The sequence below is a fragment of the Streptomyces sp. NPDC019224 genome (genome assembly GCF_040632605.1).
Taxonomy (GTDB): domain Bacteria; phylum Actinomycetota; class Actinomycetes; order Streptomycetales; family Streptomycetaceae; genus Streptomyces.
The window spans coordinates 1-57,671 of record NZ_JBEYCF010000015.1; the positions used below are offsets into that span (position 1 = coordinate 1).

Consider the following 57,671-nt stretch of genomic DNA (forward strand, 5'->3'; position numbering starts at 1 on the left):
CCCCGCGAAAGCGGGGCCGCCCCTCTCGGCTTACCGGCCGATGGCCGTACCGGAGAAGTCCGGTCAGTTGTGGCCGAAGCGCCGCTGATGCTTACGCGCGACATCGGCAGGGCTGCCCTGGGCCTGCGCCTGGGGCTGGTTCTGCGACTCGAAAGCCGTCGAGCGTGCCTCCTGGGCACCGCGCTCCGCCTGAGAAGCGCGGTCCTGCTGGCTGCCCTGCTTGCGGTTCTTGTTCTTGGCCATGGTGTTCCTCCTGTAAGGACGCTCGGGGCCAGGACCACCATTAGATTCACATAATCGGATAAACATCGCATGTCGGATCATTACCGTGCGTAGCGACGGGGTATGATGCGCGCTTTTCGCGATCCGCCACGCCGATGATCGAGTTCCGGCCGTCAACCCCGGCGCGGTCGGGCAGACTCGAAGGAACCCTGGGAAAACCCGATCCCGAGTGCCTGGAAGAGGGTGGAACGCGTGGACCGTTGCGTCGTCCTGGTGGACGCCGGCTATTTGCTGGGCGCAGCCGCGAGTCTGCTGGCGGGAGAGCCCGCCCGGTCCCGCATCACCGTCGACCACGCGGCCCTCGTCCAGCAGCTGCGCGAACGCGCCGAGGCCGACACCGCACAGCCGCTGCTGCGGATCTACTGGTTCGACGGCGCCCCCGACCGCGTGCCGCAGCCCGAGCACCGCAGGCTGCGCGTCATGCCCCGGGTGACCGTCCGCCTGGGCGCCCTCACCCGCAGTGACGGGCGGTGGGCGCAGAAGGGCGTCGACGCGGCGATGCACGCCGAGCTCACCGAGCTCGCCCGCAACCGCGCCTGCTCCGACGTGGTGCTGGTGACCGGCGACGGCGACCTGCTGCCCGGCCTGATGTCCGCCAAGGAGCACGGCGTCGCCGTCCACCTCTGGGCCGTCCAGGCCGCCGACGGCGACTACAACCAGTCCGAGGACCTGGTCGCCGAGGCCGACGAGCGCCGCGTCCTGGACCGGGCGTGGATCACCCAGGCCGTCCGGGCCAAGGAGACCGGCGGCGCCTGCGCCCCGGCGCCCGTGCCGCGCCCCGAGATCGCCGCGATCCTCTCCGCCCCGCTGCCCGAGTCGGCGCTCGCCGCCTCGGCCGAGCGAGCGTCCCGGGCCGCCGCACAGACCGAGGCCGCCCCCGCCGACGCCGAGGAGGCGGCCCCCGGGTCCGGCGAGGACACCGCCCAGCCCGCACCCGGCCAGGGCGGCAAGGGCGTGCCCACCCCGAAGGACCTCGCCGGCACCCTGCGCGGCCCGCTGGGCCAGCCCGACCGGACCCCCGCCCCCCAGCCCGCGGCGACCCTGCGCTGGTCGTCCGACCGGGGCTGGGTGGAGCGCGGCGGCCCGCTGGGCGAACCTCCGGAGACCGCGTCCCTGCCCACGCTCGCCCAGCTCACCAGCGCCGAACAGCGCTGGGCCGACCGCGAGGAGGACATCACCACGGTCGGCGGCGACCCCTTCGAGGTGGGGCAGGTCTTCGCCCGGCGCTGGATGGAACGGCTCCCGGAGACCGGTCACCTGCCGAAGCTGTCCGCCCTCTACCCGCGCATCCCCCACCGCATCGACGGCGAGCTCCTGCGGTACGCGGCACGCTTCGGCCTCCTCGCCCACAAGGACGACCAGATCGACGAGCACGACCGGTACGCGATCCGGGCGGGCTTCTGGCGCGAGATCGACGTACGGACGGCGGGCGACCACGCCCCGGCGACCGAGCGGGCGGCGGAGAAGGCCGGGAAATCGGGCCCGGCCGGAGACTGAGGCCGCATTCCGCCGAGGGGCCGCTCGGCCCGCCCGCCGTTCGCCGCGCCGATGTCCGATCGGTACGGCCCCGGGCGTAATGCCGGTCCCCGGACCCCGTACTCTCGTACCTCGTGAGTACGGGGACAGCACAGGCGCCGACGGCGAACGGCACCGTGTGCGCGGTGCGTGATCTGGTGAAGACCTACCCCCCGGCCCGGGGCCGCCGGGGCACGCCCGCGACCCCGGAAGTACGCGCCACCGACGGCATCAGCCTCGACGTCCGGCGCGGTGAGATCTTCGGACTGCTCGGGCCCAACGGAGCCGGCAAGTCCACCCTCGTACGGCAGCTCACCGGGCTGATGCGGCCCGACTCCGGCAGCGTCGACATGCTGGGCCACGACCTCGTACGCCACCCCGAGCGGGCCTCCCGGCTGATCGGCTACCTCGGGCAGGAGTCCACCGCGCTCGACGAACTGACCGTCGCCCTCGCCGCCGAGACCACCGGGCGGCTGCGCGGCCTGCCCGTGCGCGAGGCGCGGGCCGAGCGTGACACCGTCCTGGACGAGCTCGGGCTCGCCGACATCGCGGGCCGTCCGCTGAAGAAGCTCTCCGGCGGTCAGCGGCGGCTCGCCTGCGTCGCCGCCGCGCTCGTCGGGGAGCGCCCGGTGCTCGTCCTGGACGAGCCGACGACCGGCATGGACCCGGTGGCCCGGCGCGCCGTCTGGGCGGCCGTGGACCGCCGGCGCGCCGAGCGCGGGGCCACGGTCCTGCTCGTCACCCACAACGTCATCGAGGCCGAGACCGTCCTCGACCGGGTCGCCGTCATCGAGCGCGGCAAGGTCATCGCCTGCGACACCCCCGCCGGGCTCAAGGAGCGCGTCGCCGGCGAGGTCCGGGTCGAGCTGGTGTGGCGCGAGCGCGCCCCCCTGGAGATCCCCGAGGTCGCGGCCCTGCGCGCGTCCGCCCAGGAGTCCGGGCGCCGCTGGGTGCTGCGGCTCGCGCCCGACGAGGCGCGGGCGGCGGTCGCCGCGGTGACCGGTGGCGCGGCCTTCGCCGCGCTCGACGACTTCAGCCTGGCGACGCCGAGCCTGGAGGACGTCTACCTCGCGCTCGGCGGTGGCGCGATCAAGGGACTGGTGAAGGCATGAGCGGAATCGGTGCGGTGGCCGGGGCGGCCGCGACGCTCGCGCCCCGGGCCCGGCTGTTCCCCGCCCTCGCGGCCGTCTACCGCGCCCAGCTCTCCCGGGCCCGGGTCGCCCGCATCCCGCTGCTGTTCGTGGCGACCTTCCAGTCCGTCGGGATCATGATCCTGATGCGCGGGGTGGTGGACGGCGGTGCCGAGGCGCGGGCCGTCGTCGCCGGCTCCAGCGTCCTGGTCGTCGCCTTCGTCGCCCTGAACCTGCTCGCCCAGTACTTCGGGCAGCTCCGGGCCGGCGGCGGGCTCGACCACTACGCGACCCTGCCCGTGCCGCCCGCCGCCGTGGTGCTCGGCGCGGCCGGGGCGTACGCCTCCTTCACCGTGCCCGGCACCGTCGTCACGGCGGTGACCGGCAGCATGCTGTTCGGGCTGCCGATGGCCCACCTGTGGGTGCTCGTCGCCGTCGTCCCGCTCTCCGGCGCCGCCCTCTCCGGCCTCGGCGCCGCGCTCGGGCTCCTCGCCCCGCGCCAGGAACTCGCCACCCTGCTCGGGCAGCTGGGGATGTCCGCCGCGCTCCTGCTGGGCGTCCTGCCGGCCGACCGGCTGCCGGAGCCGATCGGCTGGGCGCGCGATCTGCTGCCGTCCACGTACGGGGTCGAGGCGCTGTCCCGGTCCTTCGGCGCCCACCCCGACTGGGCGGTGGTCGCCCTCGACCTGGCGGTCTGCGCCGTGGTCGGCGTGGTCTCGCTCGCCGTGGCGACCTGGGCGTATCGCAGGGCAGCGGTCCGGTGAGGCATGGCTCGCGGGCGCCTGGCACGATGGCACGGTGACCGCACCTCTGACGCCGCCGCACCGGCCCTCGTCCGACGACCACCACGACCGGCAGAAGCAGACGGCGGGGGGTGAGCCCGCGGGGCCGCTCGGCGCGCCGGGGTCCCACAGCCCCCAGGGTTCCCACTGGGTGCCGTCCCAGGAGGGGCGGGAGGAGCTGCGTGCGGATCTGCGCCGTGCGGGCCTCGTCGCGGCCGTGGTGACGGTCGCGGGCGTGCTGATGGGGTTCCTGTGGCTGTGGCTGGCTCCCCGGGTGCCGCTCGTCTCCGACAGCACGGCCGTCTTCCTCAGCGACAGCGAGGGCGAGGAGGCGATCGGCGCCGACGGCACGTTCGCCCTGCTGGGGCTGGCGTTCGGGGCGGTCTCGGCGGGCCTGGTCTTCTGGTTCCACCGGCGCGGCGGGATCTGGCCGACGGTGGGCCTCGCGGTCGGCAGCGTGCTCGGTTCGCTGCTGGCCTGGCAGCTCGGGACGCGGTTGGGGCCGACGGACGACGTGGTGGCGCATGCGCGGGAGGTCGGCAAGGGTGTGATCTTCGATGCGCCGCTGGAGATGCATGCCAAGGGGGTGCTGCTGGCTTGGGGGCTGGCGGCGATGGCGGTGCACCTGGCGCTCACCGCGGCCTGGGGGCCGCGGGAGTTCGAGGGTGAGTGGGCGTCCCACGGGGGGTGGGGTTCGCCTTCGGGGCACCCGTCGCCGTCCGGGCCCTCGTCGCCGTCCGGGGCGGGTGGGGGCGCGTCGCCGGACGCGCCGTCCGACAAGGCGTAGGGGGCGCTGCGCGGGGCCTGTTCCCCACCCCTTCCCGAAACCGCCCCCGCGCCTCAATCGCCGGCGGGGCCGGGTCCGGCCGGCCCGTCCGGCGTTCGAGGACGGAACCGGTGGGCCGGGGTTCCGAGCCCCACGGCCCCGCTACCCCCGGCCGATGTCCGCGAACACCGCGTCCGTCAGGGCCGCCAGGTCCTCCGGCGACAGCTCCACCTCCAGGCCGCGGCGGCCCGCCGACACGCAGATCGTGGCATGGGCGCGGGCCGAGGCGTCCAGGACGGTGGGGAGGCGTTTGCGCTGGCCCAGGGGGGAGATGCCGCCCCGGACGTAGCCCGTGGTGCGTTCGGCCGCGGCCGGGTCCGCCATCGTGGCGCGTTTGCCGCCGGCCGCCGCGGCCAGGGCCTTCAGGTCCAGGGAGCCGGCGACCGGGACGACCGCGACCGTCAGGCGGCCGTCCACGTCGGCGACCAGGGTCTTGAAGACGCGGTCGGGGGAGACGCCCAGGGCCTGGGCCGCCTCCTCGCCGTAGGAGGGCGACGCGGGGTCGTGCTCGTACGCGTGCACGGTGAAGGCCGTGCCCGCCGCGGTGAGCGCGACCGTGGCGGGGGTGCCGCCGGACTGGGACTTCTTCTGCTTCTTGGCCACGGGCGCGGTCCCTCCGGGTCGCTCGGTCAGTTGGGGTGCGTCGGGGCGGCGGTCAGGTCCACCGCCGGGAGCGACGGCAGGTGCCGGATCACCGCGGTCTCCGAGCGCAGGATCCGCAGCTCCTCGCGGAGCCGGGTCGCGGTGTCCGGGGCCTGGAGGAGGCGCTGCTTGGCGGGGACGTCCAGGATCACCGTGGAGGCGACCAGGTAGGAGACGACCGACGGGTCGTCCGGCAGGTCCGCGCCCGTGGTCAGGGAGCTCTCGCTCGCACCGGCCAGCCGCTTCTGGTAGCCGCGGAAGGCGCGCAGGACACCCTCGGCGAGCGTGCCCGCCTCGTCGCCCGGGTCCTCCTCCAGCTCCTCCAGCTCGGCCATGAGGAACGGGCCGCTCGCGTCCACCGACAGCAGCCGGACCCGGGTGGTGCCGGTGGCCAGGACTTCGAAGCTGCCGTCCGCGCGCTCCCGGATGGTCGCGGCGTCGGCGACGCAGCCCACCCGGTGCAGCGCCTGGACGGGGTCGGCGCCGAAGCCGTCCGCCGGGCCGCGTTCGACAGGCCCGCGCACCGCCTCCGGCATGCCCAGACCCGTGACGGCGGTCTCGCGGCCGTCCCGGATGGCGACCACGGCGAACCGGCGCGGTTCGTCCTCGTCGATGGTCAGGAGCTCACGCATCATGGCGCGATATCGCTCCTCGAAGACGTTGAGGGGCAGCACGAGGCCGGGGAACAGCACCGCGTTCAGCGGAAACAGAGGCATGCGGGCGGTGGTCACAGCGGTCAAGCGTAATGGCCGCGCGCCGGTCCCCGTCCTGCTCCCCGGCGCAGCGGGGTCGCGGAGGCCACCCGGAGCCGTGCGGTGTCCCGCGCCTCCAGGAACCGGCCCAGCGGATCGCCGGACACCGACGCCCACGGGAACGAGGCCGCGTGCGGCCCGATCCGGCGGAACTGTTCCAGCGCCTCGCCCCACCGGCCCCGTACCACCAGCACGTACGCGAGCAGATTGCGCACCTCGGCCGGCCACGGGTCGCCCGGGGCGAAAGCGGCCGACAGCGAGATCGCCAGGTCCGCCGCCGCGTCGATCCGGTCCTCCTGCACCGAGGTCGAGCGGGCGCCGGTCCCCTCGGCCAGCATCGCGAAGGCCGCACGCAGCGGCAGCGCCTGGACCAGGGAGCTGGGCACCGAGTCCTCGGCGGCCCGCTCGGCGAAGTCGAAGCACTCGCGGTGCGAGCCGTACCAGGCGGCCGAGAGGTACTGCAGGGCGGCGACATGGCAGCCGTAGTGGTGCGTGGAACGCTGGAGGGCCTGCTCCCACAGCGCCTCGAACGTGGTGTGTGCGGCCTGCGTGCCCCGGGCGTGGTCCAGCGCGAGGCGCCAGGGCACCGGGTCCCGCGGATCGCCGGCCGCGGCCGCCGTGATCAGCGGCCCCACCTCGCGCAGCTGCTCCGCGCGGGCCGGTGACTCCCAGGCGCGGTCGACGGCGAGCTGCGCCTTGACGAGCAGGGCGTCCGGGTCGTGCGGGGCGGCGGTCAGCCAGTCCCCGAGCCAGCCGTCCCGGTTGCGGGCGAACGCGACGAGCCGTCTCAGATAGCGGTCCCGGCTCTCCCACTCGGCCGTGTCCCGGGTGGTCGCCAGGAGCTTGGCGGCCGGTTCGTGCTCCCCGGCGGCTGCGGCCACCAGGGCGGGGGACAGCCGTTCGTCGGGGGCGTCGAGCAGGACCGCATGGTCCGCGGGCAGCCCGGTGGACAGCGCCGGGGTGTGCCGGATCACGCGCGCGGTTCGGAGCAGAGCGCGGAGGAAAGGCATGGTGCAGACCATTGAAAAGCGCTGGTGGAGGCGGCGCCAGGGGGAGCGCTGTGAAGCTTTGGTGCCGAGTCGATGGGTTGTCCGGCCGTCAGTCAAGGAGGGGTAAAGGAACGCGGGGATTATGGCTGATTCTCGTGGGTGCGGGGCAGAAGGCCCGTGGTCTGGCCCCGGCGGTGGCGGGGCGCCGGCCGGCCGGGCCGGGGCGGACCCCCGCTCGCGCCCTGGTGTCCGGTTCAGCCGCGACGCAGCAGCCGGGAGGCGCCCGCCGCGACCGCCGTGGCCAGTATCCACCCCACCAGGATCAGCGCGGCCGCCATCCACTGCCAGCCGCCCTCCAGTCGCCAGTAACCGTCCTGGCCGAGATCGATCACCGGGATGAGCAGATCCAGCGCGTACAGCGCCGCGTTCCACCGGGGATGCTCCTCGCCCTTGATCGAGACCGGCTCGTACCGCGAGAACGCCAGCGTGCCCGCCGCCCACAGCACCGCCATCCACACCGCGGCCCGCCCCGGCCGGTAGCCGTACGCCACCGTCCAGTCCTGGAGGTAGCCCCAGAGCTTCCCGGCGAGCGGCAGCGTCTCGCGACGGCGGCGCTGCTTGGCGAGCAGCACCTCCCGGGCGTCCGCGTCCTCGCCGCTGCCCCGGAGCACGGCCGCCAGCCGCTCGTACGGCTCCGGCACGTACTCCGGGGTCGCCGCCGCCACCCACTCCAGGCGCCGGGAGAGCGGGAAGTGCCCGTACGGGACGAGGTTCTCGTACACGAACCCGCCCATCGCCAGGCCGCCGGGGCCCGGCCAGCTCGTCGACACGTCGATCAGCGTGACGACCTTCGCGCCGTTGAGCACGACCCGGCCGCGCACCGGGCGCTCGGGGTTGAACCGCAGCTCCGGGGTGACCGTCCGGCGCAGCGACAGCTCCTCGTGCGTGTCCAGCACGAACACCGCCTTGTGCAGGTCCACCGCGTCACCGAACCTGCCGTCGTCCAGCCGCACCCCGCCCCGGCAGCGGAACACCTGCGAGCGGGTCCCGTGGGCCGGGGTCGGCGAGGTGGCGATGCCGTACGGGGGAGTGGTGCCCTGGTTCCCCGTGTCCACGCTGACCCACGCCTCGCTCATGTACAGCGTCCGCTCGACGCTGAGCTGCGGGGCGTTCAGCGCGCGACGGCCCCGGACCGCCCGCAGCCTGCTGCCGCGCAGGCTCAGCGAGCCGCCCACCTTCGCCCCGCGCAGGCTCAGCTCGCCCAGCATGTCGGCCATCTCGGCCTGGAGGTCCTGGGCGACCGTCAGCCCGTCCCCCAGCAGCGCCCGCCCCTGCCGGTCCGGGCCGACCTCGATCTGGTTGATCAGCAGGTCCGTACCGATCTGCGCGTCCGTGAGCCGGATGCCGCGCTCCACCCGGCAGCGCGGCAGATGCAGATCGCCCTCCGTGCGCAGCCGGGCCGCCTCGAGGCGCGGCACCGCGCACCCCACCAGCCGCAGCGTCGTGAAGTGGCACTCCGGGAACGCCACCTCCTCGTCGAACCGGCAGCCGGTCAGCTCCACGTACGGATCGACGCGCCCGCCCGCCAGGTCCAGCTTTCCCGTGATCCGTACGCCCCAGAGCTTCAGCGCCGTCACCCGGCCGGGCCGGGCCGGCGGGCCGCTCAGCAGGAGCCGGGCGACGGCCCGGGCCCCCACGCTGCGCTCGGGGCCCCACTCGTGCGGGGCGAACGGATCGTCCAGGGCCCTGTCGCGGGCCCGGAGGTCGTAGGTCGTGCCCTTCCGGAAGGACTGCCACATGCCCAGCTCCGCCGCGCTGAGGCCGTCCGGGAGGTCCTCGTCGTGCTGCTCCGTCACCGGTGCCCCTTTCGTTCGGAGGCGTGTTCCCGTTATTCCCTCTGAGTGACCGGATGAACGCACATAGTCAGCCGTCACAGCGGCGGCATGTATCAGCCAGTGATACGGCCGTCCGGTCGCGTGCGGCGGTCTGCGAGAATTGCGGTGTGATCTCTCGAATCGATCTGCGCGGCGATGCCCTCCCCGAGGGCGGCGCCCTGCGCGACCTGCTGCCCCGTGCCGAGTTCGACGTGGAAGCCGCCCTGGAGACGGTGCGGCCCATCTGCGAGGACGTACGCCATCGTGGCTCGGCGGCAGTGATCGACTGGGGGGAGAAGTTCGACGGCGTCCGGCTGGAATCGGTCCGGGTGCCCGCCGCCGCCCTCGCCCGGGCGCTGGAGGAGCTGGATCCCGCCGTCCGAGCCGCCCTCGAGGAGTCCGTCCGCCGCGCCCGTCTCGTCCACCGCGCCCAGCGCCGCAGCACGCACACCACCCAGGTCGTCCCCGGCGGCACCGTCACCGAGAAGTGGGTGCCCGTCGACCGCGTCGGGCTCTACGTGCCGGGCGGCCGCGCGGTCTACCCGTCCTCCGTCGTGATGAACGTCGTCCCGGCCCAGGAGGCGGGCGTCCCGGGCCTCGCCGTCTCCTCGCCGCCGCAGAAGGAGTTCGGCGGACTGCCGCACCCCACGATCCTGGCCGCCTGCGCCCTGCTCGGGGTGGACGAGGTCTACGCCGCCGGCGGTGCCCAGGCCGTCGCGATGTTCGCGTACGGCACCGAGGACTGCCTGCCCGTCGACCTGGTCACCGGCCCCGGCAACATCTACGTCGCCGCCGCCAAGCGCCTCCTCAAGGGCCGTATCGGCATCGACGCCGAAGCCGGACCCACCGAGATCGCCATCCTGGCCGACGCCACCGCCGACCCGGTGCACGTCGCCGCCGACCTGATCAGCCAGGCCGAGCACGACCCGATGGCCGCCGCCGTGCTGGTCACCGACTCCGAGGAGCTGGCCGCCGCCACCGAGGCCGAACTGGCCCCGCAGGTCGCCGCGACCAAGCACGTCAAGGAGCGCATCGAGCCCGCCCTGGCCGGCCGGCAGTCCGCGATCGTCCTGGTCAACGACCTGGAGGACGGGCTCACCGTCGTCAACGCGTACGCCGCCGAGCACCTGGAGATCCAGACCGCCGACGCCGCCGCCCTCGCCGACCGGGTCCGCAACGCCGGCGCGGTCTTCGTCGGCCCCTGGTCGCCCGTCTCGCTCGGCGACTACTGCGCCGGCTCCAACCACGTCCTGCCCACCGGCGGCTGCGCCTGCCACTCCTCGGGCCTGTCCGTGCAGTCCTTCCTGCGCGGCATCCACATCGTCGACTACACGCGCGACGCGCTCGCCGAGGTCACCCACCACGTGGTGACCCTCGCCGAGGCGGAGGACCTCCCCGCCCACGGTGCCGCGCTCAAGGCCAGGTTCGGGTGGAAGGTTCCCCAGCAGTGACGAACAGCGACACCGGCGGACCCACGGCCAACCCGTGGGACGCCCTGCCCATCCGCGACGAACTGCGCGGCCAGTCCCCGTACGGCGCGCCCCAGCTCGACGTCCCCGTGCGGCTCAACACCAACGAGAACCCCTACCCGCTGCCCGACGCGCTCGTCGACCGCATCGCCGAACGGGTCCGCGAGGCCGCCCGCGATCTCAACCGCTACCCCGACCGCGACGCCGTCGAACTGCGCACCGAGCTCGCCCGCTACCTCACCCGCACCGCCGGACACCGCGTCGAGGCCGCCAACGTCTGGGCCGCCAACGGCTCCAACGAGGTCCTCCAGCAGCTGCTGCAGACCTTCGGCGGGCCCGGCCGCACCGCGATCGGCTTCGAGCCCTCGTACTCGATGCACGCGCTCATCTCCCGGGGCACCGGCACCGGCTGGATCTCCGGGCCGCGCAACGAGGACTTCACCATCGACGTCGACGCCGCCCGCGCGGCCATCGCCGAGCGCCGCCCCGACGTCGTCTTCATCACCTCCCCCAACAACCCCACCGGCACCGCCGTCGACGCGGACACCGTCCTCGCGCTGTACGAGGCCGCGCAGGCCGCCAAGCCGTCGATGGTCGTCGTGGACGAGGCGTACGGCGAATTCAGCCACCACCCCTCGCTGCTCCCGCTGATCGAGGGCCGCCCCCACCTGGTCCTCTCGCGGACCATGTCGAAGGCGTTCGGCGCCGCCGGGCTCCGCCTCGGCTACCTGGCCGCCGACCCCGCCGTGGTCGACGCGGTCCAGCTGGTCCGGCTGCCGTACCACCTGTCCTCCGTCACCCAGGCCACCGCGCTCGCCGCCCTGGAGCACACCGATACGCTCCTCGGGTACGTCGCTCAGCTCAAGAGCGAGCGCGACCGGCTCGTCACCGAGCTGCGCGGCCTCGGCTTCGACGTCACCGAATCGGACGCCAACTTCGTCCAGTTCGGCCGCTTCGCCGACAGCGGCACCGCCTGGCGGCAGATCCTCGACCGGGGCGTCCTGGTCCGGGACAACGGCGTACCGGGATGGCTGCGGGTCTCCGCGGGGACCCCGGCAGAGAACGACGCGTTCCTCGATGCGGTGCGCGGACTGAAGAAGGAGCACGACGCATGACTCGCGAGGCCCGCACGGGACGCGTGGAGCGGACCACCAAGGAGACGTCCGTGGTCGTCGAGATCAACCTCGACGGCACCGGCGAGGTCGACGTCTCGACCGGGGTCGGCTTCTACGACCACATGCTCGACCAGCTCGGCCGGCACGGGCTGTTCGACCTCACCGTCAAGACCGACGGCGACCTGCACATCGACTCGCACCACACCATCGAGGACACCGCCCTCGCGCTCGGCGCCGCCTTCAAGCAGGCGCTCGGCGACAAGGTCGGCATCTACCGGTTCGGCAACTGCACCGTCCCGCTGGACGAGTCGCTCGCCCAGGTCACCGTCGACCTCTCCGGCCGCCCCTACCTGGTGCACACCGAGCCCGAGAACATGGCGCCGATGATCGGCGCGTACGACACGACGATGACCCGGCACATCCTGGAGTCCTTCGTCGCCCAGGCGCAGATCGCCCTGCACGTCCACGTCCCGTACGGACGCAACGCGCACCACATCGTGGAGTGCCAGTTCAAGGCGCTCGCCCGCGCCCTGCGCTACGCCAGCGAGCGCGACCCGCGCGCGGCCGGCATCCTCCCGTCCACGAAGGGCGCCCTGTGACCGGCCTGAACACCATCCTGATCCTGGTCGGCCTGTTCCTGGCCGGCGGGGTCTACTCCTTCTCCAAGCAGGGCATGCCCAAGGGCGTCATCGTCCTCCTCGCCATCGCCTCACTGATGTGCCTGGCGGCGGGTGTCCTGCGCATTCAAGGTCTCTGGGACTAGGAAGCGACGAGCGACACGTGGATACGAAGAAGAAGGTCGTCGTCTTCGACTACGGCTTCGGCAACGTCCGTTCCGCCGAGCGCGCCCTCGCCCACGTCGGCGCGGACGTCGAGATCACCCGCGACTTCGACACCGCGATGAACGCCGACGGGCTGCTGGTGCCCGGCGTCGGCGCGTTCTCGGCGTGCATGGAGGGCCTGAAGAAGGCCCGCGGCGAGTGGATCATCGGGCGCAGGCTGGCCGGCGGACGCCCCGTCATGGGCATCTGCGTCGGCATGCAGATCTTGTTCGAGCGCGGCATCGAGCACGGCGTGGAGACCGAGGGCCTCGACGAGTGGCCCGGCACGGTCGGCCCGCTGAAGGCCGACGTCGTCCCGCACATGGGCTGGAACACCGTCGAAGCCCCCGAGGAATCCCAGCTGTTCGCCGGCCTCGACCCCGAGGCCCGGTACTACTTCGTGCACTCCTACGCGGCGCACGACTGGAGCCTCGAAGTCACCAACCCGAAGATCCGTGCCCCCCGGGTCACCTGGGCCACGCACGGCGAACGGTTCGTGGCGGCCGTGGAGAACGGCGCGCTGTGGGCCACCCAGTTCCACCCCGAGAAGTCCGGCGATGCCGGCGCCCAGCTGCTGACCAACTGGATCGAGACGCTGTAATGCCGAAGCTTGAACTGCTCCCCGCCGTAGACGTCCGCGACGGCCAGGCGGTCCGCCTGGTGCACGGCGAGTCCGGCTCCGAGACCTCCTACGGCTCCCCGCTGGAGGCCGCACTCGCCTGGCAGCGGGCCGGCGCCGAGTGGCTGCACCTCGTCGACCTGGACGCCGCCTTCGGCACCGGGGACAACCGCGCCCTCATCGCCGAGGTCGCCGGTGCCATGGACATCAAGGTCGAGCTGTCCGGCGGCATCCGCGACGACGCCTCGCTCGCCGCCGCCCTCGCCACCGGCTGCCGCCGGGTCAACCTCGGCACCGCCGCCCTGGAGACCCCGGAGTGGGTCGCCAAGGTCATCGCCGAGCACGGCGACCAGATCGCCGTCGGCCTCGACGTGCGCGGCACCACGCTGCGCGGCCGGGGCTGGACCCGCGACGGCGGCGACCTCTACGAGACGCTGGCCCGCCTCGACTCCGAGGGCTGCGCCCGTTACGTCGTCACCGACATCGCCAAGGACGGCACGCTCCAGGGCCCCAACCTGGAGCTCCTGAAGAACGTCTGCGCCGCCACCGACAAGCCCGTCGTCGCCTCCGGCGGCGTCTCCTCGCTCGAGGACCTGCGGGCCATCGCCTCACTGGTCCCGGCGGGCGTCGAGGGCGCGATCGTCGGCAAGGCCCTGTACGCGAAGGCGTTCACCCTCGAAGAGGCGCTGGAGGCGGTCTCCGCATGACCGGGTCCGCATCCGTGCGCCGCGTCTCCTCCGGCGCCCCGTGGGAGGAGAAGTTCGGCTACTCCCGCGCCGTCGAACTGCCGAACGGCCTGGTGCTGGTGTCCGGCTGTACGTCGGTGGTGGGCGGCGAGATCGCCGCCGGCGGCCCCTACGAGCAGACCGTCACCGCCTTCGGCATCGCCTTCGAGGCGCTGAAGGAACTGGGCCTGGGCCGCGAGGACGTCGTCCGCACCCGGATGTACGTCATGCACGCCCGGGACACCGACGAGGTCGGCCGCGCACACAAGGAGCTGTTCGACGCCGTGCGCCCCGCCGCCACCATGGTCGTCGTCTCCGGCTTCGTCGACCCGAGCCTGGTCGTCGAGGTCGAGGTCGAGGCCTACCGGGCGGGTGCGCGATGAGCCTCGCGGTACGCGTCATCCCCTGCCTCGACGTGGACAACGGGCGGGTCGTCAAGGGCGTCAACTTCCAGAACCTGCGCGACGCGGGCGACCCCGTCGAGATGGCGAAGCTGTACGACGCCGAGGGCGCCGACGAGCTGACCTTCCTGGACATCACCGCGTCCAGCGGCGACCGGGAGACCACCTACGACGTGGTGCGCCGCACCGCCGAACAGGTCTTCATCCCGCTCACCGTCGGCGGCGGCGTCCGCACCCCGGACGACGTCGACAGGCTGCTGCGGGCCGGCGCGGACAAGGTCGGCGTCAACACCGCGGCCATCGCCTGCCCGGAGCTGATCCGGGAGATCGCCGAGCGCTTCGGCCGCCAGGTCCTGGTGCTCTCGGTGGACGCCCGGCGCACCCCCGCCGGCACGTTCGAGGTCACCACGCACGGCGGCCGCCGGGGCACCGGCATCGACGCCGTCGAGTGGGCCCACCGGGCCGCCGAGCTCGGCGCCGGCGAGATCCTGCTCAACTCGATGGACGCCGACGGCACGAAGGACGGCTACGACACCGAGATGATCGCCGCCGTCCGCGAGCACGTCCGCGTCCCCGTCATCGCCTCCGGCGGCGCCGGTCGGCTCGCGGACTTCGCACCGGCCGTCGAAGCCGGCGCCGACGCGGTCCTGGCCGCGTCCGTCTTCCACTTCGGCGACCTGCGGATCTCCGAGGTCAAGGGCGCGCTCGAGGAAGCCGGACACCCGGTGCGCTGACCGGCCCGGTTGTGCGCGTGCACAGACGTGGGGCGCCCTTCCCTGGGAGGGCGCCCCACGGCCGTACGCGCGCCTTCCGGGCGGGTGCGCCCCGGCCTAGCGTGCCGGGCGTGACTCCCCCCACGACCGTACGCAGTCCGCTCCGGCTGTACGGCCGCAGCGGTGAACTCGCCGTTCTCGACACGCTGCTGACGCGCCTTCAGTACGGCGACGGCGGTGCCCTGGTCCTGACGGCCCCGCCCGGCGCGGGCCGCACCGCCCTCCTGGACCGCGCCGTCGCGGCGCACCGCGAACGGTGCTCCGGGCCCGTCCTCCACACGACCGCGGCCCCGGCCGAGCGGTGGGTGCCCCACAGCGGCCTGCACGCCCTGCTGTGTTCGGCGCCCGGCGCGCTCGGCGGGGCGTTGCGCGACGGCCTTGCGCCCGGTGCCCCGGACCGGGGGGCGCGTGAGGTCCCGGCGCCCGGCGGCTTCGACCGGAGGGCGGGTGAGGGCATCGCCTCCGGCGGCTTCGACCGGTTGTTGCGTGAGGGCGGCGCGTCCGGCGCCCCCGGCCGGGTGCCCTCCGGCGGTCTTGTGGCCGCGGCCCCGGGCCGGGGGTCGCGTGACGGCCTTGCGCCCGGCGCCTCCGACCGGATGCCGCGCGAGAATCCCGCGCCCGGCGCCCTCGACCGGGTGTTGCGCGACGGCCTCGCCCCCGCCGCCCTGCTCGCCCTTCTGCGGCGGCTCGGCGCCGAGCGGCCGTTGCTGGTCTGCGTGGACGACGCCCACCTCTGGGACCCCGACTCGCGCGCCGCCCTCACCTTCGCCGCCCGTCGGCTCGGGCCGGGCAGCCGGGTCGCCGTGCTGATCGGCGCCGGGGACGAGGCCGGCTTCGTCGGCCTGCCCGCGCTCCGGCTCGGCCCCCTCCACGACGACGCCGCCACCGCGCTCCTGGACCGGCTCACCGAAGAGGCCGGCGCGGACCGGGCCGACCCGGTGGTGCGCGGCGAACTGCTCCGGGAGGCGGCCGGGAACCCCCGGCTGCTCACCGACCTCACCGGCCGGCTCACCCCCGGCCAGCTCGCCGGGCAGGCCCCGCTGCCGCACCCGCTGCCCGGCGGCGACGAGGTCCTGGCCGCCCACGTCGCCCGCCTCGACCACCTTCCGGCCGACACCCGCACCCTCCTCCTGGTCGCCGCCGCCGCCCACGAGCACGAGCCGGAGGGCACCGGCGCGGACCTCGCCCTCGTGCGCCGCGTCGCCGTGGCGGCCGCCGTCCCGGCCGCCGCGCTCGACCTCGCCCTGCTCACCCCCGGCGGCACTGCGGGTGTGCTCCAACGGGCGGGCGACCGCGTCCACTTCAGCCAACCGCTGCTGCGCCGCGCCCTCCTGCACCGGGCGCCTCCGCACCGCCGCCGCGCTGTGCACGACCTGCTCGCCGACCGTCTCGCAGCCGGGCCGTGCGCCCTCGCCGCCCTCGTCCAGCGGGCCTGCGCCGCCCCCGGCCCCGACGCCCGGCTCGCGGCCGCGCTGGAGGCCGCCGCCGCGCCACCCCGGCCGCACGCCGAGCGGGCCGCCGCGCTCGCCCGCGCTGCCGCCCTGACCCCGGACGGGGCGGCGCGGGCAGCCCGGTTCACGGCGGCCGCCGAGCAGACCCGGCTCGCGGGGGACCCCGGGCGGGCCCGCGCCCTGCTGGCCCGGGCCGGTCACCGTCCCGGGCACGGCGCCGCGCACCACGTACGCGGCCTGCTCACCCTCGGGGACGGACCGGCCCCCGACGCCCGCGAGACCCTGCTCACCGCCGCCGGCCTGCTCGCCCCGCACGAACCCGGCCGGGCCCGCGACGCCCTCCTCGGGGCCGCCGAGGCCGCCTGGGCGGCGGGCGACGCCCTCGGGTATCTCGACGCGCTGACCCGTATCCCCGAAGACAGGGCCGACCGCGCCCTCGCGCAGTACCGGGACGGCATGTGCGCCGTGCTGCGCGGCCGGCTCGGCGAGGGCCACGCGCTGCTGCGCCGCTGCCTGGGCTCCGCCGCCCGGAGCCAGGACCCCGAGACGCTGCTGCGCGCCGGGGCGGCGGGGCTGGTGCTCGGCGACCTCGACGCCGCCTGCCGGGCCGGATCCCGCGCGCTGGCCGCCGTGCACACGAGTGGCGCCGACGCTCTGCTGCCACAGGCCCTGGAGCACCTGGCCTACGCGGAGCTGCGCGCCGGCCGGCACGCCCGGGCCCGGGCCCACGCGCTGGACGGCCTGCGCGCGGCCCGCCGTACCGGCCGGCCCAACACCGCCGCCCATCTGCACGCCGTGCTCGCCCTCGCCGCATCCGTGGAGAGCGGGACACAGGAGTGCGCGGCCCACGCCGACGCCGCGCTGGAGGGTGCGGCACCGCACGGACTCGTCCAGGCCGCGACCCTGGCCACCTGGGCGCAGGCCCGCGCCGATCTGGCGGCGGGGCGCCCGGCCGAGGCGGCGGCCCGGCTCGACCCGCTGGTCAGGCCGGGCCCCCGGCGCGGCCACTTCGCCACCCGGATGCTCGCCGTGCCCTGCTACGTCGAGGCGTCGGTGCTGTCCGGGCGGGCGGTCCGGGGCGGGGGAGCGGACCCGGTGGCCGATGCCGTGGCGGAGTTCGCCGTATGGGCCACCCGCACCACCGACCCCCAGGTCCCCGCCCAACTGGCCCGCTGCCGGGCCCTGCTGGCACCGGCGAGCGAGGTCGCCGGGCGGTACGGGGAGGCGCTCGCCCACCACGGGCGGGCCGGCGGTGACTTCGAACAGGCCCGCACCCGGCTCCTGTTCGGGTCCTGGCTGCGCAGGCGACGCCGCACCCGCGAGGCCCGCGAGCCCCTGCGGGACGCCCTGGTGGGGTTCGAACGGTGCGGCGCGGCGGCCTGGACGGGCCGCGCGAGCGGCGAACTGCGGGCCGCCGGCGAGGCGGTGGAGGTACCGGCCCCCTCCGGGGCGGCCGCACCGCTGGCCGCGCTCACCCCGCAGCAGCAGCGGATCGCCCGGTGCGTGGCGGAGGGGGCCACCAACCGGGAGGTGGCGCTTCGGCTCTCGGTGAGCACCCGGACCGTCGACCACCATCTGCGCAACGTGTTCGCCGCCCTGGGCGTGCGCTCGCGGACGGAGTTGGCCGGGCTGCTGGGGAACGGGCGCTGACACCACCGGGGTTGCAGGACTGTGATGAGAAGGAGGCCGCACACCTCTAGGTACCGACTGGGCGGTATGTCATTCTGCGGGCGTCAGGATCATTCGGTGCGCCCGCGCCTCGTGCTGGGCGGGGCGGACCGGAGCCGGCCGCCCAGCGAGCCGGCCGAATCCCGGTGGAGGCCGCCATGCCACAGGTCGTACGTTCACGGGTCAGGGCGCTGCACGCGCCGCCGCCCGTCGCCCCGGTCCCGCGCCGCTTCCGTTCGCTGGCCGATCGCGAGGCCGTCGCCGTCCTGCACCGGGCCGCCCGGGTGCTGGTGGCGTCGCTGCCGGCGCTGACGGACCGGCTGGTGGAGGCGCTGCGGGAGCAGGAGCCCGCCTACCGGGCGGCGATCGAGGGCGACCCGGCGGAGATCTGGCAGGAGGTGTACCACTCGCTGCGGCACAATGTCGGATCGCTCATCCAGCCACGCGAGTTCCGGGAGGCCGCGCACCGCACCTCGCGGCGGATCGGCGAGGTCCGCGCCGAGCAGGGGCTGCCGCTGGACGCGGTCCTGCACGCGTTCCGGATGGGCGGGGCGATGGTCTGGCAGGACCTGGTGGACGAGACCGCCCGCCGCCACCCGGAGGACATCCGGCTGCTGGTCCATGTCGCCGCGGACGTCTGGAACTTCGTGGACGAGCACTGCGGGGTCGTCGCCGACGCCTACCGGAGGGCGGAGCGCCGGCTGGTCTGGCGCAGGGAGAACCGCCAGCGCCTGATGACGGCCGCGCTGCTGGACGGCACCGCCCAGATCGCCGACCTCCCCGACACGGCGGCCGCGCTGGGCCTTCCGGAGGACGGCCGGTACGCGGTGCTCGCCCTGGGCGATTCCCGTCCCTCCCCGCACGGTGCGACGCACCCGCCGCTGGAACTGCCCGCCGGCACGGACGCCGTGTGGCACACGGGCGCCGAGGCGGACTACGCCATCCTGCCGCTGGGCCGGAGCCGCGGCACGGAGCGGCCCGACGCGCCTGAGGACGCCGGGCCGCTCGCCGCGCTGGCCGCCGCCCTGCGCGTCCCGGCCGGGGCCCGGGCCGGCATCAGCTCGGCCGTCGGGGGGCTGGCCGCCGTCGGGGACGCCCGCCGCCTCGCGGAGACCGCCCTGCGCGCCTGCCCGGCGGGCGGCGGGGTCGTCCTGCTCGACGAGCACCTGCCCGCCGCGCTGATCGTCTCGTCACCGGCGCTCGGCGCGGCCCTCGCCGACCGGGTGCTCGGCCCTCTGGACCGGCTGGACGCCGCGGACCGGGACGTGCTCATCGAGACGCTCACCGCGTGGTTCGACGCCGACGGCTCGGCGCCCCGGGCCGGCGCCCGGCTCTACTGCCACCGCAACACGGTCCTGAACCGGCTCCGCCGCTTCGAGCAACTGACCGGCCGCTGCCTGACCCGCCCCTCGGACGCGGTCGAGGTCTCCCTCGCCCTGACCGCCCGACGCCTGCTCCCCGGCTGAGGCCCGGGGAGGCGCGCCTCGCCCTTCCTCCCGCCCGACACGCGCTCACCGTGTGCCCCGGCACAGCCGTCGCCGGGGCGGGCTGTACCCGCGCAGCGCCCCCGGAAAACCCGCTGTACGCGGACCCGGGGGCCTGATGCCGTACCCGCATGTCTCGTGTGCACCCGTCACCCAGCGCCCCCGCGACCACACCCGTCCCGCTCCCGGGACCGTGCCGGTGAGCGGCGGCTTCGACGCCCGTTCGCTCGCGGTGGTCGTCTTCCTCGCGTTCGTGGCCGGCTCGCTGCTGCTGTGCGGCCTGGCCGCGGCCGACCAGGACGACCCGGAACACTTCTACGCGGGCGGCGGCTCCGCGCTCGGGCCGGCCGGGAGCGGACTGGCCATCGCCGGTGACTACGTCTCGGCCGCGACGCTGCTCTCCACCACCGGCTCCGTCGCGCTCGCCGGGTTCGACGGCGTCCTGTTCGCCCTCGCCACGGTCGCCTCACTCGTCCTGGTCATGCGTGTGCTGGCCGAACCGATGCGCCGCAGCGGTGTGTTCACCCTCGGCGACTTCCTCGCGGACCGGCTCGGCGACCCCTCCGTGCGCCGCGCCCTCGGCATCACCACCCTGGTGATCCTCACCCCGCTGCTCCTGGTGCAACTCGCCACCGCGGGCCGGGTGATGGCCGCCATGTTCGGGCTGCCGGACGGTGCGCTCACCGGCTGCACCGTGGCCGGCGGCGCCCTGATGGTCTGCTACTCCGCGGTCGGCGGCATGCGCGGCACCGGCTACGTCCAGATCCTCAAGGTCGCGGTGGTCCTCGCGGCGGTGACCCTGCTCGCCGGCCTGGTGCTCGCCCGCTTCGGCTGGAACCCCTTCGCCCTGTTCGACGCGGCGCAACGCGGCAGCGGGGCCGGCGACGCGTACGCCCGCCCCGGCCTCCAGTTCGGCCCCGGCCTCGCCGGCACCCTGGACCTGCTGGGCTTCCAGCTCACCCTGCTCCTCGGGGCCGCGTGCATGCCGCACATCATGATGCGGCTGCACCCGATGCGCGATCGCCGGACCGTGCGCCGCGCCACCGTCTGGGCGGTGGTCCCGGTGGCCGTCCTGTGCGCCGGGGTCGTCGTGGCCGGGCTCGGCGCGTCCGCCCTGCTCGGCCACAAGGCCATCCAGGGGGCGGACCCGGCCGGCGGCACGGCGCTGCTGCTGGTGACCGGGGCGCTCGACCCGGGCGCCGGCGGCCCGCGCGAGAGCCTGCTGTTCGCGTGCGTCGCCTGCGCGGTGTTCGCCACCACGCTGGCCGCCGTCGCCGGCATCACGCTCGCCGCCGCCTCGTCCCTGGCCCGCGACTTCGCGGCGAAGGCCAGGGTGCGTACGGCGGCGCGGTCCGGCCGGTCGGCGGGACGCGAGATCCTGCGCGCCCGCCTCGCCGTCGTCCTGACCGGCGCGGTCGCCGTGTGGGCGTCCACGTACACCCACGACCGCAACCCGCAGGTGCTGCTCTCGCTGTCGTTCGCGGCGGCGGCCTCCGTCCTGCCGCCGGTCCTGCTCCACGCGCTGTTCCGGCCGGGCTTCACCGCGCGCGGGGTGCGCTGGACGGCCTACGGGACGCTGCCGCTGATCGCGGTCCTGATGGTGTTCTCACCCGCCTTCTCCGGGACACCCGTCGCGCTCTTCCCGGCCCGCGACTTCCACTGGTTCCCGCTCCAGACGCCCGGCCTGCTGACCATCCCGGCCGGCTTCCTGCTCGGACACCTCGGCTCCCGCGACAGCCGGAAGGGGGCTCCCGGGAAACGCGCAGCATTTATCGCGCCATAGACAGTGCGCGTACCGCGCGCCGAGGCCGGCGCGGTCACCGGCCTCGTCCTCGCCCCGCTGCGCCGGGCGGAGCTCCCGCGCCGACCAGGGCGTACGCGGGCTACATGCCCAGCTTCGCCGTCGTCACCCGCCCGATCGCCTCCGGCTCGCCCTCCAGCTCCACCCGCGCCGCCTCCTGCCGCCCGAACGCGAACAGCAGCAGCTCGCCCGGCTCACCGGTCACCGTCACCACCGGCGTCCCCCGGTGCGCCACCGCCGTCTGCCCGTCCGGGCGGCGCAGCACCAGACCCACGGGCGCCTTGCGGCCCAGCATCCGCGCCGCCTTCTCCGTACGCGACCACAGGACATCGGCGAAGACCGGGTCCAGCTCCCGGGGCGTCCAGTCGGGCTGCGCCCGGCGCACGTCCTCCGTGTGGACGTAGAACTCCACCGTGTTCGCCGCCTCGTCCAGCTGCTTCAGGCCGAACGGGGACATCCGCGGCGGACCCGTACGGATGAGCTGGAGCAGTTCCTCGTACGGCTTCTCGGTGAACTCGGCCATCACCCGGTCCCGCCGGCCCCTCAGCGGGCCGATGACGATTCCGGCCGCCGCGTCCGGCCGCCGCTCCCGCACCACCACATGGGCCGCGAGATCACGGGCCGTCCAGCCGTGGCACAGGGTCGGGGCCTGCGGACCCGCCGCCTCCAACAGGTCGGCGAGCAGAAGACGTTCGCGCTTCGCATGGGTCGACATGCCCGCCAGCGTACGACCGCCGTCCCCCGTCCGCCCAGTGGACGCACGCCCGGACACCCCGCGTCACCACGGCACAATGGAGCCCATGACCAGCACGCCCACGCCCGGCACCCCCCGGCCCGCCAGCGACCTCGATCCCGCCATCGCCGCCCGCCTCAAGCGCGGCGCCGACGGGCTGGTCCCGGCCATCGCCCAGCAGTACGACACCGGCGAGGTACTGATGCTGGGCTGGATGGACGACGAGGCGCTGCACCGCACCCTCACCACCGGCCGCTGCACCTACTGGTCGCGCAGCCGCCAGGAGTACTGGGTCAAGGGCGACACCTCCGGCCACATCCAGCTGGTCAAGTCCGTCGCCCTGGACTGCGACGCCGACACCGTCCTCGTCAAGGTCGACCAGACCGGTGCCGCCTGCCACACCGGTGACCGCACCTGCTTCGACGCCGACGTCCTCCCCCTCGGACAGTAGGGTCTGCCGCCATGGACCTCGACACGTTCCGCAAGCTGGCCGTCGACCGGCGCGTCATCCCCGTCACCCGCCGCCTCCTCGCGGACGGCGACACCCCCGTCGGCCTCTACCGCAAGCTCGCGGGCGAACGCACCGGCACCTTCCTCCTGGAATCCGCGGAGAACGGCCGCACCTGGTCGCGCTACTCCTTCATCGGCGTACGCAGCGCCGCCACGCTCACCACCCGCGACGGCGAGGCCCACTGGATCGGCACCCCGCCGGTCGGCGTCCCCGTCGACGGCGACCCGCTGCACGCCCTGCGCGCCACCATCGAGGCCCTGCACACCCCGCACGACCGGGAGAACGGCCTGCCGCCCTTCACCGGCGGCATGGTCGGCTACCTCGGCTACGACATCGTGCGCCGCCTGGAGAAGATCGGCGAGAGCGGCGGCGACGACCTGAAGCTCCCCGAGCTGACCATGCTGCTCACCTCCGACCTCGCGGTCCTGGACCACTGGGACGGCAGCGTCCTGCTCATCGCCAACGCCATCAACCACAACGACCTGGCCACCGGCGTCGACGAGGCGTACGCCGACGCCCTCGCCCGGCTCGACGCGATGGAACGGGACCTGCGCCGCCCCGTCGAGAACGCCCCCGCCGCCCTGCCGCCCTCCGAGCTCCCCCCGTACACCGCGCTCTGGGGCGGCAAGGCCTATCAGGACGCCGTCGAGGACGTGAAGGAGCGTATCCGGGCCGGTGAGGCCTTCCAGGTGGTGCCCTCCCAGCGCTTCGAGACCCCGTGCACGGCGAGCGCGCTGGACGTCTACCGGGTGCTGCGCGCCACCAACCCCTCGCCGTACATGTACCTCTTCCGGTTCGACGGCTTCGACGTCGCCGGCTCCAGCCCCGAGGCCCTGGTCAAGGTCGAGGACGGCCGGGCGATGGTCCACCCGATCGCCGGAACGCGGCACCGCGGCGCCACCCCGCAGGAGGACCAGGCCCTCGCCGACGAACTCCTCGCCGACCCCAAGGAACGCGCCGAGCACCTGATGCTGGTCGACCTGGGACGCAACGACCTGGGCCGGGTCTGCGAACCGGGCAGCGTCGAGGTCGTCGACTTCATGTCCATCGAGCGCTACTCGCACGTGATGCACATCGTGTCCACGGTCACCGGCAGGGTCGCCGAGGGGCGCACCGCCTTCGACGTGCTGACCGCCTGCTTCCCCGCCGGCACCCTCTCCGGCGCCCCCAAGCCCCGCGCCCTCCAGATCATCGAGGAGCTGGAACCCACCCGCCGCGGCCTGTACGGGGGCTGCGTCGGCTACCTCGACTTCGCCGGGGACTCCGACACCGCCATCGCCATCCGCACCGCCCTGCTGCGCGACGGCACCGCGTACGTCCAGGCCGGCGCCGGCGTCGTCGCCGACTCCGACCCGGTCGCCGAGGACACCGAGTGCCGCAACAAGGCGGCGGCGGTGCTCCGGGCCGTCCACACCGCCAACCGGCTCGGCGGCGCCTGACCCGTGCGCCCGCCCCAGGGGCGCGGTGGGCCGCCACGGGCCGGTGAGGGATAGTGGAGCACGTGAGTGCCGTCCCCGTACCCCAGCCCCGTGCCGAAGCCGTCGCCGCGCCCGACAGTTCGGGGAGCCGCCGCACCCTGGCCGCCGGCCTGCTCCTCGGGGCGGCCGGCGCGACCGTCGTCCTGCTCGCCTCCGGGCAGACCTGGGCCGAGGGCAAGGCCCTGGTCGGCGGCGGGACCCTGCCGCTGAGCGCCGACGGGCAGGACGTCACCGGGCTCCCCGCCGCCCTCGCGATCGTCGGCCTGGCCGCCCTCGTCGCCGTCTTCGCCGTGCGCGGCACCGGCCGGCGCGTGGTCGCCGGGCTCCTCGCGCTCAGCGGGCTCGGCGCCGCGCTCAGCGCCTTCCTCGGCGCGTCCGACAGCGGGGCGCTCGACGAGAAGGCCGCGCAGACCAGCGGGGACAGCGCCGCCACCATCACGGCCCTGAGCCACACCGCCTGGCCCTACGTCACGGCGGCCGGCGGCCTGCTGATCCTGCTCGCCGGGCTCCTCGCCCTGCGCTACGGCAGCCGCTGGCCCACCATGTCCGGACGCTACGAGCGCGACGGCACCCCGCGCCCCCGCAAGGCCACCCGCGCCCCCGACCCGGACCGGCCCGAGGATCTGTGGAAGGCCCTGGACCGCGGCGAGGACCCGACGCGCGAGGCATGACCCCCAGCTCACGTCCTACCCGCACGTACGGGACAATGACAGGGAGCTGGCACAACGGCACGGGCCGTGGGGACAGCGACCCGAGCGATTCCAACAGCGCAACACCAACGAGGAGCAACTCATGGCGGGCAGCAGCCACGGACACACCCCGGCCGCCTGGACCGGTGTCATCATCGCCTTCATCGGCTTCTGCGTCGCGGGCGTCTTCATGGTCGCGGCCAACCCGCTCGGTTTCTGGGCCGGCATGGCCGTCGTCCTCATCGGTGGCGTCGTCGGCCTCGCGATGAAGGCCGCGGGCCTCGGCATGCCGAAGGAGTCGGCCGAGCTGTCCGCCGCCCGGGCGCGCGCCGGCCGGGCGCAGACCTCCTGACCCGCGGGGACGTACGCATGCGAGGCGCAGCCCGGTCCGGGCTGCGCCTTTCCGTATCCACGGCGACAATCACCGGGTGGACGCATCGCCTACCCCCGCCGACGCCCCTCCGGTCCCGGACCCGGGACCGGTGACCGCCGGACCGCCCCCGGCCGAGGCCCCCGGCCCGGCCCCGGGGCCCGCGCCGGCCGCTTCCGGGCAGCCCTCGTTCCTCCCTGCCGCCCCCGCCGGCTCCTCGCGGCTGCGCCGCATCGCCACCCCCGCGGGCGTACTGGCCGTCGTCGTCGGGGCCTTCGGCTACGTCGCCGCGGTCGACCCGAACCAGCCGGGCCACTACCCCGTCTGCCCGCTGCTGCGGTTCGCCGGTGTCTACTGCCCCGGCTGCGGAGGCCTCCGCAGCGCCCACGCCTTCGCCCACGGCGACCTCGCCGCCGCCTTCGGCGCCAACGCCCTGGCCGTCGTCGGCTACGGGATCTTCGCCGTGCTGTGGACCGTGTGGCTGGTCCGCGAGGCCCGCGGCAAGCCCCTGCGGACCGACCTGCGGGCGGTGCACTGGTGGGGGATCGGGGCCGTGCTGCTGCTCTTCACCGTCGTCCGGAACCTGCCCTTCGGTTCGGCGCTCGCCCCGTGAAGTCCCAGGTAGTGGGACAGACGGTGTCCGGATGCGGGCCCGGCGGCCCGCTGCGGATACCATCGGAGTGGCTGATCCTGTGGTCTGTCACGTTTCTTTGTCACCGCTCCGGAAGGGGGCCGCTCGCGTGAGTGTGCTCGACGAGATCATCGACGGCGTCCGCGCCGACCTCGCGGAGCGGCAGGCGCGCGTCAGCCTCGACGAGCTCAAGGAACGCGCCGCCCGCGCCCCCCGTGCCAAGGACGGCGTCGCCGCCCTGCGCGGCGAGGGGGTGACCGTCATCTGCGAGGTCAAGCGCTCCAGCCCCTCCAAGGGCGCGCTCGCCGCCATCGCCGACCCGGCCGCGCTCGCCGCGGACTACGAGGCCGGCGGGGCGTCCGTCATCTCCGTCCTCACCGAGGAGCGCCGCTTCGGCGGCTCGCTGGCCGACCTGGAGGCCGTCCGCGCCAAGGTCGACATCCCGATCCTCCGCAAGGACTTCATCGTCACCTCGTACCAGCTGTGGGAGGCCCGCGCGTACGGCGCCGACCTCGCCCTGCTGATCGTCGCCGCCCTCGAACAGGAGGCGCTGGTCTCCCTGATCGAGCGCGCCGAGTCCATCGGCCTGACGCCGCTGGTCGAGGCGCACGACGAGGAGGAGGCCGAGCGTGCCGTGGCGGCCGGGGCCAGGATCATCGGCGTCAACGCACGGAACCTCAAGGACCTCAAGGTCGACCGCTCCACCTTCGAGCGGGTCGCCCCCGAGATCCCCGACCACATCGTCAAGGTCGCCGAGTCCGGCGTCCGCGGTCCCCACGACCTGATCGCCTACGCCAACGCCGGCGCGGACGCCGTGCTCGTCGGCGAGTCCCTGGTCACCGGCCGCGACCCGCGGGCCGCCGTCGCCGACCTGGTCGCCGCCGGCGCCCACCCCGCCCTGCGCCACGGGCGGGGCTGATCCGGCCGTGTCCCCCCTTCCGCACCCCGAGCCGATGCGCTGCGCGCTGCCCTCGTGGCACCGCGGCTGCCGGGCTCCGGCACGCCGTGTGCACGGCCGGCGGGTGCGGTACGTGATCGGCGCCGAACCCGGTCAGGTCAACGGCATGCGATGGCGCACGGGGCCCGCGCTGTAGAGCGAGCCCCGTGCGCCGCACCGGCCCGCCCGCCAGGGCGCGGTCCCGTGCGGCCGGAACCGCCCCGGTCACGCACCGGTGCGGTGCTCCGCTCACGGCGCAGACGGTGCGACCACCCCTGCGACGACTAGGAGCACGTTCCGCATGTCTTCCGACTTCTTCATCCCGGACCCGGAGGGTCTGATCCCCAGCGCCGAGGGCTACTTCGGCGCGTACGGCGGGAAGTTCATCCCGGAGGCGCTGGTCGCCGCCGTGGACGAGGTCGCCGTCGAGTACGAGAAGGCCAAGGCCGACCCCGCCTTCGCCGCCGAGCTCGGCGAGCTGATGGTCCACTACACCGGACGGCCCAGCGCCCTCACCGAGGTGCCCCGCTTCGCCGGGCACGCCGGCGGCGCCCGGATCTTCCTCAAGCGCGAGGACCTCAACCACACCGGTTCGCACAAGATCAACAACGTGCTGGGGCAGGCACTGCTGACCCGGCGCATGGGCAAGACCCGCGTCATCGCGGAGACCGGAGCCGGCCAGCACGGCGTCGCCACCGCGACCGCCTGCGCCCTCTTCGGCCTCGACTGCACCATCTACATGGGCGAGATCGACACCCGGCGCCAGGCGCTGAACGTGGCGCGCATGCGGATGCTGGGTGCCGAGGTCATCGCCGTGAAGTCCGGCTCCCGCACCCTCAAGGACGCCATCAACGAGGCGTTCCGCGACTGGGTCGCCAACGTGGACCGCACCCACTACCTCTTCGGCACGGTCGCGGGACCGCACCCCTTCCCGGCGATGGTCCGCGACTTCCACCGCGTCATCGGCGTGGAGGCCAGGCGGCAGATCCTGGAGCAGGCCGGCCGGCTGCCGGACGCCGCCGTCGCCTGCGTCGGCGGCGGCTCCAACGCCATCGGCCTCTTCCACGCCTTCGTCCCCGACGCGGACGTCCGCCTCATCGGCTGCGAGCCCGCCGGACACGGCGTGGAGACCGGCGAGCACGCGGCGACCCTGACCGCGGGCGAGCCCGGCATCCTGCACGGCTCGCGCAGCTACGTCCTCCAGGACGACGAGGGCCAGATCACCGAGCCGTACTCCATCTCGGCCGGCCTGGACTACCCCGGCATCGGCCCCGAGCACGCCTACCTCAAGGACGTGGGCCGCGCCGAATACCGCGCCGTCACCGACGACGCGGCCATGCAGGCGCTGCGCCTGCTCTCCCGCACCGAGGGCATCATCCCGGCCATCGAGAGCGCGCACGCGCTGGCCGGGGCCCTGGAGGTCGGCAAGGAGCTGGGCAAGGACGGGCTGATCGTGGTCAACCTCTCCGGACGCGGCGACAAGGACATGGACACGGCAGCCCGCTACTTCGGGCTGTACGACACCGACGCCGCCGTCGAGGCGGACGCCGGCAGCCGGAACGCGGAGATCGAGGGGGACGCCCAGTGAGCGGCAACATCGAGCTGCTGAACACCACGCTCGCCGCCGCGCGGGCCGAGGACCGGGCCGCGCTGATCGCGTACCTGCCGGCCGGCTTCCCGACCGTCGACGGCGGCATCGAGGCCGTCAAGGCCGTCGTGGCGGGCGGTGCCGACGTCGTCGAGGTGGGGCTGCCGCACAGCGACCCCGTGCTCGACGGCCCGGTCATCCAGACCGCCGACGACATCGCGCTGCGCGGCGGCGTGCGGATCGCCGACGTGATGCGCACGGTGCGCGAGGCGCACGAGGCGACCGGGGCGCCGATCCTCGTCATGACGTACTGGAACCCGATCGACCGGTACGGCGTCGAGCGCTTCACCGCCGAACTGGCCGAGGCGGGCGGCGCCGGGTGCATCCTGCCCGACCTGCCGGTCCAGGAGTCCGCGCTGTGGCGCGAGCACGCCGCGAAGCACGGCCTGGCCACCGTCTTCGTCGTCGCGCCCAGCAGCAAGGACGAGCGGATCGCCACCATCACCGACGCGGGCTCCGGCTTCGTCTACGCCGCGTCCCTGATGGGCGTCACCGGCACCCGCGCCTCGGTCGGCGCCCAGGCCCAGGACCTGGTCCGGCGCACCCGCGCCACCACCGAGCTGCCGGTCTGCGTCGGCCTCGGCGTGTCCGACGCCGCCCAGGCCGCGGAGGTCGCCGGCTTCGCCGACGGCGTCATCGTCGGCTCGGCCTTCGTCAAGCGGATGCTGGACGCCCCCGACGAGGCGGCCGGCCTCGCGGCCGTCCGTTCGCTGGCGGCCGACCTTGCCGAAGGTGTTCGAAAGCGCTGACACCTGAGGTAACCCGAACGGGTGGACCTCGGTCCGGGGAGGCACGCGAGTGCCTCCCCGGGTCGTTGCTGCGGTGTGAGCGAGAAGAACCAACAGGGTAAGAGGGCCGCGCGAGACCGGCTGATCCAGCAGCGCGAGCAGGCGAAGGCGCGCGACCGCCGGCGCCGGACGCTGATCGTGTCCACGGCCGTGGTGGGGGTCCTGGGCCTGGCCGCCGTGATCGGCGTCATCGCGGCGAACGCCGGCGGCGAGAGCGACAAGTCCAAGGCATCCGGACCCGCCGTCGCACCCTCGGGCGCGACCGGCAAGGACGCCCTGGCCATCAGGGTCGGCGCGGACGACGCCCCGTCCACCCTCACCATCTGGGAGGACTTCCGCTGCCCGGTCTGCGCCCAGTTCGAGAACGCGTTCCGCGACACGATCCACGAGATGGAGCGCGACGGCCAGATCAAGGTCGACTACCACCTCGCCACGATCATCGACGGCAACATGGGCGGCAGCGGCTCCCTCAAGGCGGCCAACGCGGCGGCCTGCGCGCAGGACGCCGGCAAGTTCTCCGCGTACCACGACGTGCTGTACAGCAACCAGCCGGCGGAGACCGACGACGCCTTCGGCGACAACGACAAGCTGATCGACCTCGCCAAGAAGGTCGACGGGCTGGACACGCCCGGATTCCGCAGCTGCGTCGAGGACGGCAAGCACGACGCGTGGGTGGAGAAGTCCAACCAGGCCTTCCGCGACAGCGGCTTCCAGGGCACGCCGACGGCCCTGCTCAACGGCGAGTCGATCTTCCCGAGGAAGGGCGACGAGGCGATCACCGTGGCCAACCTGAAGAAGTGGGTCGCCGAGGCCAACAAGGGCAAGAAGCCGGGCACCGCGACGCCCACCCCGTAGGCCCGTGGCACGGGCCGCCGGTAGGCCGGTCGGGGGAAGCGAAGACCCGCTCGTTACCCAGACGTTGCCGGGCGGGTTGTCCTACCTCCCGCCCGGCAGGGTAGCGTCGACGCTGCCATGAACCTTGCCTACATTCCCAGCCCGTCGACCGGCGTGATCGATCTCGGACCGATCCCGCTCCGCGGCTACGCGTTCTGCATCATCATCGGTGTCTTCGTCGCCGTCTGGTTCGGCAACAAGCGCTGGGTCGCCCGAGGCGGCACCGCCGGCACCGTTGCCGACATCGCCGTCTGGGCCGTGCCCTTCGGGCTTGTCGGCGGCCGGCTCTACCACGTCATCACCGACTACCAGCTGTACTTCAGCGACGGTGAGAACTGGGTCGACGCCTTCAAGATCTGGCAGGGCGGCCTCGGCATCTGGGGTGCGATCGCGCTGGGCGCGGTCGGTGCCTGGATCGGCTGCCGCCGCCGCGGGATTCCGCTGCCCGCCTGGGCCGACGCGCTCGCCCCCGGCATCGCCCTCGCCCAGGCCTGCGGCCGCTGGGGCAACTGGTTCAACCAGGAGCTGTACGGCAGGGCGACCGACGTCCCGTGGGCGCTGAAGATCAGCGAGGGCCCCAACCGGGTGGCGGGCACCTACCACCCGACCTTCCTGTACGAGTCGCTGTGGTGCGTCGGTGTGGCCCTCCTGGTGGTCTGGGCCGACCGCCGCTTCAAGCTCGGGCACGGGCGGGCGTTCGCGCTGTACGTCGCGGCGTACTGCGCGGGGCGCGCGTGGATCGAGTACATGCGCGTGGACGAGGCCCACCACATCCTGGGCCTGCGGCTGAACGTGTGGACCGCGCTGATCGTGTTCGTGCTGGCGGTGACGTACATCGTGATCTCGGCGAAGGTGCGGCCGGGGCGCGAGGAGGTCGTCGAGCCCGGGGCGCCGGAGGCGCCGGAGGGCTCGGAGAAGACGGACACGGCCGATACGGACGAGCCGGAGGCCGCGGAGGCCGAGGCCGACGCGGACACCGATGCGAAGCCGGACGCGGACGCGCCGAAGGCGGACGGTACGGCCGAGACCGCCAAGGGCTGACGCCGCGCAAGCCGAGTGAGGGGGCCGCCGGGATTCCCGGCGGCCCCCTCACCGTTGCGGGGCGTCCTCAATCGCCGGACGGGCTTGATTCCGCCAGCGCCAGAGTCCGTTGCGCTTGCGCGACCACCGCCGCGTCCACGAAGCGGCCGTCCGGGAGGGCCTGGGCGCCCGCCTGGGTGCGGGCCGCCTCGACGATCTCCCAGGCCGCCTCGACCTCCTGCGGCGTCGGGCGGAACGCGCGCTCGATCACCGGGAGCTGCCGGGGGTGGATCGCCGCCCGTCCCAGGAAGCCCAGCGCCCGGCCGTGGGCGCAGGAGGACCACAGGCCGTCCAGGTCCCGGACGTCCGCGAACACCGACTGCGCGGGCGGCGCCAGGCCGGCCGCCCGGGCGGCGACCACCACCCGGCTGCGCGACCAGTCGAGCCCCGCGTCCTCCCGCACGCCCAGATCGGCGCGGAGGTCCGCCTCGCCCAGGGCGATGGCGCGGACCTGGGGATGGGCGGAGGCCACCGAGTACGCGTGCTCGACGCCGAGGGCCGACTCCAGCAGCGGGCAGAGGGGGACCCCGGGGGCCAGCGCCGCGATGTGGTGGACGGACGCGGCGTGGGTGATCTTGGGCAGCCGCAGTCCGCCGAGACCCGGCAGCCCGGCCAGCTCCAGGACGTCCGCCTCGTCGTTGACCCGGACATGGACGGGCGGCGCCGTGGCGGACGGCGGATCGGACAGCAGCTCCGCCGTCGCGGCGCGGGCGTACTCCTTGCGGTCGGGGGCGACCGCGTCCTCCAGGTCGACGATCACCACGTCCGCCCCCGAGACGGCCGCCTTGCGCACGACGTCCGGCCGGTCCCCGGGCACGTACAGCAGGGTGAGGGGGGCCGCCGCGCTCACAGCACCCGCTCCGCCCGCAGCGCCGAGATCTCCGGGCCGCTCAGCCCCAGCTCGGTGAGGATCTCCTCGGTGTCGGCCCCGTGCGGGCGGCCCGCCCAGCGGATCGCCCCCGGGGTGCGGGAGAGCCGGAAGAGGACGTTCTGCATCCGCAGCGGCCCCAGCTCCGGGTCGTCGACCTCGGTGACCGAGTCCAGCGCGCGGTACTGCGGGTCCTCCATCACATCCCGTACGTCGTGGATGGGCGCGATGGCGGCCTCCGCCTTCTCGAACGCGGACAGGGCCTCCTCCCGGCTGTGCCGGGCGATCCAGTGGCCGACGGCCTCGTCGAGTTCGTCGCTGTGCTCGGCGCGGGTGGCACCCGAGGCGAACCACGGCTCGTCGATCAGGTCCGCCCGCCCGACCAGCCGCATCACCCGCTCCGCGACGGACTGCGCGGAGGTGGAGACGGCCACCCACTGCCCGTCCGAGGTGCGGTAGGTGTTGCGCGGGGCGTTGTTGCGCGACCGGTTGCCGGTGCGCGGCTGTACGTAACCCAGCTGGTCGTACCAGAGCGGCTGCGGGCCGAGCACCGTCAGGATCGGCTCGATGATCGCCATGTCGACGACCTGGCCCTCGCCGGTGCGGTCCCGGCCGGCCAGCGCGGCCATCACCGCGTACGCCGTGGCGAGCGCGGCGATCGAGTCGGCCAGGCCGAACGGCGGCAGGGTCGGCGGCCCGTCCGGCTCCCCGGTGATCGCCGCGAAGCCGCTCATCGCCTCGGCGAGCGTCCCGAAGCCGGGCCGGTGGGCGTACGGGCCGAACTGGCCGAAGCCCGTGACGCGTACCAGCACGAGCCGGGGGTTGACGGCACGCAGCTCATCGGGACCGATACCCCACCGCTCCAGCGTGCCCGGCCGGAAGTTCTCGATGATCACGTCGGTGCTCGCGGCGAGTCGCAGCAGCAGATCGCGGCCCTCCGGGGCGGAGAGGTCGAGCGTCAGATTGCGCTTGTTGCGGCCGAGGAGCTTCCACCACAGGCCGACGCCGTTCTTCGAGGGGCCGTGGCCCCGGGAGGGGTCGGGGCGGACCGGGTGCTCGACCTTGATCACCTCGGCGCCGAAGTCGCCCAGCATCGTCGCGCAGAGCGGGCCCGCGAAGAGCGTGGCGAGATCGACGACCCGCAGTCCGGTCAGCGGCGGTGCCGCGGGGGCGCTCACGCGGCGTCGATTTCGCTGCGGTACGGCATGGAGACCGAGGCGCCCGGTTTCTGTACGCAGAGCGCGGCGGCGGCCGAGGCCCAGGCGATGGCCTGCGGGACCGGACGCCCCTCGCCGAGCGCCACGGCGAGCGTGCCGACGAAGGTGTCCCCGGCGCCGGTGGTGTCGACGGCGGTGACGTCCGGGGCGGGGAAGTGGATGGTGCGGCTGCCCCGGGCCGCGTACAGGCAGCCCTTCGAGCCGAGCGTGATGAGCACCGCCGGGACCCGGCCGAGCAGGATCTCCGCCGCGGCGTGCGGGTCGTCGTAGCCGGACAGCTCGGCCGCCTCGTGCTCGTTGGGGATCAGCAGGTCGACGTGGTCGAGGAGTTCGGCGGGCAGCTCCTGCACGGGGGAGGGGGTGAGCACCGTCCGTACGCCCTGGGCGTGGCCGGCCCGGGCGCCCTCGATCACGGCGGACAGCGGCAGCTCCAGCTGGAGCAGCAGCAGATCGGCCTCGGCGATGGCGGCCACCTCGCCCGGACCGAGCGTGGTCACGGTGCCGTTGGCGCCGGGGATGACCACGATCGCGTTGGAGCCCTTGGCGTCGACCACGATGTGCGCGGTGCCGCTGGGACCCTCGGCGGTGTGCAGCAGGTCGGTGTCGACGCCGGACTGCTCCAGGTTCTCCCGCATCCGTACGCCGTACTCGTCGTCGCCGACCGCGCCGATCATCATCACGTCACCGCCCGCGCGGGCGGCGGCGACGGCCTGGTTGGCGCCCTTGCCGCCGGGGATGGTGCGGAACTCCCGTCCGGTGACGGTCCGGCCGCGCTCCGGGGCCCGGTCGACGTAGACCGCCAGATCCATATTGGTGCTGCCGAGCACCGCGACTTTGGTCATGGGCGGAGTGCCTCCTCGTGGGTGAGCCGGTGGGTCAGGGCGGCCAGCGTGTCGAAGCCGGCCGAGTCGAAACCGGGGACGGACGTGGCGAGCCGGTTCTTCAGCGGGGTGGTCCACCTCTCGGGCAGCGCGTCCGGCCGCCCGGCGAGCAGTCCGGCGAGCGAACCGGCGGTCGCGCCGTTGGAGTCGGTGTCCCAGCCGCCGGACACCGCCTTGCAGACGGAACCCGTGAAGTCGCCGTCGGCGTGGGTGAGGGCGGCGGCCAGCAGGGCCGCGTTGGGCAGTACATGCACCCAGTGATACCTGCCGTACGCCGCGTGCAACCGGTCGACGACCGTATCGAAGTCCCGCTCCTCGCGGGCGGCGTCGATGCCGTCCCGTACCGCTCGGGCGTACCGCGAGCGCGGCGGCACCACGCGCAGGCCGGTGGCCAGGCAGCCGTGCACGTCGGTCTCGCCCGTGGCCGCCTCGGCCAGCGCCGCCGCCGTGAACATCGCGCCGTAGACGCCGTTCCCGGTGTGGGTGAGTACCGCGTCGCGGTACGCCTGTTCCGCCGCCCCGGCCGGGTCGCCGGGCCGGGTCCAGCCGTGCGCGTCGGCCCGGATCTGCGCGCCGATCCACTCCCGGAACGGGTTGCGGTACCGGGCGGTGTCCGGCGGTTCGATCCCGTCGAGCAGATTGCGGTACGCGATCCGCTCGGCGGTGAACGTACGGCCCGCCGGCAACTCGTCCAGCCACAGCCGGGCCAGGTCCGCCGTGGTGAACGAGGTGCCGTGCCGCTGGAGCAGCAGCAGGGCGAGCAGCGGGTGGTTGAGGTCGTCGTCCTCGGGCATCCCGTCGATGTTCTCGGCCAGCGAGGTGGCAGCGGAGCGCCGGTTCCACGGGTGGGCGGCGGCCAGCGAGGCGGGCAGGCCCCGGGCGGTGAACCAGGTGTTCAGCGGCCAGTTGCCGGTGGCGCGGGCCAGCGCGCGGATGCCCTCGAGCGGCAGCTTCTCGACCGGTTTGCCCAGCAGGCAGCCGGCGGCGCGGCCCAGCCAGGCGGCGTGCAGCCGCTCCCGGCCGGCCGGCCGCACCCCTTGGGCGTGCGGCCACTGCGGGCAGGCGGCCCGGATCGCGTCCAGGCTCTCCGGTTCGTCGGCGGCCAGCGGGGAGTCCAGCAGGGCGAGTTCGTCGAGCAGCCGTTCGGCGACCGCGCGCAGGCCGGGCGGTGCCCCGGGGACGGAGGCGCCGGCGCGTTCCGGGGCGGGGGAGCCGCCGGCCTCGTACCACCGGCGTGCGATGTCGAGGGCGTCGCGGCCGTCCTCGGCTGCCTGCCGCAGCTCGTGGCCCACCAGGTCCTCCGGCTGCACCCAGGTCACCCGTACCGCCGTGGTCACGGGGTGCCCGCCAGCGTCGCGAAGGCGGCCTCGTGGGCCCGGCGGCGGGCGGTGTCCCGGGCGAACACCTCACGGGCCACCTCCGCCAGCGTCCGGGCCGGGGCGTGCAGATCGAGGCGGCTGGCCTCGGCCACCGTCGCCGCCCAGTCCGCGGGGACGGCCCGCTCGCCGTGCAGGGCGCCCGCGAGCGCGCCGCTCATGGTGGCGATCGAGTCGCAGTCGCGCCCGTAGTTGACCGAGCCGAGGACCGCCTGCCGGTAGTCCCCGCCGGCCACGAGCAGCATGCCGAGCGCGACGGGCAGTTCCTCGATGGCGTGCAGCCGGGACGGGCGGCGGGCGCCGAGCGAAGGGGCGCGGTAGTCGGGGCCGACGGTGTCGAAGGGCGCGACGGCCTCGCGCAGCGGGGCGAGCGCCGCCTCGAAGTCCTGGTGGCGGGAGGCCGTTTCGCACACGGCCTCGATCGCGGAGCGGGTGCCGTCCTTGGCGAGCGACAGGCACGTCTCGACGACCGACGCGGGCGTCGCCCCGGGCGCGCAGGCGGCGGCGACGCCCGCCGCGAAGACGCCCGCCGCCTCCCTGCCGTAACTCGACTGATGGGCACCCGCGACGTCGATCGCCTCGGCGTACGCCGCCTGCGGATGGGCGGCGTTCACCAGCCCGACCGGGGCCATGTACATCGCCGCCCCGCAGTTGACGATGTTTCCGGCGCCCGCCTCGCGGGGGTCGACGTGGCCGTAGTGCAGCCGGGCGACGATCCACTTCTCCGCGAGGAAGATCCGCTGGAGCGGCAGCGCCTCGGCCTCCAGTTCCGGAATCCAGCGCGGTTCGCCGATCAGCTCCGGCACGAGGTGGTCGGCGACCGCGTACGCGTCGAGGTGGCCGCGGACCTTCCCGTACACCCGGACCAGCGCGTGGGTCATCAGGGTGTCGTCGGTGACGTGCCCGTCCCCCTTGTGATAAGGGGCGATCGGGCGGGCGGTCCGCCAGTCGTCGCCGTCCCAGGGGCCGACGATCCCGGTGATCCTGCCCCCGTGGCGGGCGGCGATCTGCTCCGGGGGGCGGCCCTCGACCGGGCCGCCGAGCGCGTCGCCGACGGCGGCGCCGACGAGGGCGCCCGTGATCCGGTCATCGAGCGTGGGCGCCGCTGGGGTCGTTGTCGTGGCTGTCGTGGGGGAAGGGGACGTCGTGGGCGCCAGGGGCACTGTGGATGTCATGTCCGAATTGTCCACCCATGGGCGCCGGTTCCGTGTCTGCCAGCAGCCCGGCGAGTTCGATCAGATCCGTACCCGCGAACCGGGGCAGGGCGCAGCCGGCCAGGGTCCGGCAGGCCTCGCGCCAGCCGTCGGGCACGGAGCCGATCGAGCCCAGCGCCCCGGTCAGCGCCCCGGCCAGGGCGGGCGCCGAGTCCGCCACCCGGGACAGGCAGGCCGCCGCGGGCACGGCCTGCGCGATGTCGCCCCGGGACGCGGTGGCCAGCGCGAGGGCGACCGGCACGGTCTCGGCGGCGGCGATCCCGTAGCTGTAGACGTGGTCCACGATCTGGTGCTCCAGCACGGGGACCAGCGCGAAAGCGCCGGCCCGCTCACCGGCGAACTCCCGGGCGATCCGGACCGCGTGGGCCGCGTTGCGGGCGATCTCGGTGCCGTCGGGGAGCTGGGCGAGCGCGGCGTTCACCGCCGTGTCGACGTCCGCCCCGCCGAGCGCCGCGGCACTCGCGGCGGCCATCGCCCGCGCCCCGTGCACCCCGTCGCCGTCCTGGGTGAAGCGCGCGTCGAATTCCGCGAGTTCCGCCGCCGCGCCGGGGTCGCCGGGGTGCACGACCGCCAGCACGGCCGCCCGTACGCACGCCGCGTCGTCGAAGTAGTGCGGGTTGTCGTGGCCGGTGGCGGGCGGCCGGAGGCCGGCGGCCAGGTTGCCCAGCCCGGCCCGCACCGAGATCCGGGCGCGCAGCGGCAGCACCGCCGCCTCCACCTCGGGCGCGCGGGCCGCGGCGGCGGCGACCTCGGCGGCCAGCGCGTTCCAGGCTCCGGCCACGGCGGCCCGCACCCGCTGGTCGAGGGCGGGTCCCCGGCCGGGCCCGGCGGCCGAGGCCAGCACGGTCCCCGCCGCGAACGCCGCCCATTCGGCGTCGTCGGACGGACCGAGCCGCAGCGGCTCGGGGGGCTGGTTGAGCGCGATGGGTACGGGGAGCGTGGTCGTCGCGTTCTGCTCGGCGAAGGTGTCCAGTTCGCGGGTCAGGCGTCGGGTCCACTCCGGCATCCGGGCGGCCCGGTGCCGCGCGGCGGGCCACCCCGCGGCGTCCCCGGCGGCCAGCCCGATCAGCAGTCCCTCGATCCTGGCCCGCCGTCCCCGGTTCACCGCGGCACCGCCCCGGTGCGCGGGGGACGGGGACCCCGGCGGGCCGGCCCGCCGGGGTCCGCGGGCCCGCCCACGGCGGGGGGCGGCGCCGCGCCCCCGGCCGGTCCGCGGTGCGGCTGTTCGCCCGCGCCCGCGCCCGTGGCCGGGTCCGGCGCCGGGCCGGGGCGGGGTGGTCCGTCCGGCCCCGGCGCCGCGGCGCCATGGCCCGGCCGGGCGTCCGCGCCCCCCGCCCGCCCCGCCACCCCGTCCGGCGCCAGCAGGTCCGCGATGTCCAGGACGTGGTAGCCGCGCATCGAGGGCAGGCAGCTGCCGCGGACCGGACCGATCGCGTCCGCCCAGACGCGGGGGATCGCCGAGGCACCGTGCAGCGCACCGGCCAGGGCGCCCGCCACCGCGGCCGTCGTGTCGGCGTCCCGGCCCATGTTGACCGCCATCAGCACCGCCGTACGGAAATCGCCGCGCGCCGCCGCGAACGCGCCGAACGCCAGGCCCACCGCCTCCGGGGCCAGGTCCGTCCACGGGTAGCCGCCGACCACCACGGCCGAGCGGACCGCGCGTTCACCGGTGAGGCGGTCGGGGTACGGGCGTTGCGCCGCCGTCACCGCGCGGCGCAGTGAGCGGGCCGTCCAGGAGTCCATCGGGACGACGGAGAGCGCGGCGGCGATCACCGAGGTGACCGAGGCCCCCGTCATCGCGGCGGCCACCCCGGCTGCCACCGCCTGGCCGCCGTAGATGCCCTCGCCCTCGTGGCTGACCCGGCCGTCCACCGCGACCAGCCGGGCCGCCTCGGCGGGACGGCCGGACGCGAAGACGCCGAAGGGCGCGGCCCGCATCGCCAGACCGTCGCTCCAGGCGTGCCGGTGCTGGGCGGAGATGGGGGCGGCCAGACCCCGGCGCAGGTTCTCCAGCGTGCCGCGCTCGCTGAAGCCGGCGCCCCGGAACGGCCCCTCGTCCAGGTCGGCGATCCACAGCCGCCAGGCCCGCTCGACGTCGGTGACGGTGAGCTCGGAGCCATGCCGGGCCAGCAGCAGCCCGGAGAAGATCGCGTACTCCGTGTCGTCGGTGCCCGCCGGGTCGTTGCTGACGAAGCCCTCGATCCGGCCCCAGCGGCGGCGGATCTCGGAGGGCCGCATGTTCTCCGCCGGGGCGCCGAGCGCGTCGCCGACCGCGAGGCCGAGCAGCGCCCCCCTGGCCCGGTCCCCGGGTCCGCCCGGGGGCGGGCCGTCCGGGAGCCGTGCCGTGTGGGTGCCGCCCGCCCGCGGCGCCGTCGGATTTCCTGCGACCGTCTCCATCGCGTCGACCCTTCGCTCGTACCGAGCCCGTACTCGGCCCTGTGGAATCCGTTCCACGCGGAGACCGGACGAAGGCCGGTTATCCACACAAAAGGGCCACTCGGATGAAACCTTCCGGACAGCAAGGCAAGCCGTACCTATCCGGTTACGCAGGGTGGTAAGTACGGCCTGCCTTGCTGGCGGGAGCCCTTTTTCGTGCGTACTTTCGAGGTGTCGAGCGGGGGCGGGCGGGCAGGAGGCCCGTCTCCGGAGAGGGGAGAGGAGCAGTCGTGGCCATCATCGAGACCGACGCCGTACTGCACGAGGCGCACCGGGACAACCACACCCACCGTGACGTCAACGGCGGCTGGCTGCGTCCCGCGGTCTTCGGCGCGATGGACGGGCTCGTCTCGAACCTCGCCCTGATGACCGGTGTCGCCGGCGGCGACGTCTCGCACCGCACCCTCGTCATCACCGGCCTGGCCGGACTGGCCGCCGGCGCCTTCTCCATGGCGGCCGGCGAGTACACCTCCGTCGCCTCCCAGCGCGAGCTGGTCGAGGCCGAGCTGGACGTCGAGCGGCGCGAGCTGCGCAAGCACCCCGTGGACGAGGAGCGGGAGCTCGCCGCGCTCTACGAGTCCCGGGGCGTCGAGACCGCGCTCGCCCGCGAGGTCGCCCGTCAGCTCTCGCGCGACCCGGAGCAGGCGCTCGAAATACACGCGCGCGAGGAGCTGGGCATCGACCCGGGCGACCTCCCCTCGCCGCTGGTGGCCGCCGTCTCCTCGTTCGGCGCGTTCGCGCTGGGTGCCCTGCTGCCCGTGCTGCCGTACCTGCTCGGTGCGGACGCGCTGTGGCCGGCCGCGCTGCTGGCCCTGGCCGGCCTGTTCGGCTGCGGCGCGGTGGTGGCCCGGGTGACCGCCCGCAGCTGGTGGTTCAGCGGACTGCGCCAGCTGACCCTCGGCGGTGCGGCCGCCGCGCTCACGTACGGCCTGGGCGCGCTGTTCGGGGTGGCCGTCGGCGGCTGACCGCCCCTTTTTCCGGACCGGGCGGCCCGGTCGCGCAATCGGCCTGTTACCCGTACGCCACGCGTGTGACGTACGTCTTGGTCCGCGCCACTGGGCGGGCCCCTCCGCGCACCGTAAAATGAGTCTCTATGCAGGGCTGCACATAAGTAGCCACTGCCCGGCGGTTTCGTTCTCTCCAGCACCGGGCAAGAGCCGTAGACACCGCAGGCAACGACGCCTGCCCTCCGCGGTCTCCCGGGTGCCGATCCTCCGACAGCGGCCCACCCCACCGCCATCGACGGTGTCCGTATGGTGGAACGGTTCATCCGCTTTTTGAGAAGCGCCCCATCATGTAATCTGCACGAAATTTCGCAGAGGGCCAACGTCGTCCCTCGGCACTGCATATGCCACGACGACGACGGGAGAGCCGATGCGCACCGACGCCTGGTCGCCCATGGACGGTCGCCCCGCCCCCCAGGGGATGTACGACCCCCGCAACGAGCACGACGCCTGTGGCGTGGGGTTCGTAGCCACTCTGACCGGGGTGCCCGGCCACGAGATGGTCGAGCAGGCGCTGACCGTACTGCGCAACCTCGAACACCGCGGCGCCACCGGCTCGGAGCCCGACTCCGGTGACGGTGCCGGAATCCTGCTCCAGGTCCCGGACGCCTTCCTGCGCGCCGAGGCCCCCTTCGCCCTCCCCGAGCCCGGCGCCTACGCCGTCGGCATCGCCTTCCTGCCCGCCGACGACTCCACCGGCGCCGTCCGCGCCCTGGAGAAGATCGCCGGCGAGGAGGGCCTGACCGTCCTCGGCTGGCGCGAGGTCCCGGTCACCCCCGGCATCCTCGGCAACGGCGCCCGCGCCACCATGCCCGAGTTCCGCCAGCTCTTCGTCACGGACGGCGAGAGCACCGGCATCGCCCTGGACCGCAAGGCGTTCGTGCTGCGCAAGCGCGCCGAGCGCGAGGCCGGGGTCTACTTCCCGTCGCTCTCCGCACGCACCCTCGTCTACAAGGGGATGCTCACCACCGGCCAGCTCGAACCCTTCTTCCCGGACCTCTCCGACCCCCGCTTCGCCACCGCGGTCGCCCTGGTCCACTCCCGCTTCTCGACGAACACCTTCCCGAGCTGGCCGCTCGCACACCCGTACCGCTTCGTCGCGCACAACGGCGAGATCAACACGGTCAAGGGCAACCGGAACTGGATGAAGGCCCGCGAGTCCCAGCTCGCCTCCGGCCTCTTCGGCGACGCGCCGCTCGACCGGATCTTCCCCGTCTGCACCCCCGACGCCTCCGACTCCGCCTCCTTCGACGAGGTCCTGGAGCTGCTCCACCTCGGCGGCCGCTCGCTCCCGCACTCCGTGCTGATGATGGTCCCCGAGGCGTGGGAGAACCACGACTCCATGGACCCCGCCCGCCGCGCCTTCTACCAGTACCACTCCGCGATGATGGAGCCCTGGGACGGCCCGGCCTGCGTCACCTTCACCGACGGCATCCAGGTCGGCGCGGTCCTCGACCGCAACGGCCTGCGCCCCGGCCGCTACTGGGTCACCGACGACGGGCTCGTCGTCCTCTCCTCCGAGGTCGGCGTCCTGGACATCGACCCCGCCAAGGTCGTCCGCAAGGGCCGCCTGCAGCCCGGCAGGATGTTCCTCGTCGACACCGCCGAGCACCGCATCATCGAGGACGACGAGATCAAGGCGTCCCTCGCCGCCGAGCACCCCTACCAGGAGTGGCTGGAGACCGGCGAGATCGAGCTGGAGGACCTCCCCGAGCGGGAGCACATCGTCCACACCCACGCCTCCGTCACCCGCCGCCAGCAGACCTTCGGCTACACCGAGGAGGAGCTGCGCGTCATCCTCGCCCCGATGGCCCGCACCGGCGGCGAACCCCTCGGCTCCATGGGCACCGACTCGCCGATCGCCGCGCTCTCGGCCCGCCCCCGGCTGCTGTTCGACTACTTCACCCAGCTGTTCGCACAGGTCACCAACCCGCCGCTGGACGCCATCCGCGAGGAACTCGTCACCTCGCTGCGCTCCACGCTGGGTCCCGCGGGCAACCTCCTGGAGCCCAACGCCGCGTCCTGTCGCAGCGTCGCGCTGCCCTTCCCGGTGATCGACAACGACGAGCTGGCCAAGCTCATACACATCAACGCCGACGGCGACATGCCGGGCATGAAGGCCGCCACGCTCTCCGGCCTCTACCGGGTCGGCGGCGGCGGCGACGCGCTGGCCGCCCGGATCGAGGAGATCTGCACCGAGGTCGACGCCGCCATCGAGGACGGCGCCCGCCTGATCGTCCTGTCCGACCGGCACTCCGACGCCGAGCACGCACCGATCCCCTCGCTGCTGCTCACCTCCGCCGTCCACCACCACCTCATCCGCACCAAGCAGCGCACCCAGGTGGGCCTGCTGGTCGAGGCCGGTGACGTCCGCGAGGTCCACCACGTCGCCCTGCTCATCGGCTACGGCGCCGCCGCGGTCAACCCGTACCTGGCCATGGAGTCCGTCGAGGACCTGGTCCGGGCCGGCACCTTCATCGAGGGCATCGAGGCCGAGCAGGCCATCCGCAACCTCATTTACGCCCTGGGCAAGGGCGTCCTGAAGGTCATGTCCAAGATGGGCATCTCCACGGTCGCCTCCTACCGCGGCGCCCAGGTCTTCGAGGCCGTCGGCCTCGACCAGGCGTTCGTCGACCGCTACTTCAACGGCACCGCCACCAAGATCGGCGGCGCCGGCCTCGACGTCATCGCCAAGGAGGTCGCCGCCCGGCACACCAAGGGCTACCCCGCCTCCGGCATCTCCGCCTCGCACCGCGCGCTGGAGATCGGCGGCGAGTACCAGTGGCGCCGCGAGGGCGAACCGCACCTGTTCGACCCGGAGACGGTCTTCCGCCTCCAGCACTCCACCCGCAACCGCCGGTACGACATCTTCAAGAAGTACACGGACCGGGTGAACGAGCAGTCCGAGCGGCTGATGACGCTCCGCGGCCTGTTCGGCTTCACGTCGGACCGCCCCTCGATCGACATCGAGGAGGTCGAGCCCGTCTCGGAGATCGTCAAGCGCTTCTCCACCGGCGCCATGTCCTACGGCTCCATCTCCCGCGAGGCCCACGAGACCCTCGCCATCGCCATGAACCAGCTGGGCGGCAAGTCCAACACCGGTGAGGGCGGCGAGGACGCCGAACGGCTCTACGACCCGGCCCGCCGCTCGTCCATCAAGCAGGTCGCCTCCGGCCGCTTCGGTGTCACCAGCGAGTACCTGGTCAACGCGGACGACATCCAGATCAAGATGGCCCAGGGCGCCAAGCCCGGCGAGGGCGGCCAGCTGCCCGGCCACAAGGTCTACCCGTGGGTCGCCAGGACCCGGCACTCCACCCCGGGCGTCGGCCTCATCTCCCCGCCGCCGCACCACGACATCTACTCCATCGAGGACCTGGCTCAGCTGATCCACGACCTCAAGAACGCCAACCCGGCGGCCCGCATCCACGTGAAGCTGGTCTCCGAGGTCGGCGTCGGCACGGTCGCCGCCGGCGTCTCCAAGGCGCACGCGGACGTCGTCCTCATCTCCGGCCACGACGGCGGCACGGGCGCATCCCCGCTCACCTCCCTCAAGCACGCGGGCGGCCCCTGGGAGCTCGGCCTCGCCGAGACCCAGCAGACCCTGCTGCTCAACGGCCTGCGCGACCGCATCGTCGTGCAGACCGACGGCCAGCTCAAGACCGGCCGCGACGTCGTCATCGCCGCGCTGCTCGGCGCCGAGGAGTTCGGTTTCGCGACCGCGCCGCTCGTCGTCTCCGGCTGCGTCATGATGCGCGTCTGCCACCTCGACACCTGCCCGGTCGGCATCGCCACCCAGAACCCGGTCCTGCGCGACCGCTTCTCCGGCAAGGCCGAGTACATCGTCAACTTCTTCGAGTTCATCGCCCAGGAAGTCCGCGAACTCCTCGCCGAGCTCGGCTTCCGTACGATCGAAGAGGCCGTCGGCCACGCCGAACTCCTCGACACCGACCGCGCCGTCACCCACTGGAAGGCGCAGGGCCTGGACCTCGCCCCGCTGTTCCACGTCCCCGAACTGCCCGAAGGCGCGGTCCGGTACCGGAACACCGAGCAGGACCACGCCCTGGACAAGGCCCTCGACAACGAGCTGATCAAGCTCGCCGCCGACGCCCTCAAGGCCGACAGCCCCGAGGCCGCCCAGCCGGTCCGCGCGCAGATCGCGATCCGCAACATCAACCGGACCGTCGGCACCATGCTCGGCCACGAGGTCACGAAGAAGTTCGGCGGTGCGGGCCTGCCCGAGGACACCATCGACATCACCTTCACCGGCTCCGCGGGCCAGTCCTTCGGCGCCTTCCTGCCCAGCGGCATCACGCTGCGCCTGGAGGGCGACGCCAACGACTACGTCGGCAAGGGCCTGTCCGGCGGACGCGTCGTCGTCCGCCCGGACCGCGGCGCCGACCACCTCGCCGAGTACTCCACCATCGCCGGCAACACCATCGCCTACGGCGCCACCGGCGGCGAACTGTTCCTGCGCGGCCGCACCGGCGAACGGTTCTGCGTCCGCAACTCCGGCGCCACCGTCGTCTCCGAGGGCGTGGGCGACCACGGCTGCGAGTACATGACCGGCGGCCACGCCGTGGTGCTCGGCGAGACCGGCCGCAACTTCGCGGCCGGCATGTCCGGCGGCGTCGCCTACGTCGTCGACCTCGACCGCGACAACGTCAACGCCGGCAACCTCGGCGCGATCGAGGAACTCACCGACACCGACAAGCAGTGGCTGCACGACGTCGTGCGCCGCCACCAGGAGGAGACCGGCTCCACCGTCGCCGAGAAGCTCCTCGCCGAGTGGGACACCGCGGTGGCCCGCTTCAGCAAGATCATCCCGTCCACCTACAAGGCAGTGCTCGCCGCCAAGGACGCCGCTGAGCTCGCCGGTCTCTCCGAGCAGGAGACCACCGAGAAGATGATGGAGGCGGCGACCAATGGCTGACCCCAAGGGCTTCCTGACCACCGGCCGCGAGGTCGCCGAGACCCGCCCGGTGAGCGAGCGCGTCAAGGACTGGAACGAGGTCTACGTTCCCGGCTCGCTGCTCCCGATCATCAGCAAGCAGGCCGGCCGCTGCATGGACTGCGGCATCCCGTTCTGCCACAACGGCTGCCCGCTCGGAAACCTCATCCCCGAGTGGAACGACTACGCCTACCGCGAGGACTGGGCCGCCGCGTCCGAGCGGCTGCACGCCACGAACAACTTCCCGGAGTTCACCGGGCGGCTGTGCCCGGCCCCCTGCGAGTCGGCGTGCGTGCTCGGCATCAACCAGCCGGCCGTCACCATCAAGAACGTCGAGGTCTCGATCATCGACAAGGCGTGGGACAGCGGCGACGTCACCCCGCAGCCGCCCGAGCGCCTCTCCGGCAAGACCGTCGCCGTCATCGGCTCCGGCCCCGCCGGCCTCGCCGCCGCCCAGCAGCTGACCCGGGCCGGCCACACCGTCGCCGTCTACGAGCGCGCGGACCGCATCGGGGGCCTCCTCCGCTACGGCATCCCCGAGTTCAAGATGGAGAAGTCGCACATCAACCGCCGCATCGAGCAGATGCGCGCGGAGGGCACCAAGTTCCGCACCGAGATCGAGATCGGCCGGGACATCGACGCCGCGAAGCTGCGCCGCCGCTACGACGCCGTGGTCGTCGCCGCCGGCGCCACCGTCTCGCGCGACCTGCCCGTCCCCGGCCGCGAACTGAACGGCGTGCACTTCGCGATGGAGTACCTGCCGCTCGCCAACAAGGTGCAGGAGGGCGACCTGACGGTCTCCCCGATCACCGCCGAGGGCAAGCACGTCGTCGTCATCGGCGGCGGCGACACCGGCGCCGACTGCGTCGGCACCGCGCACCGGCAGGGCGCCCTGTCCGTCACCCAGCTGGAGATCATGCCCCGGCCGGGCGAGGAGCGGAACGCCAACCAGCCCTGGCCGACCTTCCCCATGCTCTACAAGGTCACCTCCGCGCACGAGGAGGGCGGCGAGCGAGTTTACTCCGTCTCGACCACCCACTTCGAGGGCGACGAGGACGGCAACGTCCAGGCCCTCCACCTCGTCGAGGTGGAGTTCAAGGACGGTAAGCTGGAGCAGAAGCCCGGCACCGAGCGGGTCATCCCCGCGCAGCTGGTCACGCTCGCGATGGGCTTCACCGGCACCGACCAGGCCAACGGTCTGGTCCAGCAGTTCGGTCTGGAGCTCGACGCACGGGGCAACATCGCCCGTGACGCGGACTACGCGACCAACGTCGACGGCGTCTTCGTCGCCGGCGACGCGGGCCGCGGCCAGTCCCTCATCGTGTGGGCCATCGCCGAGGGCCGCTCCGCGGCACGCGGCGTGGACCGCTACCTGACCGGAGCCAGCGCCCTGCCGGCCCCGATCCGCCCGACGGACCGTGCTCTGACGGTCTGATACGGCACACCAGACGTCCCGCACAACGGCGTGCGGAACTGAACGCGGCGCCTGCCCGTCCCCGACCGGACGAATCGGCAGGCGCCGTGGCGCGTCCGGGGACGGGTGCCGCCCCGCCTCCCGGCCGGCGGCCCCGGCCTCAGACGGTCACGGCCAGCGCGCAGGTCGCCGCCCCCGTCGCCGTCACCGCGAGCACCAGACCGGTCAGCGCGAAGCGCCGTACGCCGATGCGCGTCCCCTGCCACCGGCACCGCTCGAACCACAGCAGCGTCGCCAGCGACCCCCAGGGCGTGACGAGCGGGCCCGCGTTCACCCCGATCAGCAGGGCGAGCAGCTGGTGGTGGTTGTCCGCCGGGACGACCGCCTCGCCCGCCACGTACGCCGGAAGGTTGTTCAGTACGTTGGCGAGCCCCGCGCCCACCCCGGCGGTACGCAGCATGCCCGCCAGGCCGTCGTCCGAGCCGAGCGCCCGCACCAGCACCTCGTGCAGTCCGTGCGCGTTGACCGTCTCCACCACCAGGAACATCCCCGGTACCAGGACCAGCAGCCGCCACGGGACCAGCGACAGCCGCAGCTCCTCGCGCCGCCGCACCGCGTACACCGCCACCACGACCACCATCGCCACCAGCGAGGCGGACCACAGCGGCACGTCCACCACCAGGATCGCCAGCAGGAACCCGGCACACGCCGCCGAGCACACCCCCAGCAGCACCCGGTCGTCGGGCGACGGCACCGGCGGCGGGACGTACGCGTCGGCCCCCCGCCGGCCCCGGCGCCAGTAGAACACCCACAGGCACAGCGCCGTCATCCCGATCGCGGCCAGCTGCGGCAGCCACATCACGGCGGCGAGCCCGGCCGGCGACAGCGCCACCCGGTCCGCCGCCAGCAGGTTGGTCAGATTCGACACGGGCAGCAGCAGGCTCGCCGTGTTGGCCAGCCACACCGTCGTCATCGCGAGCGGCACCGCCGCGATGCCCACCCGGCCCGCCAGCGCCAGCATCACCGGAGTGAGCAGCACGGCCGTGGTGTCCAGGTTCAGAGTGATCGTGGTCAGCGAGGCGAACGCCACGCACAGCCCGAACAGCAGCGGATAACGGCCCCGCCCCGCCCGCGCCACCCACGCCGCGACCACGTCGAAGACCTGGGCCCGGCCCGCCAGTTCCGCCAGCACGATCACGGTCGCCAGGAACGCCAGCAGCGGCCCGATGCGCCGCAACTGGTCCTGCGCGGGCCCGGCGGGCAGCAGCCCGGTCGCCGCGGCGATCACTCCGAGCAGGAGCAGCCCGCCGGCCAGCCGGTCCAGGGGGTGCAACCGCCGCGCCAGGGCGCGCGGGAGCGGCGTGGAGTGATCTTTCCGCATGCGGTCATCGTGTCAGACCGGGGTGGCCCGGCCCCGCTCAGCCGGTCAGCGCCGACGTCTTGAGGACCACCAGGAGCACCAGCACCGCCGCCAGCACCACACACCCCGCCGCCTGCACCGCCGTACGCCGCCCGGCGGGAGCGTACGCGTACACCACGGTCACCGCCGCCCCGGTGAGCAGGCCGCCCAGATGCGCCTCCCACGAGGTCACGGCCGCCGAGACCAGCATCCACACCAGGAACCCGCCCAGGAAGCTGTTGACCGCCCGCATGTCCCGGCCCAGCCGCCGGCTGATGACGTAGAACGCGGCGGCGAGACCGAACACCGCCCCCGACGCACCCACCACCTCGTCGGACGGCGAGACCAGATACACCAGCACCGAACCGCCCAGCGCGGCCAGCAGATACAGGGCGAGGAAGCGGAGACGGCCCAGCTGCTCCTCGACGACCCGGCCCAGATTCCACAGGGCGTACAGGTTGAACACGATGTGCAGCACCCCGAACGGCAGCGACCCGAACGACGTGCCGCCCGGCAGCAGATGGAGGAAGGACCCGGTCAGCAGCCGGTACCACTCGCCGTCCACGACCCCGACCACGTCGAACCCGGGGTAGCCGCCGTCGACGTAGAGATACCGCCCGCCCTCCGGATCCGTCAGCCCGGCCCCCGTCATCGCGAACCGGTCGACGAGCCCCGGGCGTATCAGCTCCGCCACGTACACCAGGACATCGAGGCCGATCAGCGCGTACGTCACGACCGGCACCGCCGTCCGCGACACCGCCCCGCCGAACACCGTCCGGGCCCGGCGCACCGAACGCAGCCCCTCCTTCACGCACGCCACACACTGATGACCGACCGCGGCCTCCCGCATGCAGGAGGGACAGATGAAGCGCTCGCAGCGGACACAGCTCACATACGTCTCGTACGAGGGATGGCGGTAGCACGTGGTGGCGGCGGCCTCCATGGCCGGCTCCTTCGTCTGTACGGGGATCAGGGGCCGGTGGGGGGACGGCGGCGATCAAGATAGCGAACCCGGCACCACGCCCCCGACCCGGGCTCCGCGTTCCTCCGGACCCCCGAACGGGTGGGGAACGGCAGGTCCAGGGGGAAACCGGACAGGAGATGTCGGGTTTCCCGGCTTCCATGGCCCCATGAGCACCAGTTCCTGGACCGACTTCCGCACCGCCGAACCCGACTTCGCCGACACCGTCCGCCGGCGGTTCGCCCTGTACCGCCACCACGTCCTCGCCACCCTCCGCAAGGACGGATCGCCCCGGGTCACCGGTCTGGAGGTGGACTTCTGGGAGGACGAACCGCACCTCGGCATGATGCCGAACTCACGCAAGGCCCTCGACCTGCGCCGCGACCCCCGCTTCTCGGTGCACGCCAACCCCGGGCCCGGCGCCGAGATGGCCGACGGAGACGTCCGGATCTCCGGACGCGCGGTCGAGATCACCGACCCCGCCGTGCTCGCCCGCTTCATCGACGAGCGCACCCCGCCCGAGCCCTTCCACCTGTTCCGCGTCGAACCCACCGAGGTGGTGCGCGTCGGCCTCGAAGGCGGCGACACCCTCGTCATCCGCACCTGGCGCCCCGGCCGCCCGCTGCGCACCATCCGCAGGGGCAACGAGGAGGGAACGCTCTCCGAGGACCGCTGAGGGCGGCCTCGGCCCCCGGGAGGCGCGCGGCGGGCGGACAATGGGCGAGTGCCTACCAAGAAGAAGCCCCGGGCGACCCCCTCCGAGCGCCGTGCCGAACTGCTCGCCACCGCGGCCGGGGTCTTCGCCGCCCAGGGGTACAACGCCACGACCGTGCGCAGGATCGCGGACGAGGCCGGGATGCTCGCGGGCAGCCTCTACCACCACTTCGATTCCAAGGAATCGATGGTCGACGAGATCCTCTCCACCTTCCTGACCGAGCTGGGGGAGGGGTACGACGCCGTCCTGGCGGCCGGGCTCGGCCCCAGGGAGACCATCGAGGCCCTGGTCGCCGAATCCTTCCGGGAGATCGACCGGCACCGGGACGCCGTCTCCATCTACCGGAAGGAGGCCCGGCACCTGGCCGCCCAGCCGCGCTTCCGGTACCTGGACGGCTCCCGGCGGAAGTTCGAGGGGGCGTGGCTCGGCACCCTGGAGCGCGGCGTCGCCGACGGCACCTTCCGGGCCGACCTGGACATCCGCCTCACCTACCGGTTCGTCCGCGACACGGTCTGGGTCGCGGCATCCTGGTACCGGCCCGGCGGGCGGCACAGCCCCGAGGAGATCGCCCGCCAGTACCTGTCGATGGTCCTGGACGGGATCGCCCTGAAGGACTGATCCGCCCGCCTCCCGACATCCGGCGGCGAACCGTGCTACCGTTGTCCCCGTTGCAGTTTTGGTACCCATGAACTTTATGTGCGCCTGACGGGAATGCTTCGTCAGGCGCTTTATTGTTTTCCGGCTTTCTCCGGATGGGGCTCAATGCGGCGACTTGGAATTCGTAAAGTGCGAATTTCCGGCACTGCACCTCCTTAGGAGAATGACATGGCTACTGGAACCGTGAAGTGGTTCAACTCCGAAAAGGGCTTCGGCTTCATCGAGCAGGACGGCGGCGGCGCCGACGTCTTCGCCCACTACTCGAACATCAACGCCTCTGGCTTCCGTGAGCTCGTCGAGGGCCAGAAGGTCAGCTTCGACGTCACGCAGGGCCAGAAGGGCCCGCAGGCGGAGAACATCGTCCCGGCCTAATTGCCGGACGCGTACCTCGCAGCCGGGGCCCGCACCGTGAAGGTGCGGGCCCCGGCTCGTGCTGTCCCCAGGAGGACAATCCCGTTATGACCCGCTCCGAACGTCAGGACCGCCCCGCCCGCAACCGCCCGTCGAGGGGGCGTGGCACGGCCCAGGCCAAGGCAACCGCGCAGGGTTCCGGCAAGGGATCCGGAAAGGCGTCGCCCCGTCGCAGGGCCACGCCCCCGCAGGGCGAATTCGCGCTGCCCGAAACCATCACCCCCGCACTGCCCGCCGTCGAGGCGTTCGCCGAGCTGGACATGCCCGCCGCCCTGCTGAAGACCCTTGCCGCGCAGGGCGTGACCGAGCCGTTCCCGATCCAGGGCGCCACCCTGCCCAACTCGCTGGCCGGCCGCGACATCCTCGGCCGGGGCCGCACCGGCTCCGGCAAGACCCTCGCCTTCGGCCTCGCGCTCCTGGCCCGCACCGCCGGCCGCCGCGCCGAGCCCAAGGCACCCCTGGTCCTCGTCCTCGTCCCGACCCGCGAACTCGCCCAGCAGGTCACCGACGCGCTGACCCCGTACGCCACCGCGGTCAACCTGCGCCTGGCCACCGTCGTCGGCGGCATGTCGATCACCAAGCAGTCCGCCACCCTGCGCCGCGGCGCCGAGGTGCTCGTCGCGACCCCCGGCCGGCTCAAGGACCTCATCGAGCGCGGCGACTGCCGCCTGGACCAGGTCGCGATCACCGTCCTGGACGAGGCCGACCAGATGGCCGACATGGGCTTCATGCCCCAGGTCACCGCCCTGCTCAAGCAGGTCGAGCCGGACGGCCAGCGCATGCTGTTCTCCGCGACCCTGGACAAGAACATCGACCGCCTGGTCAAGATGTTCCTCACCGACCCCGTCGTCCACTCCGTCGACCCGTCCGCCGGCGCGGTCACCACCATGGAGCACCACGTCCTCCATGTGCTCGACGAGACCGACAAGAAGGCCGTCGCCACGAAGATCGCCGCCCGCGACGGGCGCGTGATCATGTTCGTCGACACCAAGCGCGCCGCGGACCGCTTCGCCAAGCGGCTCCTCGCCAGCGGGGTGCGCGCCGCCGCACTGCACGGCGGGCGCTCGCAGCCGCAGCGCAACCGCACCCTGGACCAGTTCAAGAACGGCCAGGTCACCGCCCTCGTCGCGACGAACGTGGCGGCACGCGGCATCCACGTCGACGACCTCGACCTCGTCGTCAACGTGGACCCGCCCACCGACCACAAGGACTACCTCCACCGCGGCGGCCGCACCGCCCGGGCCGGGGAGTCCGGCAGCGTCGTCACCCTGGTCCTGCCCGACGAGAAGCGGGACATGACCCGCCTGATGCAGGACGCGGGCATCGCACCGCACACCACCCGCATCCGGTCCAGCGACGAAGAACTCACCCGCATCACCGGCGCCCGCGAACCGTCCGGCGTCGCGGTCGTCATAGAGGTCCCCCAGCCGGCGCAGCCCAAGCCGCGCACGCGGCCGGCCGGCAGCGGCACGGGCACCCGCTCGGGCAGCCGCGGCCGCGGACGCCGGAGCGGCGGCACCGGTGGTGCGCAGGGCACGGGCGGCGCCCCGCGGGGCACGGCCCCGCGCGGCACCGGCCGCGGCACGGCCCCGGCACGCGGCCGCCGCGCCGCGTAATCCCGCCCGCCGGAGGGGCCCGGTCAAGCCCCTCCGGCGACCGGAATCCAAGCCCCTCCGGAGGCCGGCGGACCAACCTCTCCGGCGACCGGAAAATCAAGCCACTCCGGCGATTGAGGAGCGGGGCCCCGGGGGCGGCGCCCCCACCCGGCGGCACCCCGCGCCTCAGCGCACCGCGCGGACCTCACGTCGTGCAGTCCAGCACCGCCCCGCACAACCCGCACCGCACCCGCACCCGCCCCCGCACCGCCACCCGGTTGCGCTGATGGCAGGTGGGACACGGGAACGCCACCCGCAGCCCCTCCCCGCCGGTCTCGAACCTGTACGGGACCTCCCGCCCCGGAGCCGCCCCCGCACCGGGATGCTCCCTCGCGTACCGCCGGTCCCGGGCGTACCGGCGGCGGCCCGCCCACCCGGCCGCCGTGAGCGGCGGCTGCGCATCCTCCCGCAGCGCCCGCGCCCGGCCCTCCGCGTACGCGGTGTACGCCTGCGGACTGGTGAACCACGGCGAAGGGTCCTCGCCGAACACCTGCGCCCGCTTGGCCAGCACGTACCCGAACTCCTCCGGCGTCAGATAGCCCAGCTTCTGGCTGGACGTCGCGTCCTCGCGGAACGCGTCCAGCAGCAGCCAGCCCGCCCCGAGATAGGCCGCCGCCGTGTCGGTCAGGATCTCGTTGTCGCGGGTGCCGGGGAACTCCAGGCCGAGCCGGTGCAGCAGCACATGCGCCACCTCGTGCGACAGGGCCGCGCCGATGTCCCTGCGATGGGTGCGGAAACGGTCGTTCAGCTCCACGAAGTACTCGGGACCCGCCGCGAGTTCGACGCTGCCCGCGTGCTCCATCGCACGGAACGCCACGATCACCCGGGCGTCCGGCAGCCGGTAGTGGTGCACCATCGCCCGCGCCACCCGCTGCGCACCCAGATGCAGATCATCCGCGTCGGCGAACGCCGCGTCGACCGGGGCGAAGCTCACCGAGAACCGCTGGACGCCGTCGCGACCCAGCCTCCGGTACAGCGCGGTGACCGCCGAGCGGACCGTCGCCAGATGCGGGAAACCGTGCTCGACCGGGCTGCGGCGGGAGTTGTCCGGCACGTCCGTAACCCCCGCTCGCGCGACGCTCGACTCCTCGCCACTGTAGACCGCGGAAGGCGCCCCGGGGTTGTCAGCCGCCCACCCGGACCGGCAGCCCCGGCCCCAGCTCGACGAACGGGGCGCCCGCCCCCTCCGTCTCCAGCACCCACACCTCGTTGACACCGTCCCGCAGCACCGGCCCCGGCACGTACAGCGTGCGCTGCGGGCCCGCCGACCAGTAGCGGCCCAGGCAGAAACCGTTCACCCAGACGAACCCCCGCGTCCAGCCCGGGAGTTCGAGCCCCGCGTGATCCGTGCCGCCGGCGTCCGCGATCTCGAACGTCCCCCGGTACAGGCCCGTCCCGCCCGCCCCGTCGACCGGGGCGAACGGCACACCCGCCACCGCCCCCGGCTCGTCGAACGCGTCCAGCCGCAGCGCCCGCGCCCGCACCCCGTGCAGATACTGGCGCTCGTGCAGCACACCCCCGGTGATCCCCTTCGGCTCGCCCAGGCGCGGCCCGTAGTTGACCCGGCCCAGCGACTCCACCCACAGCTCCACCTCGGCCGGCCCGGCCACCGGCTCCTCCAGGGCCCCCGCCTCCCCGCTCAGGACACCCCGGCGCACCCCGTCCACGTACACCACCGCCCGGTCCCGCAACCCCGACACCCCCAGGGCGTACGGGCGACGCGGACCCGGCACCGCGACCCGGTAACGCACCAGCCCCCGGTCGACCCCCAACTCCTCGAACGTGGGCGGCACCCCGCACTCCGCCGACTCCTCGTCACCCAGCGCCCCGAGGACGGCGTCCAGCGACGCCCACTCCGTCAGCTCCGCCCGCACCGGAGCGGCGAGCCCGGCCGGCTCCGGCGGCAGCGGGGGAAGCGGCCCGTCCGCGTAACCGGCGAGCACCTCGCGGAACAGCCGGAACTTCTCCGTGACCCGCCCGTACTCGTCGACCGGCGCGTCATAGTCGTACGACGTCACCGTCGGCAGCAACTCCTGGTCCTGGAGCGGACCCGACCGGTTCGCACCCGCCCAGCCGCCGAAATTGGTGCCACCGTGCGCCATGTAGATGTTCACCGACGCCCCGCACTCCAGGATCTCCGCCAGCGCACCGGCCGCCTGCGCCGGATCCCGTACCACCGGCGGCGCACCCCAGTGCTCGAACCAGCCGCACCAGAACTCCATGCACATCAGCGGACCCGCCGCCCGATGCCGGCGCAGCACCCGGAACGCCTCCCGGGCACCCGAACCGAAATTGGCCGTGGCGAGCAGACCGGGCACCGAACCGCCCGTGAGCATGTGATCCTCCGGCCCGTCCGAGGTGAACAGCGGCACCCCCACCCCGAACTCGCCCAGCAGCTCCGTCACCCGGCGCAGATAGACGCCGTCGGTGCCGTAACTCCCGTACTCGTTCTCCGCCTGCACCATGATCACCGGGCCGCCGCGGTCGGCCTGCCGCTCGACGACCTGCGGCAGCAGCTCCGCGAACCACGCCCGCACCGCGTCCAGGTATTCCCCGTCACGGGTCCGCACCCGCCGCCCGAACCGGCCGGTCACCCACACGGGCAGCCCGCCGTTCTCCCACTCGGCACAGATGTACGGGCCCGGCCGCACGATCGCCCACAGACCCGCCCGGTGCACCGCGTCCAGGAACCTGCCCAGCGCCCCGACGTCCCGGAACCGGCCCTGCCGCGGCTCGTGCAGATTCCACGGGACGTACGTCTCCACACAGTTCAGGCCCATCGCCCGCAGCATCGCCAGCCGGTGGTCCCACTGACCCTCGTGCACCCGGAAGTAGTGCAGGGCCCCCGACAGCAGCCGTACGGGCCTCCCGTCGATCCGGAAGTCGTCGTCCCCGACGGTGAAGTCAGCCATGGTGCTCGTTCTCCTGATGCGCGGAATGTCTCGGTCCACCCTCACCCCTGGCGCGCGGCCGGTCCATGGACAAAGATCTTCGCTGTTTGGACAACCGCCTGCTCACAGGCATACGGCCTCACCAGGCATACGACACGAGGACCGGGGAGAGAAGGGACCGATGTACCACACCTGGATGCGCTTCTTCACCCCCAGCCCCCTCCACCACCGCCTCGGCCTGGTCTGCCTCGGCGTCGGCCTCCAGCACGGCACCCTGCCGACCGTCGGCCCGCGCACCCTCGACCACCACGTCGCCGTCATCGTCCACTCCGGCAGCGGATGGCTCACCGGCCCCGACGGGCGGCGGCTCCCCGTCACCGCGCCCAGCCTGATCTGGCTGACCCCCGGCACCCCGCACCACTACGGCGCCGACCCCGTGACCGGCTGGGACGAGAGCTTCGTCGACTTCACCGGACCCGCCACCGCCACCTACACCGAACTCGGCTACATCGAACCCGACCGCCCCCTCGTCCCGCTCTCCGACACCGCCGCCCCACGCGCCGCCGTCAGCCGCATGGTCCGAGCGGCCCGCCGCGACAACCCCCTCCTGGAGGTCGAGACCGGCGCGGCCGTCCACGAACTCCTCGTCGCCCTGCGCCGGGCCCGCGCCGACGTCGGCCCCGACGGCGACCCCGTCCTCCAGGCACTCGCCCGCGACGCCTTCCAGCCCCTGTCCGTCGCCGAGCACGCCGCCCGCCACGGCATGACCTCCGCCGAACTGCGCACCGCGGTACGCCGGGGCGCCGGATGCAGCCCCAAGGACTACCTCCTCGGCATCCGGCTCGGCCGCGCCAAGGAACTCCTCGCCACCGGCGACCTGCCCGTCGCAGCCGTCGCCCGCCGCGTCGGCTACGACGACCCCGCCTACTTCTCCCGCCTCTTCGCCCGCCGCGTCGGCATGGCCCCCGTCCGCTTCCGCGAACAACAGGGCCGCACCGTCCCGGGCGGCTGGAGCGACCGCGTCCCGGACCCCGAACACCCGCCGACGATCACCTCGTAGCCCCGTAAGCTCGCTGCCCATGACCACGAACGACACCGACGACTCCGTACGCCTCGAACTCGACCGGCTGCGCCAGAGCATCGACAACATCGACGCCGCCGTCGTCCACATGCTGGCCGAACGCTTCAAATGCACCCAGCAGGTCGGACACCTCAAGGCAGCCCACCACCTCCCCCCGGCCGACCCGGCCCGCGAAGCCCGCCAGATCGCCCGCCTGCGCCAGCTCGCCGAGAGCGCCCACCTCGACCCCGCCTTCGCCGAGAAGCTGCTCAACTTCATCGTCGCCGAGGTCATCCGCCACCACGAACGCATCGCGGAGGAGTCCGCGACCGACAGCCGCTGAAACCGCCCGGCCCCCGCCCGGTCACCCCCCGCCGCCCCCACCGGAACCCGCCTGCGCGCCGCCCCGCGCATACGGCAGCATGTCCCCATGTCCGTACTGACGCGCGATGAAGCGCAGGCCCGAGCCCAGATCCTCGACGTACAGCGATACACGATCGAACTCGATCTCACCACGGCGGAGGAGACCTTCGACTCCCGTACCGTGATCGAGTTCACCGCCCGCACGGCCGGTGACACCTTCATCGAGCTCAAGCCCGCCACCCTGCGCTCGATCAGCCTGGACGGGCAACCGCTGGATCCCGCGCACCTCACCGGGAACCGGTTCCCCCTGAACGGCCTCACCACCGGCCCCCACGAACTGCGCGTCGACGCCGCGATGCACTACTCCCGCACCGGCGAGGGCATGCACCGCTTCACCGACCCCAGCGACAACCAGACCTACGTCTACACCCAGCTCTTCATGGACGACGTCCAGCGCGTCTTCGCCGCGTTCGACCAGCCCGACCTCAAGTCCGTCTTCGCCCTCACCGTCACCGCCCCCGAAGGCTGGACCGTCCTCGGCAACGGCATCGCCGAACACACCGGCAACGGCCGCTGGACCATCGCCCCCACACCCCCCGTCTCCACCTACCTCGTCGCCGTCGCCGCAGGCCCCTGGCACTCCGTGACCACCGAGCACGCCGGCCTGCCCTTCGGCATCCACTGCCGCCGCTCCCTCGCCCCCCACCTCGACGCCGACGCCGACGAGATCCTCGACATCACCCGGGCCTGCTTCGACCGGTTCCAGGAGAAGTTCGACGAGCCCTACCCCTTCGACTCCTACGACCAGGCGTTCGTCCCCGAATTCAACGCCGGCGCCATGGAGAACCCCGGACTCGTCACCTTCCGCGACGAATTCGTCTACCGCTCCGCCGTCACCGACACCGAACGCCAGACCCGCGGCATGGTCATCGCCCACGAGATGGCCCACATGTGGTTCGGCGACCTCGTCACCCTCGCCTGGTGGGACGACATCTGGCTCAACGAGTCCTTCGCCGAGTACATGGGCTACCAGACCCTCGCCGAAGCCACCCCCTTCACCGACACCTGGGTCGACTTCGGCGTCGCCCGCAAGGGCTGGGGCTCCGACGCCGACCAGCGCCCCTCCACCCACCCCGTCGCCCCCGACCCGGCCGACGTCCCCGACACCGCGTCCGCCCTCCTCAACTTCGACGGCATCTCCTACTCCAAGGGCGCCTCCGCCCTGCGCCAACTCGTCGCCTGGCTCGGCGAGAAGGACTTCCTCGCAGGCATCAACACCCACTTCGCCCGCCACAAGTTCGGCAACGCCACCCTCGCCGACTT

Annotated in this window: 52 protein-coding genes (1 of these 52 running past the window's edge); 35 read left to right on the forward strand and 17 right to left on the reverse strand. The window is 73.8% G+C overall.

From position 1 onward, the window contains the following. Window positions 1-63: 63 nt before the first annotated feature. A complete protein-coding gene (locus tag ABZ564_RS12375) occupies window positions 64-243 on the reverse strand; it encodes a hypothetical protein (protein ID WP_360853869.1) in 180 nt (59 codons plus the stop codon). A 222-nt stretch (window positions 244-465) separates the two neighbouring features. On the opposite strand from ABZ564_RS12375, the gene ABZ564_RS12380 reads away from it, so the two are divergent. The 4 genes from ABZ564_RS12380 (at window position 466) to ABZ564_RS12395 (ending at window position 4,496) form a co-directional block, all read left to right on the forward strand. Beyond that, window positions 466-1,779, forward strand: coding sequence for an NYN domain-containing protein (locus ABZ564_RS12380; RefSeq protein WP_360853872.1), 1,314 nt, complete (start codon window positions 466-468; stop codon window positions 1,777-1,779). A 155-nt stretch (window positions 1,780-1,934) separates the two neighbouring features. After that, window positions 1,935-2,909, forward strand: coding sequence for an ABC transporter ATP-binding protein (locus ABZ564_RS12385; RefSeq protein ID WP_360854214.1), 975 nt, complete (start codon window positions 1,935-1,937; stop codon window positions 2,907-2,909). Beyond that, the gene (locus tag ABZ564_RS12390) at window positions 2,906-3,691 is read left to right on the forward strand and encodes an ABC transporter permease (protein WP_360853875.1); all 786 of its coding nucleotides are present in this window, start codon (window positions 2,906-2,908) and stop codon (window positions 3,689-3,691) included. The genes ABZ564_RS12385 and ABZ564_RS12390 overlap by 4 nt, the downstream gene beginning before the upstream one ends. Before the next feature lie 34 nt (window positions 3,692-3,725). After that, a complete protein-coding gene (locus tag ABZ564_RS12395) occupies window positions 3,726-4,496 on the forward strand; it encodes an ABC transporter permease (RefSeq protein ID WP_360853878.1) in 771 nt (256 codons plus the stop codon). 141 nt (window positions 4,497-4,637) lie between these two features. Here ABZ564_RS12395 and ybaK read toward each other — a convergent pair whose 3' ends face one another. From ybaK to ABZ564_RS12415, 4 genes are all read right to left on the reverse strand, one after another. Further along, window positions 4,638-5,138, reverse strand: a complete 501-nt coding sequence (gene ybaK / locus ABZ564_RS12400) for a Cys-tRNA(Pro) deacylase (RefSeq protein WP_360853881.1) — start codon at window positions 5,136-5,138, stop codon at window positions 4,638-4,640. Window positions 5,139-5,164: 26 nt separating this feature from the next. Continuing rightward, entirely contained in the window at window positions 5,165-5,908 is a 744-nt protein-coding gene (locus ABZ564_RS12405) for an LON peptidase substrate-binding domain-containing protein (protein WP_360853884.1), read from the reverse strand. 5 nt (window positions 5,909-5,913) lie between these two features. Then, a complete protein-coding gene (locus ABZ564_RS12410; RefSeq protein WP_360853887.1) occupies window positions 5,914-6,951 on the reverse strand; it encodes a hypothetical protein in 1,038 nt (345 codons plus the stop codon). A gap of 221 nt (window positions 6,952-7,172) precedes the next feature. Further along, complete coding sequence (locus tag ABZ564_RS12415) at window positions 7,173-8,774, reverse strand: oxidoreductase (protein ID WP_360853890.1); 1,602 nt, start codon at window positions 8,772-8,774, stop codon at window positions 7,173-7,175. A gap of 146 nt (window positions 8,775-8,920) precedes the next feature. Here ABZ564_RS12415 and hisD point away from each other — a divergent pair, with 146 nt between their 5' ends. The 11 genes from hisD to ABZ564_RS12470 all read left to right on the forward strand — a co-directional run bounded on the left by hisD (window position 8,921) and on the right by ABZ564_RS12470 (window position 21,101). After that, the gene (gene hisD / locus ABZ564_RS12420; protein ID WP_360853893.1) at window positions 8,921-10,243 is read left to right on the forward strand and encodes a histidinol dehydrogenase; all 1,323 of its coding nucleotides are present in this window, start codon (window positions 8,921-8,923) and stop codon (window positions 10,241-10,243) included. Beyond that, window positions 10,240-11,376: a histidinol-phosphate transaminase gene (locus ABZ564_RS12425; RefSeq protein WP_360853896.1), complete on the forward strand. Its 1,137-nt coding sequence runs from the start codon at window positions 10,240-10,242 to the stop codon at window positions 11,374-11,376. Before hisD ends, ABZ564_RS12425 begins: the two co-directional genes overlap by 4 nt. After that, window positions 11,373-11,975: an imidazoleglycerol-phosphate dehydratase HisB gene (gene hisB, locus ABZ564_RS12430; protein ID WP_360853899.1), complete on the forward strand. Its 603-nt coding sequence runs from the start codon at window positions 11,373-11,375 to the stop codon at window positions 11,973-11,975. The genes ABZ564_RS12425 and hisB overlap by 4 nt, the downstream gene beginning before the upstream one ends. Beyond that, window positions 11,972-12,139: a hypothetical protein gene (locus tag ABZ564_RS12435; RefSeq protein WP_360853902.1), complete on the forward strand. Its 168-nt coding sequence runs from the start codon at window positions 11,972-11,974 to the stop codon at window positions 12,137-12,139. Before hisB ends, ABZ564_RS12435 begins: the two co-directional genes overlap by 4 nt. 17 nt (window positions 12,140-12,156) lie before the next feature. After that, entirely contained in the window at window positions 12,157-12,798 is a 642-nt protein-coding gene (gene hisH, locus ABZ564_RS12440) for an imidazole glycerol phosphate synthase subunit HisH (RefSeq protein ID WP_360853905.1), read from the forward strand. Beyond that, window positions 12,798-13,523, forward strand: a complete 726-nt coding sequence (gene priA, locus ABZ564_RS12445; protein ID WP_360853908.1) for a bifunctional 1-(5-phosphoribosyl)-5-((5-phosphoribosylamino)methylideneamino)imidazole-4-carboxamide isomerase/phosphoribosylanthranilate isomerase PriA — start codon at window positions 12,798-12,800, stop codon at window positions 13,521-13,523. Before hisH ends, priA begins: the two co-directional genes overlap by 1 nt. After that, a complete protein-coding gene (locus tag ABZ564_RS12450) occupies window positions 13,520-13,924 on the forward strand; it encodes a RidA family protein (RefSeq protein WP_360853911.1) in 405 nt (134 codons plus the stop codon). Before priA ends, ABZ564_RS12450 begins: the two co-directional genes overlap by 4 nt. Beyond that, window positions 13,921-14,676 carry an imidazole glycerol phosphate synthase subunit HisF gene (hisF, locus tag ABZ564_RS12455; protein WP_360853914.1) on the forward strand — a complete coding sequence of 252 codons (756 nt, stop codon included), beginning with the start codon at window positions 13,921-13,923 and terminating at the stop codon, window positions 14,674-14,676. The genes ABZ564_RS12450 and hisF overlap by 4 nt, the downstream gene beginning before the upstream one ends. A gap of 101 nt (window positions 14,677-14,777) precedes the next feature. Continuing rightward, on the forward strand, window positions 14,778-17,816 hold the full coding sequence (locus ABZ564_RS12460) for a helix-turn-helix transcriptional regulator (RefSeq protein WP_360853917.1): 3,039 nt from the start codon (window positions 14,778-14,780) through the stop codon (window positions 17,814-17,816). Between the two features lie 176 nt (window positions 17,817-17,992). After that, the gene (locus tag ABZ564_RS12465) at window positions 17,993-19,300 is read left to right on the forward strand and encodes a helix-turn-helix domain-containing protein (protein WP_360853920.1); all 1,308 of its coding nucleotides are present in this window, start codon (window positions 17,993-17,995) and stop codon (window positions 19,298-19,300) included. A gap of 217 nt (window positions 19,301-19,517) precedes the next feature. After that, complete coding sequence (locus ABZ564_RS12470) at window positions 19,518-21,101, forward strand: cation acetate symporter (RefSeq protein ID WP_360853923.1); 1,584 nt, start codon at window positions 19,518-19,520, stop codon at window positions 21,099-21,101. 100 nt (window positions 21,102-21,201) lie between these two features. Here ABZ564_RS12470 and ABZ564_RS12475 read toward each other — a convergent pair whose 3' ends face one another. Beyond that, window positions 21,202-21,834 carry a TIGR03085 family metal-binding protein gene (locus ABZ564_RS12475; protein WP_360853926.1) on the reverse strand — a complete coding sequence of 211 codons (633 nt, stop codon included), beginning with the start codon at window positions 21,832-21,834 and terminating at the stop codon, window positions 21,202-21,204. 85 nt (window positions 21,835-21,919) lie between these two features. On the opposite strand from ABZ564_RS12475, the gene hisI reads away from it, so the two are divergent. From hisI to lgt, 10 genes are all read left to right on the forward strand, one after another. Next, window positions 21,920-22,303 carry a phosphoribosyl-AMP cyclohydrolase gene (gene hisI, locus ABZ564_RS12480; RefSeq protein WP_326735673.1) on the forward strand — a complete coding sequence of 128 codons (384 nt, stop codon included), beginning with the start codon at window positions 21,920-21,922 and terminating at the stop codon, window positions 22,301-22,303. Between the two features lie 11 nt (window positions 22,304-22,314). After that, on the forward strand, window positions 22,315-23,802 hold the full coding sequence (locus tag ABZ564_RS12485; RefSeq protein WP_360853930.1) for an anthranilate synthase component I: 1,488 nt from the start codon (window positions 22,315-22,317) through the stop codon (window positions 23,800-23,802). A gap of 53 nt (window positions 23,803-23,855) precedes the next feature. After that, window positions 23,856-24,512: a TIGR02234 family membrane protein gene (locus ABZ564_RS12490; protein ID WP_360853933.1), complete on the forward strand. Its 657-nt coding sequence runs from the start codon at window positions 23,856-23,858 to the stop codon at window positions 24,510-24,512. 121 nt (window positions 24,513-24,633) lie between these two features. Further along, window positions 24,634-24,882 (forward strand): HGxxPAAW family protein, encoded by a 249-nt coding sequence (locus ABZ564_RS12495; RefSeq protein ID WP_360853936.1) that lies wholly within the window; start codon window positions 24,634-24,636, stop codon window positions 24,880-24,882. A 76-nt stretch (window positions 24,883-24,958) separates the two neighbouring features. Continuing rightward, window positions 24,959-25,513, forward strand: coding sequence for a DUF2752 domain-containing protein (locus ABZ564_RS12500; RefSeq protein WP_360853939.1), 555 nt, complete (start codon window positions 24,959-24,961; stop codon window positions 25,511-25,513). A 127-nt stretch (window positions 25,514-25,640) separates the two neighbouring features. Further along, entirely contained in the window at window positions 25,641-26,450 is an 810-nt protein-coding gene (gene trpC / locus ABZ564_RS12505) for an indole-3-glycerol phosphate synthase TrpC (protein WP_360853942.1), read from the forward strand. Between the two features lie 319 nt (window positions 26,451-26,769). Further along, window positions 26,770-28,056: a tryptophan synthase subunit beta gene (gene trpB / locus ABZ564_RS12510; RefSeq protein ID WP_360853945.1), complete on the forward strand. Its 1,287-nt coding sequence runs from the start codon at window positions 26,770-26,772 to the stop codon at window positions 28,054-28,056. Continuing rightward, the gene (trpA, locus tag ABZ564_RS12515) at window positions 28,053-28,865 is read left to right on the forward strand and encodes a tryptophan synthase subunit alpha (protein ID WP_360853948.1); all 813 of its coding nucleotides are present in this window, start codon (window positions 28,053-28,055) and stop codon (window positions 28,863-28,865) included. The genes trpB and trpA overlap by 4 nt, the downstream gene beginning before the upstream one ends. Before the next feature lie 75 nt (window positions 28,866-28,940). Next, complete coding sequence (locus tag ABZ564_RS12520; protein ID WP_360853951.1) at window positions 28,941-29,759, forward strand: thioredoxin domain-containing protein; 819 nt, start codon at window positions 28,941-28,943, stop codon at window positions 29,757-29,759. 117 nt (window positions 29,760-29,876) lie between these two features. Next, a complete protein-coding gene (lgt, locus tag ABZ564_RS12525; protein WP_360853954.1) occupies window positions 29,877-30,839 on the forward strand; it encodes a prolipoprotein diacylglyceryl transferase in 963 nt (320 codons plus the stop codon). A gap of 67 nt (window positions 30,840-30,906) precedes the next feature. On the opposite strand, the gene ABZ564_RS12530 is transcribed toward lgt, so the two are convergent. From ABZ564_RS12530 to ABZ564_RS12560, 7 genes are read right to left on the reverse strand one after another with little or no spacing between them, the layout of a single operon-like run. After that, on the reverse strand, window positions 30,907-31,728 hold the full coding sequence (locus ABZ564_RS12530) for a CoA ester lyase (protein ID WP_360853957.1): 822 nt from the start codon (window positions 31,726-31,728) through the stop codon (window positions 30,907-30,909). Continuing rightward, complete coding sequence (locus ABZ564_RS12535; protein ID WP_360853960.1) at window positions 31,725-32,924, reverse strand: CoA transferase; 1,200 nt, start codon at window positions 32,922-32,924, stop codon at window positions 31,725-31,727. Before ABZ564_RS12535 ends, ABZ564_RS12530 begins: the two co-directional genes overlap by 4 nt. Beyond that, a complete protein-coding gene (gene rbsK / locus ABZ564_RS12540; RefSeq protein ID WP_360853963.1) occupies window positions 32,921-33,805 on the reverse strand; it encodes a ribokinase in 885 nt (294 codons plus the stop codon). Before rbsK ends, ABZ564_RS12535 begins: the two co-directional genes overlap by 4 nt. Further along, entirely contained in the window at window positions 33,802-35,181 is a 1,380-nt protein-coding gene (locus ABZ564_RS12545) for an ADP-ribosylglycohydrolase family protein (RefSeq protein ID WP_360853966.1), read from the reverse strand. The genes rbsK and ABZ564_RS12545 overlap by 4 nt, the downstream gene beginning before the upstream one ends. Continuing rightward, window positions 35,178-36,395, reverse strand: coding sequence for an ADP-ribosylglycohydrolase family protein (locus ABZ564_RS12550; protein ID WP_360853969.1), 1,218 nt, complete (start codon window positions 36,393-36,395; stop codon window positions 35,178-35,180). The genes ABZ564_RS12545 and ABZ564_RS12550 overlap by 4 nt, the downstream gene beginning before the upstream one ends. Next, a complete protein-coding gene (locus tag ABZ564_RS12555) occupies window positions 36,307-37,539 on the reverse strand; it encodes an ADP-ribosylglycohydrolase family protein (protein ID WP_360853972.1) in 1,233 nt (410 codons plus the stop codon). Before ABZ564_RS12555 ends, ABZ564_RS12550 begins: the two co-directional genes overlap by 89 nt. Next, complete coding sequence (locus ABZ564_RS12560; RefSeq protein ID WP_360853975.1) at window positions 37,536-38,831, reverse strand: ADP-ribosylglycohydrolase family protein; 1,296 nt, start codon at window positions 38,829-38,831, stop codon at window positions 37,536-37,538. Before ABZ564_RS12560 ends, ABZ564_RS12555 begins: the two co-directional genes overlap by 4 nt. A 269-nt stretch (window positions 38,832-39,100) precedes the next feature. Here ABZ564_RS12560 and ABZ564_RS12565 point away from each other — a divergent pair, with 269 nt between their 5' ends. The 3 genes from ABZ564_RS12565 (at window position 39,101) to ABZ564_RS12575 (ending at window position 46,257) form a co-directional block, all read left to right on the forward strand. Next, the gene (locus ABZ564_RS12565; protein WP_360853978.1) at window positions 39,101-39,835 is read left to right on the forward strand and encodes a VIT1/CCC1 transporter family protein; all 735 of its coding nucleotides are present in this window, start codon (window positions 39,101-39,103) and stop codon (window positions 39,833-39,835) included. Window positions 39,836-40,244: 409 nt separating this feature from the next. Next, window positions 40,245-44,804, forward strand: a complete 4,560-nt coding sequence (gene gltB / locus ABZ564_RS12570; protein ID WP_360853980.1) for a glutamate synthase large subunit — start codon at window positions 40,245-40,247, stop codon at window positions 44,802-44,804. Beyond that, window positions 44,797-46,257, forward strand: a complete 1,461-nt coding sequence (locus ABZ564_RS12575; RefSeq protein WP_360853983.1) for a glutamate synthase subunit beta — start codon at window positions 44,797-44,799, stop codon at window positions 46,255-46,257. The genes gltB and ABZ564_RS12575 overlap by 8 nt, the downstream gene beginning before the upstream one ends. 139 nt (window positions 46,258-46,396) lie before the next feature. Here the strand turns inward: ABZ564_RS12575 and ABZ564_RS12580 are convergent, their stop codons facing one another. Further along, on the reverse strand, window positions 46,397-47,617 hold the full coding sequence (locus ABZ564_RS12580) for an SLC13 family permease (protein WP_360853986.1): 1,221 nt from the start codon (window positions 47,615-47,617) through the stop codon (window positions 46,397-46,399). Between the two features lie 37 nt (window positions 47,618-47,654). Next, entirely contained in the window at window positions 47,655-48,578 is a 924-nt protein-coding gene (locus ABZ564_RS12585) for a rhomboid family intramembrane serine protease (RefSeq protein ID WP_360853989.1), read from the reverse strand. A 187-nt stretch (window positions 48,579-48,765) separates the two neighbouring features. Here ABZ564_RS12585 and ABZ564_RS12590 point away from each other — a divergent pair, with 187 nt between their 5' ends. From ABZ564_RS12590 to ABZ564_RS12605, 4 genes are all read left to right on the forward strand, one after another. Then, window positions 48,766-49,272: a pyridoxamine 5'-phosphate oxidase family protein gene (locus ABZ564_RS12590; RefSeq protein WP_360853992.1), complete on the forward strand. Its 507-nt coding sequence runs from the start codon at window positions 48,766-48,768 to the stop codon at window positions 49,270-49,272. A gap of 48 nt (window positions 49,273-49,320) precedes the next feature. Beyond that, entirely contained in the window at window positions 49,321-49,929 is a 609-nt protein-coding gene (locus tag ABZ564_RS12595) for a TetR/AcrR family transcriptional regulator (protein ID WP_360853995.1), read from the forward strand. A 207-nt stretch (window positions 49,930-50,136) separates the two neighbouring features. Further along, a complete protein-coding gene (locus ABZ564_RS12600; RefSeq protein WP_018518748.1) occupies window positions 50,137-50,340 on the forward strand; it encodes a cold-shock protein in 204 nt (67 codons plus the stop codon). Window positions 50,341-50,426: 86 nt separating this feature from the next. Further along, on the forward strand, window positions 50,427-51,995 hold the full coding sequence (locus ABZ564_RS12605) for a DEAD/DEAH box helicase (protein ID WP_360853998.1): 1,569 nt from the start codon (window positions 50,427-50,429) through the stop codon (window positions 51,993-51,995). Window positions 51,996-52,179: 184 nt separating this feature from the next. Here the strand turns inward: ABZ564_RS12605 and ABZ564_RS12610 are convergent, their stop codons facing one another. Beyond that, window positions 52,180-53,088, reverse strand: a complete 909-nt coding sequence (locus tag ABZ564_RS12610) for a hypothetical protein (protein ID WP_360854001.1) — start codon at window positions 53,086-53,088, stop codon at window positions 52,180-52,182. Window positions 53,089-53,158: 70 nt separating this feature from the next. Beyond that, window positions 53,159-54,946, reverse strand: a complete 1,788-nt coding sequence (locus ABZ564_RS12615; protein WP_360854004.1) for a glycoside hydrolase family 35 protein — start codon at window positions 54,944-54,946, stop codon at window positions 53,159-53,161. 160 nt (window positions 54,947-55,106) lie between these two features. On the opposite strand from ABZ564_RS12615, the gene ABZ564_RS12620 reads away from it, so the two are divergent. The 3 genes from ABZ564_RS12620 to pepN all read left to right on the forward strand — a co-directional run. After that, window positions 55,107-55,985, forward strand: a complete 879-nt coding sequence (locus ABZ564_RS12620; RefSeq protein ID WP_360854007.1) for an AraC family transcriptional regulator — start codon at window positions 55,107-55,109, stop codon at window positions 55,983-55,985. Between the two features lie 19 nt (window positions 55,986-56,004). Beyond that, on the forward strand, window positions 56,005-56,328 hold the full coding sequence (locus ABZ564_RS12625) for a chorismate mutase (RefSeq protein ID WP_360854010.1): 324 nt from the start codon (window positions 56,005-56,007) through the stop codon (window positions 56,326-56,328). A gap of 87 nt (window positions 56,329-56,415) precedes the next feature. Further along, window positions 56,416-57,671, forward strand: partial view of an aminopeptidase N gene (pepN, locus tag ABZ564_RS12630; protein WP_360854013.1) — the 5' portion only. It continues 1,246 nt past the right edge of the window; only the first 1,256 of its 2,502 coding nucleotides appear in the window; its start codon is at window positions 56,416-56,418; the stop codon falls past the right edge of the window.

Coding starts and splice junctions, on each gene's coding strand:
- ABZ564_RS12560 (WP_360853975.1), bottom strand. CDS start 38,831: ATGGAGACGGTCGCAGGAAATCCGACGGCGCCGCGGGCGGGCGGCACC.
- hisI (WP_326735673.1), top strand. CDS start 21,920: ATGACCAGCACGCCCACGCCCGGCACCCCCCGGCCCGCCAGCGACCTC.
- ABZ564_RS12625 (WP_360854010.1), top strand. CDS start 56,005: ATGACCACGAACGACACCGACGACTCCGTACGCCTCGAACTCGACCGG.
- lgt (WP_360853954.1), top strand. CDS start 29,877: ATGAACCTTGCCTACATTCCCAGCCCGTCGACCGGCGTGATCGATCTC.
- trpB (WP_360853945.1), top strand. CDS start 26,770: ATGTCTTCCGACTTCTTCATCCCGGACCCGGAGGGTCTGATCCCCAGC.
- ABZ564_RS12390 (WP_360853875.1), top strand. CDS start 2,906: ATGAGCGGAATCGGTGCGGTGGCCGGGGCGGCCGCGACGCTCGCGCCC.
- ABZ564_RS12450 (WP_360853911.1), top strand. CDS start 13,520: ATGACCGGGTCCGCATCCGTGCGCCGCGTCTCCTCCGGCGCCCCGTGG.
- rbsK (WP_360853963.1), bottom strand. CDS start 33,805: ATGACCAAAGTCGCGGTGCTCGGCAGCACCAATATGGATCTGGCGGTC.
- ABZ564_RS12375 (WP_360853869.1), bottom strand. CDS start 243: ATGGCCAAGAACAAGAACCGCAAGCAGGGCAGCCAGCAGGACCGCGCT.
- ABZ564_RS12475 (WP_360853926.1), bottom strand. CDS start 21,834: ATGTCGACCCATGCGAAGCGCGAACGTCTTCTGCTCGCCGACCTGTTG.
- ABZ564_RS12575 (WP_360853983.1), top strand. CDS start 44,797: ATGGCTGACCCCAAGGGCTTCCTGACCACCGGCCGCGAGGTCGCCGAG.
- hisF (WP_360853914.1), top strand. CDS start 13,921: ATGAGCCTCGCGGTACGCGTCATCCCCTGCCTCGACGTGGACAACGGG.
- ABZ564_RS12605 (WP_360853998.1), top strand. CDS start 50,427: ATGACCCGCTCCGAACGTCAGGACCGCCCCGCCCGCAACCGCCCGTCG.
- priA (WP_360853908.1), top strand. CDS start 12,798: ATGCCGAAGCTTGAACTGCTCCCCGCCGTAGACGTCCGCGACGGCCAG.
- gltB (WP_360853980.1), top strand. CDS start 40,245: ATGCGCACCGACGCCTGGTCGCCCATGGACGGTCGCCCCGCCCCCCAG.
- ABZ564_RS12580 (WP_360853986.1), bottom strand. CDS start 47,617: ATGCGGAAAGATCACTCCACGCCGCTCCCGCGCGCCCTGGCGCGGCGG.
- ABZ564_RS12590 (WP_360853992.1), top strand. CDS start 48,766: ATGAGCACCAGTTCCTGGACCGACTTCCGCACCGCCGAACCCGACTTC.
- ABZ564_RS12465 (WP_360853920.1), top strand. CDS start 17,993: ATGCCACAGGTCGTACGTTCACGGGTCAGGGCGCTGCACGCGCCGCCG.
- ABZ564_RS12410 (WP_360853887.1), bottom strand. CDS start 6,951: ATGGTCTGCACCATGCCTTTCCTCCGCGCTCTGCTCCGAACCGCGCGC.
- ABZ564_RS12495 (WP_360853936.1), top strand. CDS start 24,634: ATGGCGGGCAGCAGCCACGGACACACCCCGGCCGCCTGGACCGGTGTC.
- ABZ564_RS12485 (WP_360853930.1), top strand. CDS start 22,315: ATGGACCTCGACACGTTCCGCAAGCTGGCCGTCGACCGGCGCGTCATC.
- ABZ564_RS12585 (WP_360853989.1), bottom strand. CDS start 48,578: ATGGAGGCCGCCGCCACCACGTGCTACCGCCATCCCTCGTACGAGACG.
- ABZ564_RS12600 (WP_018518748.1), top strand. CDS start 50,137: ATGGCTACTGGAACCGTGAAGTGGTTCAACTCCGAAAAGGGCTTCGGC.
- ABZ564_RS12550 (WP_360853969.1), bottom strand. CDS start 36,395: ATGACATCCACAGTGCCCCTGGCGCCCACGACGTCCCCTTCCCCCACG.
- ABZ564_RS12615 (WP_360854004.1), bottom strand. CDS start 54,946: ATGGCTGACTTCACCGTCGGGGACGACGACTTCCGGATCGACGGGAGG.
- hisB (WP_360853899.1), top strand. CDS start 11,373: ATGACTCGCGAGGCCCGCACGGGACGCGTGGAGCGGACCACCAAGGAG.
- ABZ564_RS12620 (WP_360854007.1), top strand. CDS start 55,107: ATGTACCACACCTGGATGCGCTTCTTCACCCCCAGCCCCCTCCACCAC.